At 40.8% G+C, this 57,671-nt stretch carries 46 protein-coding genes and 1 rRNA gene (1 of these 47 running past the window's edge); 31 read left to right on the top strand and 16 right to left on the bottom strand.

What is annotated here, in order from left to right:
- On the top strand, nucleotides 1–164 hold the final stretch of the coding sequence (locus PSR9079_RS09025) for a response regulator (RefSeq protein ID WP_145241192.1). The gene continues 298 nt to the left of window position 1, outside the view; the window shows 164 of its 462 coding nt (coding positions 299–462); its start codon lies beyond the left edge, outside the window; the stop codon is at nucleotides 162–164.
- Nucleotides 165–183: 19 nt separating this feature from the next.
- Entirely contained in the window at nucleotides 184–2,145 is a 1,962-nt protein-coding gene (locus tag PSR9079_RS09020; RefSeq protein WP_149981219.1) for a hybrid sensor histidine kinase/response regulator, read from the top strand.
- Here PSR9079_RS09020 and PSR9079_RS09015 read toward each other — a convergent pair.
- Genes PSR9079_RS09015 through PSR9079_RS09005 form a run of 3 tightly spaced genes read right to left on the bottom strand, consistent with a single transcriptional unit; the run spans nucleotide 2,132 to nucleotide 5,846 of the window.
- A complete protein-coding gene (locus PSR9079_RS09015) occupies nucleotides 2,132–3,136 on the bottom strand; it encodes a LacI family DNA-binding transcriptional regulator (protein WP_149981218.1) in 1,005 nt (334 codons plus the stop codon). The two genes, PSR9079_RS09020 and PSR9079_RS09015, sit on opposite strands and share 14 nt — an antisense overlap.
- Nucleotides 3,137–3,147: 11 nt before the next feature.
- The gene (locus PSR9079_RS09010; protein WP_149981217.1) at nucleotides 3,148–4,479 is read right to left on the bottom strand and encodes a glycoside-pentoside-hexuronide (GPH):cation symporter; all 1,332 of its coding nucleotides are present in this window, start codon (nucleotides 4,477–4,479) and stop codon (nucleotides 3,148–3,150) included.
- A 20-nt stretch (nucleotides 4,480–4,499) separates the two neighbouring features.
- Complete coding sequence (locus PSR9079_RS09005) at nucleotides 4,500–5,846, bottom strand: GH1 family beta-glucosidase (RefSeq protein WP_179959162.1); 1,347 nt, start codon at nucleotides 5,844–5,846, stop codon at nucleotides 4,500–4,502.
- Nucleotides 5,847–6,125: 279 nt separating this feature from the next.
- Between PSR9079_RS09005 and PSR9079_RS09000 the strand changes: the two genes are divergently transcribed.
- The 3 genes from PSR9079_RS09000 (at nucleotide 6,126) to PSR9079_RS08990 (ending at nucleotide 10,582) form a co-directional block, all read left to right on the top strand.
- Nucleotides 6,126–7,340 carry a sugar MFS transporter gene (locus PSR9079_RS09000; protein ID WP_259400359.1) on the top strand — a complete coding sequence of 405 codons (1,215 nt, stop codon included), beginning with the start codon at nucleotides 6,126–6,128 and terminating at the stop codon, nucleotides 7,338–7,340.
- Nucleotides 7,341–7,356: 16 nt separating this feature from the next.
- The gene (locus PSR9079_RS08995; RefSeq protein ID WP_149981214.1) at nucleotides 7,357–9,864 is read left to right on the top strand and encodes a glycoside hydrolase family 3 protein; all 2,508 of its coding nucleotides are present in this window, start codon (nucleotides 7,357–7,359) and stop codon (nucleotides 9,862–9,864) included.
- Between the two features lie 121 nt (nucleotides 9,865–9,985).
- The gene (locus PSR9079_RS08990; RefSeq protein ID WP_149981213.1) at nucleotides 9,986–10,582 is read left to right on the top strand and encodes a fumarylacetoacetate hydrolase family protein; all 597 of its coding nucleotides are present in this window, start codon (nucleotides 9,986–9,988) and stop codon (nucleotides 10,580–10,582) included.
- On the opposite strand, the gene PSR9079_RS08985 is transcribed toward PSR9079_RS08990, so the two are convergent.
- The 3 genes from PSR9079_RS08985 to PSR9079_RS08975 form a co-directional block, all read right to left on the bottom strand.
- Nucleotides 10,521–11,462 (bottom strand): ABC transporter substrate-binding protein, encoded by a 942-nt coding sequence (locus PSR9079_RS08985; protein WP_149981212.1) that lies wholly within the window; start codon nucleotides 11,460–11,462, stop codon nucleotides 10,521–10,523. The genes PSR9079_RS08990 and PSR9079_RS08985 overlap by 62 nt on opposite strands.
- Nucleotides 11,463–11,669: 207 nt before the next feature.
- Nucleotides 11,670–12,722: an aldo/keto reductase gene (locus PSR9079_RS08980; protein WP_149981211.1), complete on the bottom strand. Its 1,053-nt coding sequence runs from the start codon at nucleotides 12,720–12,722 to the stop codon at nucleotides 11,670–11,672.
- Between the two features lie 15 nt (nucleotides 12,723–12,737).
- Nucleotides 12,738–13,169: an acyl-CoA thioesterase gene (locus PSR9079_RS08975; RefSeq protein WP_145241172.1), complete on the bottom strand. Its 432-nt coding sequence runs from the start codon at nucleotides 13,167–13,169 to the stop codon at nucleotides 12,738–12,740.
- 146 nt (nucleotides 13,170–13,315) lie between these two features.
- Between PSR9079_RS08975 and PSR9079_RS08970 the strand changes: the two genes are divergently transcribed.
- From PSR9079_RS08970 to PSR9079_RS08960, 3 genes are all read left to right on the top strand, one after another.
- Nucleotides 13,316–13,519, top strand: coding sequence for a hypothetical protein (locus PSR9079_RS08970; protein WP_145241170.1), 204 nt, complete (start codon nucleotides 13,316–13,318; stop codon nucleotides 13,517–13,519).
- Nucleotides 13,520–13,585: 66 nt separating this feature from the next.
- Complete coding sequence (gene dinB / locus PSR9079_RS08965) at nucleotides 13,586–14,638, top strand: DNA polymerase IV (protein WP_149981210.1); 1,053 nt, start codon at nucleotides 13,586–13,588, stop codon at nucleotides 14,636–14,638.
- A gap of 175 nt (nucleotides 14,639–14,813) precedes the next feature.
- Nucleotides 14,814–16,337, top strand: a complete 1,524-nt coding sequence (locus PSR9079_RS08960; RefSeq protein WP_149981209.1) for a M17 family metallopeptidase — start codon at nucleotides 14,814–14,816, stop codon at nucleotides 16,335–16,337.
- Between the two features lie 70 nt (nucleotides 16,338–16,407).
- Here PSR9079_RS08960 and PSR9079_RS08955 read toward each other — a convergent pair whose 3' ends face one another.
- Nucleotides 16,408–18,045, bottom strand: a complete 1,638-nt coding sequence (locus PSR9079_RS08955) for a methyl-accepting chemotaxis protein (RefSeq protein ID WP_149981208.1) — start codon at nucleotides 18,043–18,045, stop codon at nucleotides 16,408–16,410.
- Nucleotides 18,046–18,222: 177 nt separating this feature from the next.
- Entirely contained in the window at nucleotides 18,223–20,448 is a 2,226-nt protein-coding gene (locus tag PSR9079_RS08950) for a S9 family peptidase (RefSeq protein WP_149981207.1), read from the bottom strand.
- A 116-nt stretch (nucleotides 20,449–20,564) separates the two neighbouring features.
- Between PSR9079_RS08950 and PSR9079_RS08945 the strand changes: the two genes are divergently transcribed.
- Nucleotides 20,565–20,960 (top strand): HIT domain-containing protein, encoded by a 396-nt coding sequence (locus tag PSR9079_RS08945; protein ID WP_149981206.1) that lies wholly within the window; start codon nucleotides 20,565–20,567, stop codon nucleotides 20,958–20,960.
- Nucleotides 20,961–21,095: 135 nt separating this feature from the next.
- Complete coding sequence (locus PSR9079_RS08940) at nucleotides 21,096–21,839, top strand: substrate-binding periplasmic protein (RefSeq protein WP_149981205.1); 744 nt, start codon at nucleotides 21,096–21,098, stop codon at nucleotides 21,837–21,839.
- 67 nt (nucleotides 21,840–21,906) lie between these two features.
- Here the strand turns inward: PSR9079_RS08940 and PSR9079_RS08935 are convergent, their stop codons facing one another.
- Nucleotides 21,907–23,607: a dipeptidyl-peptidase 3 family protein gene (locus tag PSR9079_RS08935; protein ID WP_149981204.1), complete on the bottom strand. Its 1,701-nt coding sequence runs from the start codon at nucleotides 23,605–23,607 to the stop codon at nucleotides 21,907–21,909.
- Nucleotides 23,608–23,890: 283 nt separating this feature from the next.
- Here PSR9079_RS08935 and PSR9079_RS08930 point away from each other — a divergent pair, with 283 nt between their 5' ends.
- Nucleotides 23,891–24,730 (top strand): HDOD domain-containing protein, encoded by an 840-nt coding sequence (locus tag PSR9079_RS08930; RefSeq protein WP_149981203.1) that lies wholly within the window; start codon nucleotides 23,891–23,893, stop codon nucleotides 24,728–24,730.
- A gap of 66 nt (nucleotides 24,731–24,796) precedes the next feature.
- Here PSR9079_RS08930 and rdgC read toward each other — a convergent pair whose 3' ends face one another.
- Entirely contained in the window at nucleotides 24,797–25,708 is a 912-nt protein-coding gene (rdgC, locus tag PSR9079_RS08925) for a recombination-associated protein RdgC (protein ID WP_145241151.1), read from the bottom strand.
- A gap of 121 nt (nucleotides 25,709–25,829) precedes the next feature.
- On the bottom strand, nucleotides 25,830–27,593 hold the full coding sequence (locus PSR9079_RS08920; protein ID WP_149981202.1) for a sensor histidine kinase: 1,764 nt from the start codon (nucleotides 27,591–27,593) through the stop codon (nucleotides 25,830–25,832).
- 281 nt (nucleotides 27,594–27,874) lie between these two features.
- Here PSR9079_RS08920 and PSR9079_RS08915 point away from each other — a divergent pair, with 281 nt between their 5' ends.
- The 14 genes from PSR9079_RS08915 to PSR9079_RS08850 all read left to right on the top strand — a co-directional run bounded on the left by PSR9079_RS08915 (nucleotide 27,875) and on the right by PSR9079_RS08850 (nucleotide 44,231).
- Nucleotides 27,875–28,240: a response regulator gene (locus tag PSR9079_RS08915; protein WP_179959161.1), complete on the top strand. Its 366-nt coding sequence runs from the start codon at nucleotides 27,875–27,877 to the stop codon at nucleotides 28,238–28,240.
- A gap of 230 nt (nucleotides 28,241–28,470) precedes the next feature.
- Complete coding sequence (gene thrA / locus PSR9079_RS08910) at nucleotides 28,471–30,888, top strand: bifunctional aspartate kinase/homoserine dehydrogenase I (protein WP_149981200.1); 2,418 nt, start codon at nucleotides 28,471–28,473, stop codon at nucleotides 30,886–30,888.
- A gap of 9 nt (nucleotides 30,889–30,897) precedes the next feature.
- Entirely contained in the window at nucleotides 30,898–31,824 is a 927-nt protein-coding gene (gene thrB / locus PSR9079_RS08905; protein ID WP_145241144.1) for a homoserine kinase, read from the top strand.
- Between the two features lie 18 nt (nucleotides 31,825–31,842).
- The gene (gene thrC / locus PSR9079_RS08900; RefSeq protein WP_149981199.1) at nucleotides 31,843–33,126 is read left to right on the top strand and encodes a threonine synthase; all 1,284 of its coding nucleotides are present in this window, start codon (nucleotides 31,843–31,845) and stop codon (nucleotides 33,124–33,126) included.
- Between the two features lie 735 nt (nucleotides 33,127–33,861).
- Entirely contained in the window at nucleotides 33,862–35,118 is a 1,257-nt protein-coding gene (gene glyA, locus PSR9079_RS08895; RefSeq protein ID WP_145241140.1) for a serine hydroxymethyltransferase, read from the top strand.
- A gap of 102 nt (nucleotides 35,119–35,220) precedes the next feature.
- Nucleotides 35,221–35,670 (top strand): transcriptional regulator NrdR, encoded by a 450-nt coding sequence (gene nrdR, locus PSR9079_RS08890; RefSeq protein ID WP_016708083.1) that lies wholly within the window; start codon nucleotides 35,221–35,223, stop codon nucleotides 35,668–35,670.
- 1 nt (nucleotide 35,671) lies between these two features.
- Nucleotides 35,672–36,814 carry a bifunctional diaminohydroxyphosphoribosylaminopyrimidine deaminase/5-amino-6-(5-phosphoribosylamino)uracil reductase RibD gene (gene ribD / locus PSR9079_RS08885; RefSeq protein ID WP_149981198.1) on the top strand — a complete coding sequence of 381 codons (1,143 nt, stop codon included), beginning with the start codon at nucleotides 35,672–35,674 and terminating at the stop codon, nucleotides 36,812–36,814.
- Between the two features lie 12 nt (nucleotides 36,815–36,826).
- A complete protein-coding gene (locus PSR9079_RS08880; protein ID WP_149981197.1) occupies nucleotides 36,827–37,480 on the top strand; it encodes a riboflavin synthase in 654 nt (217 codons plus the stop codon).
- A 29-nt stretch (nucleotides 37,481–37,509) separates the two neighbouring features.
- Nucleotides 37,510–38,622 (top strand): bifunctional 3,4-dihydroxy-2-butanone-4-phosphate synthase/GTP cyclohydrolase II, encoded by a 1,113-nt coding sequence (gene ribBA, locus PSR9079_RS08875; RefSeq protein WP_145241135.1) that lies wholly within the window; start codon nucleotides 37,510–37,512, stop codon nucleotides 38,620–38,622.
- A 101-nt stretch (nucleotides 38,623–38,723) separates the two neighbouring features.
- The gene (ribH, locus tag PSR9079_RS08870; protein WP_145241133.1) at nucleotides 38,724–39,188 is read left to right on the top strand and encodes a 6,7-dimethyl-8-ribityllumazine synthase; all 465 of its coding nucleotides are present in this window, start codon (nucleotides 38,724–38,726) and stop codon (nucleotides 39,186–39,188) included.
- 15 nt (nucleotides 39,189–39,203) lie between these two features.
- On the top strand, nucleotides 39,204–39,614 hold the full coding sequence (nusB, locus tag PSR9079_RS08865; protein WP_145241131.1) for a transcription antitermination factor NusB: 411 nt from the start codon (nucleotides 39,204–39,206) through the stop codon (nucleotides 39,612–39,614).
- 44 nt (nucleotides 39,615–39,658) lie between these two features.
- Nucleotides 39,659–40,633: a thiamine-phosphate kinase gene (gene thiL / locus PSR9079_RS08860; protein WP_149981196.1), complete on the top strand. Its 975-nt coding sequence runs from the start codon at nucleotides 39,659–39,661 to the stop codon at nucleotides 40,631–40,633.
- Nucleotides 40,630–41,115 carry a phosphatidylglycerophosphatase A family protein gene (locus PSR9079_RS08855; protein ID WP_145241127.1) on the top strand — a complete coding sequence of 162 codons (486 nt, stop codon included), beginning with the start codon at nucleotides 40,630–40,632 and terminating at the stop codon, nucleotides 41,113–41,115. The genes thiL and PSR9079_RS08855 overlap by 4 nt, the downstream gene beginning before the upstream one ends.
- 29 nt (nucleotides 41,116–41,144) lie before the next feature.
- Complete coding sequence (locus tag PSR9079_RS08850) at nucleotides 41,145–44,231, top strand: ligand-binding sensor domain-containing diguanylate cyclase (protein ID WP_149981195.1); 3,087 nt, start codon at nucleotides 41,145–41,147, stop codon at nucleotides 44,229–44,231.
- Between the two features lie 124 nt (nucleotides 44,232–44,355).
- Here the strand turns inward: PSR9079_RS08850 and PSR9079_RS08845 are convergent, their stop codons facing one another.
- From PSR9079_RS08845 to PSR9079_RS08830, 4 genes are all read right to left on the bottom strand, one after another.
- Nucleotides 44,356–46,518: a hypothetical protein gene (locus tag PSR9079_RS08845; protein ID WP_179959160.1), complete on the bottom strand. Its 2,163-nt coding sequence runs from the start codon at nucleotides 46,516–46,518 to the stop codon at nucleotides 44,356–44,358.
- A 396-nt stretch (nucleotides 46,519–46,914) separates the two neighbouring features.
- The gene (gene dxs, locus PSR9079_RS08840; RefSeq protein WP_145241123.1) at nucleotides 46,915–48,780 is read right to left on the bottom strand and encodes a 1-deoxy-D-xylulose-5-phosphate synthase; all 1,866 of its coding nucleotides are present in this window, start codon (nucleotides 48,778–48,780) and stop codon (nucleotides 46,915–46,917) included.
- 105 nt (nucleotides 48,781–48,885) lie between these two features.
- Nucleotides 48,886–49,773 carry a (2E,6E)-farnesyl diphosphate synthase gene (gene ispA / locus PSR9079_RS08835; protein ID WP_149981194.1) on the bottom strand — a complete coding sequence of 296 codons (888 nt, stop codon included), beginning with the start codon at nucleotides 49,771–49,773 and terminating at the stop codon, nucleotides 48,886–48,888.
- A gap of 3 nt (nucleotides 49,774–49,776) precedes the next feature.
- A complete protein-coding gene (locus PSR9079_RS08830; RefSeq protein ID WP_145241119.1) occupies nucleotides 49,777–50,019 on the bottom strand; it encodes an exodeoxyribonuclease VII small subunit in 243 nt (80 codons plus the stop codon).
- Between the two features lie 301 nt (nucleotides 50,020–50,320).
- Between PSR9079_RS08830 and pomA the strand changes: the two genes are divergently transcribed.
- The 4 genes from pomA to PSR9079_RS08810 all read left to right on the top strand — a co-directional run bounded on the left by pomA (nucleotide 50,321) and on the right by PSR9079_RS08810 (nucleotide 54,624).
- On the top strand, nucleotides 50,321–51,088 hold the full coding sequence (pomA, locus tag PSR9079_RS08825) for a flagellar motor protein PomA (RefSeq protein WP_145241117.1): 768 nt from the start codon (nucleotides 50,321–50,323) through the stop codon (nucleotides 51,086–51,088).
- 2 nt (nucleotides 51,089–51,090) lie between these two features.
- Nucleotides 51,091–52,011 carry a flagellar motor protein MotB gene (locus PSR9079_RS08820; RefSeq protein WP_145241115.1) on the top strand — a complete coding sequence of 307 codons (921 nt, stop codon included), beginning with the start codon at nucleotides 51,091–51,093 and terminating at the stop codon, nucleotides 52,009–52,011.
- Between the two features lie 147 nt (nucleotides 52,012–52,158).
- A complete protein-coding gene (locus PSR9079_RS08815) occupies nucleotides 52,159–52,641 on the top strand; it encodes a hypothetical protein (RefSeq protein ID WP_149981193.1) in 483 nt (160 codons plus the stop codon).
- A 72-nt stretch (nucleotides 52,642–52,713) separates the two neighbouring features.
- A complete protein-coding gene (locus tag PSR9079_RS08810; protein WP_145241111.1) occupies nucleotides 52,714–54,624 on the top strand; it encodes a DNA topoisomerase III in 1,911 nt (636 codons plus the stop codon).
- A gap of 16 nt (nucleotides 54,625–54,640) precedes the next feature.
- On the opposite strand, the gene PSR9079_RS08805 is transcribed toward PSR9079_RS08810, so the two are convergent.
- Entirely contained in the window at nucleotides 54,641–55,951 is a 1,311-nt protein-coding gene (locus tag PSR9079_RS08805; protein WP_149981192.1) for a M20 metallopeptidase family protein, read from the bottom strand.
- A 100-nt stretch (nucleotides 55,952–56,051) separates the two neighbouring features.
- Here PSR9079_RS08805 and PSR9079_RS08800 point away from each other — a divergent pair, with 100 nt between their 5' ends.
- Nucleotides 56,052–56,909, top strand: coding sequence for a tetratricopeptide repeat protein (locus PSR9079_RS08800; RefSeq protein ID WP_145241107.1), 858 nt, complete (start codon nucleotides 56,052–56,054; stop codon nucleotides 56,907–56,909).
- Nucleotides 56,910–57,554: 645 nt separating this feature from the next.
- Nucleotides 57,555–57,671 (top strand): 16S ribosomal RNA (locus PSR9079_RS08795); the annotation flags it as partial.

Below are 57,671 nucleotides of genomic sequence, written 5' to 3'. Positions count from 1 at the left end.
TAACCACGTCTAAGCAAGAGGAAGACATGGTTAAGGGTTACGATTTAGGCGCGGCTTCATACATTACTAAACCAGTTACGTTTGATGGCTTAGTTGAACTAATGAAAACGTTAGGTAAGTACTGGGTGGAGTTTGTAGAGTTACCTAGTACGTTTAATGACTAAATAAAAAACTGGAGACGCTATGTTAGATAAGGCAACCAGACTGTTACTTGTTGAAGACGATGAAGATGATTATATTTTAACCTGTGATTATCTAGAGCAGCTGAGTTCGCATACATTTGATATAGAGTGGATCAGTGATCCCAAGCAGGCAGTTAAGGTACTTAGTAAAAATCAGCACGATATTTGCCTGCTTGATTACCGCTTAGGGGCTTCAGACGGCTTAGCAGTTTTAAAGCAAGCTGTAGAAAATGGTTTTAATGGCCCTATCATTATGCTCACAGGGCAATCAAACGACGCCCTTGATTTAGCCGCTTTGGATGCCGGAGCTGTTGATTACCTCGTAAAAAGTGAAATGAGTTCAAGTCGCTTTGCCCGCTCTATTCGCTACGCATTAGCCCGACGCGATGTTGAAGATGAACGCCTTGAACGACTCAAAGCAGAAGCCGAAAATCGTTCTAAAGACCGCTTTTTAGCACATTTAAGCCATGAGCTACGCACTCCGTTATCGTCAATCTTGGGCTATACCGAGTTGCTTATGCAAAGTGAATTTAACAATCATGCCAATAATGAGTTAGGGGTTATTTATCGTAATGGTAAGCATCTACTTAGCTTGTTAAATGATGTTCTCGATTTATCAAAAATAGCTGCCGATAAACTGGAGCTCAGCTGCAGTGATGTCAACCTTGATAGTTTAATGGCTGATGTGTTTACCTTAATGCGAGTATCTGCGCTGGATAAAGGGCTGTCGCTGCGTTTTGAGTCATTACAACCTTTGCCCCTTGTAATTAGTATTGATGCGACACGGTTTCGGCAAATTTTAATTAATATCATCAATAATGCGATTAAGTTCACCGAGCAAGGCGATATCATTGTTCACGCATGGACAAAAGTTATTGATGGCCGTGAAATGCTGTTTTTTAGTATTAAAGATTCTGGAATGGGTATTGCCCCTGAGAAACAAGCACTTATATTCAAACCATTTGAACAAATAGCCGATGTAGAATCGCGCTCAGTTGGCGGCGCGGGGTTAGGTTTAGCTATTTGCTCTGAATTGTTGAGTCGTATGCAGGGCGGGATCACATTAGAGTCTGCTATCGGTCATGGATCTGAATTTACTATTTCAGTGTATCCGGGCAATATTCAATATGTAGAGCGCAGTGTATTGAAGCTCGATTTGACACCTAATATGCAGCAAAAAATGGCCCCCTGTAAAGTCAGTGGCCGAGTATTGGTGGTTGATGATTTACGAGATTTACGGGTGTTAGTTGGGCATATGATCTCTTCTGCTGGTGCAAAGGTTGATTATGCTGAACACGGTAAGCAAGCACTTGATAAAGTAACTAAAGCACAACAGCAAGGTGATCCGTACGACATTATATTTTTAGATATTCATATGCCGGTGATGGGGGGCAAAGAAACTACGATTGAACTTAGAAAAATGGGTTTTAAGGGTGCGGTAATCGCGCTTACTGCTGCCACGATGAAAGGTATACATAGCGAGTTATTGGCGCTGGGCTTTAACGATGTGATAGGCAAACCTGTTGATTCAAGCTTACTTTATCAGTGCTTAACTAATTACTCTATGGCGGCTAATAAGCCCGTTGATAAATTAGCGCAACCAGCGCGAGTAAAAAGTTGTGCGCGTTTTTTATTGGTTGAAGATGATGCAGATGCGGCGCAAATCACCCAGTTATTACTGGAAAGTTTAGGGGTTGAAACCGTTGTTGCAACTAGTTATGAGCATACTTTAGCAATTCTAAAAAATGACTCTCAATTTGATAAAGTGTTATTAGATATGCATTTGCCTGATGGCAGTGGCTTGGATTTAGCTCGTTATACAAAGCAGTATTATCCAGATCTAAAGCGAGTAATCGTCAGTGGTATACAGCCAGATCCGAAGCAAATTGAACTCCTTGAGATAGAGCAAGTATTACTTAAACCGATTAATTTAGCATTACTAACCCAACTTATTGAGGGTTAGTAATAATTGATTGACGCACCACTAATTCAGGTTCAAAAAGAGTTTGTAAAGCTGGGGTGGTTTTTTTATACACCTCACTTAAAATCCAGTTAGCAGCCATTTGGCCCATTTCGTTGATTGGGTAGTTGACGGTACTAAGTGGTGGATACACATGACGGGTAAAAAATACGTTATCGTAGCCCATAATAGAAAGTTGCTCAGGCAAGATTAATGATGACTCACGGGCACTGGCCATAGCGCCGGTTGCCATTTCATCATTGGCACAAATTAGCGCTGTAAATTTTGAATTACCGTTATATAAATGCTGAAAGCCTGCAGTGCCGCTGTCTTCCATAAAATCACCTTGATATAGTAATTGCTCATTAAAACTAATGTTGTGCTCTGCTAGAGCTTGTTTGTGCCCTGCAAGGCGATCTTGAGCATCTTGTTTCCACAGTGGGCCGCTGATATAAGCGATATTCGTATGGCCTTGCTCTAATACGTGTTTAGCCGCTAAATAACCGCCTTTTACGTTATTTAAAATAATGCAGCGCGATGCTAGTTCGCGAATGTATCGGTTGATGAGTACAAAAGGAGTTTTCCCTTTGCTCAACTCTATTAAGTAGTCATCACTAATTGCTTCAACATGTAAAATTAAGCCATCACAATTACGACTAATTAAAAACTCGATTGCTTGTTGTTCACGTTCTTCGTCACTGTGACCTGCTGCAATGATCACATGCTTGCTTTGTTTACGAAAAGCGGTCTCAATGCCGCTCATCATTGGGCCATAGAAAGGGCCTTGTAGTTCGGAAACTAATAAACCAACACTATTTGAACAGTTAGATGCGAGAGATTGTGCTATGGAATTAGGCCGGTAACCAAGCTGTGTCATCGCAACGGTTACCTTTTTTCGCGTTGCATCACTGACATTAGTATTATTATTCATTACCCTTGAAACGGTCGCTAATGAGACCCCAGCAAGTTTTGACACCTCATAAATGGTCGCCATGATATTCCTTGTTAAGTACTACTTCTTTGGGCTAAATCAGCGTTTATTTTCTCTAAGGTATTATTATCAAGAATATACCTTTTCATGATCAACGCGACAAGTACACTACCAATTGCAGGAAACAGTGTAAACGAGGTTAAAATACCGACTTTAGTTGCTTCATTAAGCTCAGTGTTAGCTTGATAGCCATAGTAAGCCAGTAACCAACCAGCAATAGCTCCGCCCAGTGCCAGGCCTAGTTTAATAAAGAACACCACGCTTGCATAGACCAAGCCAGTTAGCCGATGGCCATTTTGCCATTGTCCGTAGTCAATTGCATCTGCCATTTTTGCCCATAACAATGGAGTTGCCATTTGGGTGAAAAAACACCATAAAAAATAGACTGCAAACGCGAGCACTAATTGGTCGTCAGATAAGAAAAATGCAAAACAGCTTATGGCTGCAGAGATGTATTGGAGATATATATATGCTGCTTTTTTATCAACCCGTTTACTCAGTGGTTGTGCGCAGGCGCAGCCAAGGATATTACCGATCATTCCCAAGGTAACAAATTGCGTAACTAAGTCGGCTTCACCAAGAACATATTTTACGTAATAAATTGCTAAAGTCGTACGCAGCACCATACTCGTGAGCAGCATAATGGCAGCACCACAGAGTATTTTAAAAGGACCATTTTGCCACAACGTTGCCATTTGTGCTTTGAGGCTAAGGGTTTGTTGCTGTGGTGCAACCACGCGTTCTTTAGTAAAGCGAAAGCAGGTCAAAAATAATATCACACCGAAACAGCTCATCAGTATCATAGTAAGCTGATAGCCAAGAGCATTATCGCCTTTACCAAACCAGCTTACTAATGGCAATGTGCAAGCACTGACGAGTAAGCCACCGAGCATACCAAATACAAAACGATAAGATTGAATGGATACGCGTTCGCTCGGATCGCGACTTAGTACTCCACCCAAAGCTGAATAAGGAATATTAATTGCGGTATAAACCAGCATTAATACCGTATAGGTGACAAACGCGTAGATGACTTTTCCTGTCGCGTTTAAATCTGGTGTGGTAAAAGTAATTACACTAACCAGCCCAAACGGGATCGCGAGCCACAATAGGTAAGGCCGATAACTACCATATTTGGTTCGGGTTGCATCGGTGAGCGCCCCCATTAACGGATCGGTGATTGCATCAATAACTCGCACCACTAGGAACAGAGTACCAACGATGGCCGGAGAAATACCAAATATATCGGTATAGAAAAAAGTTAAAAATAGCATCACGGTTTGAAAAATGATGTTACTTGCAGTATCACCTAAGCCATAGGCTATTTTTTCTTTTCTAGTTAGCATAATTGGCACTCATGTTGTTATTATTTTTTGCGCTGTGTGAGCAATGCGCGATATTGTATTGCGCTCTCTTTTAGTATGCGTTGCTGGTTTTCATAATCAACATAAACGAGACCAAAGCGTTTTTCATAGCCGTATGCCCATTCAAAGTTATCCATTAAGCTCCATGCAAAATAGCCTTGTATATCAACTCCTTGCTCAACTGCGTCATGCACTGCATTGAGGTGGGTATGATAATAACTAACGCGCTCTGTATCGAGTACTTGGCCATCTCGTAGTGTATCAGCCATGGCCGCACCATTTTCAGTTACATAAACTTTAGGTAGTTGGTATAGCTCATTTAATGATATTAACAACTCAGTTAAACCTTGTGGATAGACTTCCCAGCCCATGTCAGTCACAGCTATGTTGTTGATTTGTGCTTCGGCAAACCAGTTATCATCAGTGTTTTTGTAGTGTATGCGGGTATAGTAATTAACGCCAATAAAGTCGATTTTTTGACTTATTATCGCCATATCATTAGCAGCTATATGGGGTTGCACTTCACTACTGAGGCTATTTAAAAGCGCCGGATACTGACCTTCTAAAACTGCTTTGATATACCACTGATTGTGATATTGATCGGCTAATAATGCTGCTTGTGTATCGTTTTCTGTCATTGGATAAGCTGGGCTGAAGTTAAGAACAATACCAGCTTCTATATTAGGGCAATTGGCGCGCAGTACTTGCATGGCAAGACCATGGGCTAACAATAAATGATGAGCCGCTTGACGACCTGCTTGTTGGCTTTTAATACCGGGTGCATGTACACCCACTTCATAGCCTAAATAGGCACTGCAAAAAGGTTCATTTAAAGTCGCATAAGAGTCAACTAAACCTGTCAACTGCTTGGTAACTAAATCAGTATAGTGAGCAAATGCATAGGCGGTGTCACGGTTTAACCAGCCACCGTTATCTTCCAAGTGTTGGGGTAGATCCCAGTGATATAAGGTGACATAGGTCTTGATGTTGCGTGCTTTTAAAGCCGTTAATAAATCACGATAAAAGCCAATGCCTTGCTGATTAATACTGCCATCTTGATGCAATACGCGCGGCCATGAAATTGATAATCGGTACGCATCAACGGCTAAGTCAGCAATCATTGCGATATCTTGTTGCCATAGTTCAACATGGTTACAGGCTGTATCGCCATTGCTATTGTCGGTGATAGCTCCTGGCTGGTCACAAAAAGTATCCCAAATAGATGTCAGGCGGGCGCTGCGAGCTCCCTCAATTTGAAATGAGGCTGTGGCTACACCAAAGGTAAACTGAGGTTTAAGTAGCGCAGAGCTAGGCGGCAGAGAAATAGTTTTAAACACGATTAGGTGCATCCTTTAACATTCAGTTTTGGCAATTACTTTTACATTAAGCACAGCATAGTCATTAAAAATGGAAGCGCTTGCAGAATGTTTGTAAATAAATTGCTAATTTTGATTTATATGATATAAATGTAAGCGCTTACATTTTATGTTGCAACTATTATTTGCTTTTTTTAAGTAATGAAAAAGTACTTTAATAAATGTAACGAACTGATAATTAAAATAATTAGAGAGTTTAATATGGCACACGTCACACACAATTTGGCAACGAATGAACATAGCCTACAACCAATGGGCAAACAAACGTTTGCTTTAACGTCGTTGACTACCTTATTTTTTATGTGGGGGTTTATTACGTGTCTGAACGATATTCTGATCCCTTATTTAAAAGGGATGTTTTCACTCAATTATACCCAGGCGATGCTAATCCAATTTTGTTTCTTTGGGGCTTATTTTGTGATGTCGATACCCGCTGGTAAGTTGGTGAGTAAAATAGGTTATCAATTTGGCATTGTGGTGGGCTTAGTGGTAGCAGCGGTTGGTTGTGCATTATTCTATCCCGCAGCCGTAGCGCATGTTTATGAGCTGTTTTTATTGGCGCTATTTGTACTGGCTTCGGGGATTACCATCTTACAAGTGTCAGCCAATCCATACGTAAGCGTACTTGGCGCAGCAAAAACAGCGTCGTCGCGTTTAACCATGACCCAAGCATTTAATTCGTTAGGTACTACGGTTGCGCCAATCTTTGGTGGCTGGCTTATTCTAACTGAAGTCAGCCAAGCAACCGCAGAGCAAGTTAAACTTCCTTATTTAATGCTTTCAGCAAGTTTACTGGTACTTGCTGTTATTTTTGCTTTTTTAAAATTACCTAAACTTGGCAAAGCTGCTGATGCTGAGAGTGAAAATCAATATGTTGAGAACTTTATTGATTTAGGTAGTGTTTGGCAGTATCGCCATTTAATTTTAGGAGCCATTGGCATTTTTGTTTATGTCGGTGCTGAAGTCGCAATCGGCAGCTTTTTAGTAGGCTTTTTAACCTTAGACCATATTGCGGGTTTTACTGAGCAGCAAGCCGCACATTATATTAGTTATTACTTCGCGGGCGCCATGATAGGACGCTTTATTGGTGCTGCCATCATGCAAAAACTCAATGCAGGTAAGGTATTGGCATGTCATGCATTACTTGCCGTGGTACTGGTGTTAATGGCGATGACAGGACAAGGGGCATTAGCAATGTGGGCTATTTTGTTGGTCGGACTATGTAACTCAATTATGTTCCCAACCATCTTCAGTTTAGCCCTTCAAGGCCTTGGCAAATATACCTCTCAGGGTTCAGGTATTTTATGCTTAGCCATTGTCGGTGGTGCAATCATTCCATTATTACAAGGCGTCTTAGCTGACAATTTTGGTGTGCAATTAGCACTATTACTGCCTATCGGCTGTTATTTATATATTACTTACTTTGCGCTATTTGGCTCAAAAGTAACAACCTCAACTCGTCATTGATAACTAGGTGGACAACATGACAATAACAAAACCACGTACTCTTTTGGTAATGATGATTGCAGCAATGGCGATGAATGGCTGTTCGCAATCAGAACAAACAGCAGCGACCAATGAGATTTGGCCGATGATCAAAAGCGGTGTTAAAGACGATGCCAATATGGAGCAAAAAATTGCTGACTTGCTCGGCTCAATGAGCTTAGAACAAAAAATAGCCCAGATGATTCAACCTGAAATTCGCGATATAACAGTGGAAGATATGCGTCAATATGGTTTTGGTTCTTACCTTAATGGCGGTGGGGCTTTTCCTAATAATAATAAACATGCCACGGCTGCTGATTGGATTGAACTAGCCGAAAAAATGTACCAAGCATCAGTAGATGATTCCCTTGATGGTAGCCGTATCCCAACTATGTGGGGAACCGATGCAGTTCATGGTCATAATAATGTTATTGGTGCAACGTTATTTCCACACAATATCGGTTTAGGTGCGGCTAACAATCCACAATTGATTGAAAAAATTGCTGCAGCCACTGCGCAAGAAGTGATGGTAACCGGTATTGATTGGGTGTTTGCACCTACTGTTGCAGTAGTACGAGATGACCGCTGGGGCCGCACTTATGAAGGGTATTCAGAAGATCCACAAATTGTTAGAGATTACTCAGCCGCAATAGTAAAAGGCTTACAAGGCGCAGTTGATCAAGACTTTTTATCAGATAAACGGGTGATCAGTACGGTTAAGCATTTTATTGGTGATGGTGGTACACAAGGCGGTGATGACCAAGGTAATAATATTACCAGCGAAGCAGAGTTATTTACCATTCATGCGCAAGGTTATGTGGGAGGCTTAGGTGCTGGAGCACAAACAGTTATGGCGTCGTTTAATAGCTGGCATGGCGAAAAAATCCATGGCAGTAAATATCTCTTAACTGATGTGCTAAAAGGCAAAATGGGTTTTGATGGCTTTGTTGTGGGTGATTGGAATGGTCATGGACAAATTCCTGGTTGTACCAATGGAAACTGTGCACAAGCCGCTAATGCCGGCCTTGATGTATACATGGTGCCTACTGATGCATGGAAGCCACTTTATGAAAACCTTATCGCACAAGTTAACAATGGCACAATTGCGCAATCACGAATTGATGATGCGGTAACGCGTATTCTGAGAGTAAAAATGCGTGCGGGTTTATTTGAAAAACCAAGTCCTGCAAATCGTCCACTTTCAGGAAAAACAGAGGTCATTGGTAGTGCTGAACATCGTAAAATCGCAAAACAAGCAGTTCGCGAATCTTTAGTACTCCTAAAAAACAAACAACAGTTACTGCCGCTTTCGCCAAAAGCAAATGTGTTAGTAGCCGGTCTAGGTGCTGATAATATCGGTATGCAATCTGGCGGTTGGAGCATTACTTGGCAAGGTACGGGGAATCAGAATAGCGATTTTCCAGGTGGCACGTCGATTTTGGATGGTATTGAACACACTGTTAAGCAAGCGGGCGGGCAAGTTCAGTATGACTTAAACGGTGAGTTCAATACTCGTCCAGATGTCGCTATTGTAGTATTTGGTGAGCAACCTTATGCAGAAGGCAATGGGGATTTAGATAATCTTGAATATCAGCGGGGTAATAAAACGGATTTAGCGCTACTGCGAAAATTCAAGCAAGCCGGTATTCCCGTTGTATCGTTATTTATTAGCGGCCGCCCAATGTGGGTAAACGCAGAGCTTAATGCCAGTGATGCGTTTGTTGCGACGTGGTTGCCAGGTAGCGAAGGGGATGCAATTAGCGATGTGTTATTTGCAAATGTAGATGGCTCAGTAAATCATGATTTTAAAGGCAAGCTGTCGTTTTCTTGGCCGAATAACCCAGTTGATAACGAAAATCGTGGTGATAAAGATTATTCGCCATTATTACCGTATGGTTTTGGCTTAACTTATTCAGATAAAAACACCTTACAAGATGATCTTGTTGAACAAATGGGAACGTCACAACAGCTTGATGATTTAGTCTTGTTTGAGCGCGCGGTTAAAGCGCCATGGAGTCTGCATTTACAAAGTGGTGAGCAGCAAAAAGTGATGGCAAGTAGTCGCGAATCAATCGGAGCTGTTAGCGTTAAAACCTTTGATAAAGACGTTCAAGAAGATGCGCGTGCAATTACCTTCAGCGGCGATGAACTAGCAGCAGTGCGTTTAAGTGCGGCATTCCCATCTGATTTACGTTCGTTTGTTGAAAAAGCAGGGCAGTTACAAATGCAAATTAAGGTTGAGCAAAGTGCCGATGCCCCGCTTTGGCTTGGTATGCAATGTGGTGATGATTGCCAAGGTAAATTGGATATTGCTAAGCAGCTAAATGCAACCAATGAATGGCAGACTTTAAGCATTGATTTACGGTGTTTTTCACAGCAAGGTGTTAATTTAGGGCAAGTATTCTCACCTTGGCAGTTAAGTACAGCTGCGCCATGGCAGGTATCGATTGCGAAACTCAACATCACTAGCGAGCATGTATCTACTGAGGTTATTTCATGCCAGTAATGCCTTTGTTAGGCTTAACACCACTGACATCGATCTAGATAAATAGCAATACGAAGTTAATTGCCAATAAACGTCATAAAAAGTAGTCTAGGCTGCTTTTTATTGAATAGGAAAGATAGAAATGAAACCAGTGAATCCATCAAAAGTCATTTGTATTGGTCGTAACTATGCTGCGCATATTGCTGAGCTTGGTAATCAAGAGGCAGACGAAATGGTGGTGTTTTTAAAGCCGCCAAGCGCGATAACAAATACCTTAATGTGTACTCATAAGGATGAGCAATTACATTTTGAGACTGAAATTTGTTTTCAAGTTAACAATGGCTGTTTAGCTGCTGTGGCGGTGGGACTGGATTTAACTAAGCGAGATTTACAGAGTAAATTAAAAGCCAGCGGTTTACCGTGGGAACGCGCGAAAGCCTTTGATGGCTCTGCATTGTTTAGTGAGTTTGTACAAATAGACGAACAAGCTATTGAGCATTTAAGCTTAACCTTACTGATAGATAATAAGGTGCGACAACAAGGCGGCGTTGAGTTAATGCTTTATAAACCTGCGGTTATTTCAGCCCAAGTTAGTGAGTTTATGACTTTAATTGATGGCGATATTATTATGACTGGCACACCTGCAGGGGTAGGAGCTGTGAACGCAGGAAGTAAATTTATTGCTCAGTTACACTTGGGCTCAGACTTATTGGTTCAGCAAGAGTGGTTGGCTGAGTAAGTTTTAATATCTGTTGTTGATATTGTTGATCAAAATCCGCAAAGGTATTTTCAAGCAATACACGCTGTGTTTGCTGGTACTTTGCAGACGGCAGTATGCTATTTGTTAGCACTCGATTTATTTTTTTTAAGGCATTATTAGCAAAATTATTAGGGGCATTGGTTGAGCAGCCAATCGCACCTAAAACCAGCTTATCGGCGTGATCGGCAATAGGTAAGGTTACTACATTATCAAATTCGCTGAAGCGGTTGTAGTAATCGGCTAAAAAAGGATAGTCGATAGTGTAATCAATATACCCATGATTGAGCCGATTGATCACCGAGCTGCTTTCGTTTTCACTGTTCCAACTTAATGATGTATGTTGGTCGCTTTTAGTATTTCGAGCGATGGTATTTAACTCTGGAGTAAATTTACGCGCAGCGGATTGACCAAAAATAAATTTATTATCTGTCAGTAGTTTAACTAAATTTATCGGTGAACTGTGTTGTTGGCTAATTACTTTCGCTGTTTTAGCTGAGGCAATGATAGCAAATGGTGGGTACACCGTTGTTGGCACCGAATAGATCACTCGCGGGGTGTTAACTTTACGGTGGATCATACAAGGGTAACATGCTTGTTGACCTTCATCGAGGTACTTGCCTATACGTTTTTGCGGCAACATTTCGCGGGTATGCTCTATATCGGGTAACTCAATGATGAGCTGTTCGACTAAGTAATCACATAAGCCTCCATCTGGAGTTTGCGCTGTTTTAGCCAGATGAAAAGGCGCCGCATCACTTTGGAGCCAAGTTATGTGAGTTACTTCATCGGTATTATTAGCAAGTACATAGGCGCTTGAAAAAAAAGAGAATAATGTAACGAAGTAATAGACAATACGCATAGCTATATTTACTTTATCCGCTAACAATTTAAATCGAGTATACAATAACTAATATTTTGCGCTACTAAAGGATGGTAAATTATTGCATTAAGTTAATTTTTTAATGCTTTTGTGGGGTTTTTTGATTCACTATTTGTGAGAAGTCGTTTTTCAAGTATTTTAATCTGGTGGAAAGCCCAAGCATTGATAATGATTGGGCTTCATTGATTAAAATGGCATTGGGTATTGCTTAAATACATTACCAATATCAGTTAAAGCTTGTTCGCTTAATTCGATGTTGAACGCGGCAATGTCATCTTTTAGTTGTACTAAGCTGGTTGCACCAATAATTGAAGAAGTAACACCATCAACTTGGTCACACCATGCAAGCGCTAATTGTGCTGGGGTTATTTGGTATTGCTGGGCAATTTCAACATAGTGGCTGATTGCTTGTTGCGATTGTGCTGTGTCACGGAATAAACCATTACGCTGCACCAGTGTCCAGCGGCTACCATCGGGACGTGCGCCATTTAAATATTTTCCACTTAACATACCGCCTGCTAAGGGTGACCAAGGTAAATAAGCAATATCTTCGTGAATACATTGCTCTATTAGATAAGGCCAATCTTTAGCGTGTAATAAACTAAATTCATTTTGAATAGAGACCATGCGCGGTAAATTGTGTTGTTCACTTAATCGTAAAAATTGGCTAATACCCCATGGCGTGTCGTCAGAGAGACCACAATGTTTAATTTTACCAGCTTTAACACAGTCGTTTAAACCTTCAAGAATATCGAGCATACCCGCTGTGTGTTGCTCTGTATTGGCGTCACTAAAACGGATCATACCTGGCCATTGTTTGCTAAAGTGCGGTGATTGACGATTCGGCCAATGTAGTTGGTATAAATCAATTACATCGGTTTGTAGGCGTTTTAATGACTCGTCAACTGCATGAACGACTGCTTGACGAGTAATATCGCCGCCATCGCGTATCCAAGCTAGGCCATTGCCAGCAATTTTAGTGGCGAGCACAATATCGTCTCGCTTACTTGGATTACGCGCTAACCAATTACCGATAATTTGCTCTGTTTTTCCGTACGTATCTGGAGTGGGAGGGATGGCATACATTTCTGCAGTATCAATGAAGTTTACGCCATGCTCTAAGGCATAAGCAATTTGCTCATCAGCATCTGCTTGATTATTTTGTACGCCCCACGTCATGCTGCCTAAGCATACACGAGACACATTGAGACCACTGCTACCAAGTGGGTTGTAACGCATAATGATTCCTTACTTTTATGATTCTCGGCTGTACTTATGTAATGCAGCCAATAATGGCTCACTTAATTGTGCTTTCTTACCCGTTTTAAAATTAAACATCACCACTTGCGATGACCCTAATGTAGTCAAGGCATTTTGCGCTTGGCTAAATACGCTGTAGTGCATCATAAAACGGTCTTTTTGAATATCACTGATGGTAACGCCTACCAACACTGTATCAGGAAATGTGACTGGGCGTTTATAACGCGCGTTATTTTCACTGATCACAGGACCAATACCTGTTGTTTGTAAATCTTCGAGTAAATTTATTTGATTAAAAAAATCAATTCGAGCAGTTTCAAAATAACGAAAATACACCACATTATTGACATGTTGTAAGGCATCCATTTCTCCCCAAGCAACATTAATTGCTGTATGGATAGGATGTTGTTCTATGAATGATTGCATATTCGACAGCTCTTTAAAGTAAAAACGTAGATTAGCAATTGGTGCTGTTTAGCTCAAGATAATTAGGAAAACAGTGAAAATGTGCTAGTTTTAGTAGTTCACGGTTACGTAAATGAATACTTTAATCTGATTTAAAGGAGCTAATTATGAATACAGTGACAGCAAAAATAATGAAACGCTTAGCGCTACTGGTGGTGATCTGTTTGGCATTCGTTTGTTATGCGATGGGCAATGCTTCTGGGATGGTGATACTAATCGTAGTTGGTTTTATTTTAGAAGGTGCTTTTTGGTTATTCGGTGCGAGGTTATTTAATCGTAAAAAATCTTCACAGCAAGAATCATCGAGCTGATGACTTGCTAATAAATCAAACTTAATGAATAATAACTGTTCATTTGTACAGTGCTTGGTTTGAGGAATGAAAAAGTTTATTCATATTGACATGGATTGCTTTTACGCAGCGGTCGAAATGCGCGATAACCCCGCGCTTGCTAATGTACCTTTGGCAATTGGTGGCAATAGTCGCCGTGGGGTGCTCTCTACTGCAAATTACATCGCCCGCGAATACGGTGTGCGCTCAGCGATGTCTAACTACCGTGCCAAACAATTATGCCCAGATTTAGTGATTGTACCAGGGCGTATGCAAGTTTATAAACAAGCCTCTTCGCAAATTCGTGCTGTATTTAAGCGCTATACCGACCTTATCGAGCCTCTTTCTTTAGATGAAGCTTACCTTGATGTGACTGAAAGTAATGCATGCCATGGTAGTGCGACCTTAATGGCAGAGCAGATCCGCGCCGATATTTTTGCAGCCACCGGTTTAACTGCTTCGGCTGGAATTGCGCCGATAAAATTTATTGCCAAAATTGCCAGTGATGAAAATAAACCGAATGGTCAATTTGTAGTATTGCCTGAGCAAGTGGATGACTTTTTAGCGCAATTGCCGTTGGGTAAAATACCCGGGGTCGGTAAGGTTACCCTTGAAAAACTCAATTTAAAAGGCTTATACACCGGTGCTGATGTGCGCGCTAAAGGGGTTAATTGGATGCAGCAACACGTCGGTAACTTTGGGGTCTCGCTGTATCAAAAATGTGCCGGTTTACATATTGGTAAAGTATCCACAGAACGTACCCGTAAATCGCTCAGTGTTGAGCATACCTATGAATATAATAAAACCAGCTTACAAGCGTGTTTAGAGCAATTGCCAATATTATTGGCTGAGCTTCAACGTCGATTAACAAAACAGCAATTAGAGCAACGTATAAATAAACTCAGTGTCAAAGTGAAGTTTGCTAATTTTGTGGTGACATCGGCCGATCAAACTTGCCACCGACTTGATGAAACTATCTTGGCTGAGCTGCTGAGCAAAGCATATCAACGTGGCTTGCAGCAGCCAGTGCGGTTACTCGGTGTAGGGGTCGGTGTTAAAAATGAACCGCAGCAACATCTACAGCTGAGTATATTAGACTAAGATACTGCGCGCTATTTGGTTCAATCAACGATAAGTGGGCAGTGAGTAACTGCTGTATTTTACACTGTAACTCCAAGTTGCCAGCGTTATGTTAGCTCGTCGTACATTGCTGGCAATAGCTATTTAAATCAATGATAATAAGCTCCTACGTATTTTGACAACAGGACCTTTTTTTATGGCATATCCTCACGCAGTTGCAGCCCCGCAATTAGATAACGCAAAACATGATGCGCTTATTATTATTGCCGATAATTTTTCTGAGTTAGACGATCCGAATCTAAGCCAAGCTATTAAAGCGCAAATGGCGGTTGATGCACGTATTGGTAAGCAAGTCACGCTGCTTGTTGTTGATTCTAAACGGGTGATTTTAGCGCCGACAGGTCCATTAAATCGTGATTATGACGATGTACGTCGTTATTTTGATGCAGCTAAATTGGCTATCAATGAAGCTAAAACATCAGGCAGTACAAAACCTGCTATTTACTTACCACAAGCAAGCCAAGATAGCCGTTATCAGTATGCCTTAGAAGTTGCTTATCTAGGTGCTTGCCAAGCGTTGTGGCAGCCGCTTGAGGCGCGCGAGTTTCATGGCGAAAGCATTGAACCGATCACTCAAATAGCCTTGTTTGGTGCTAATGAGCAAACAATTAAAGCGGTGAATGCCATTGCCGCAGGGCAGTATGCTGCTCGTGATTTATGTGGCACTGAGCCTGAGCGTATGGCGCCACCACGTTTTGCTGATTACTGTGTGGATTTATTTAAAGGCAGCAAGGTCAATGTTGCAGTGATTGCAGATATTGCCACGATTGATAAAGAGTACCCGATGATGAGTACTGTAGCTCGCGCTTCATATGCGGTTGAGCGTCATCACCCTCGGGTTGTAAAACTTGAATATGTACCAGAGGGCGAAGTAACACGTACCTTAATGTTTGTCGGTAAAGGCTTAGTATATGACACCGGTGGTGCCGATTTAAAAGTGGGCGGGCATATGGCCGGTATGAGCCGTGATAAAGGCGGCGCAGCCTCTGTTGCTGGTTTTATGAAATCAGTGGCAGACTTTCAACCACAAGGCGTTAAAGTTATTGCATACTTAGCGGTAGTTCGTAACTCAATTGGTTCTGATTGTTTTGTACCAGATGAAATTATTACTAGCCGTGAGGGCGTACGTGTTCGCATCGGTAATACGGATGCAGAAGGGCGCTTAGCTATGGGGGATTTACTCAGCGAGATGAAAGATTTAGCAAAAGGAGAAGTTAATCCTGAAATCTTTACGGTCGCAACCTTAACCGGGCATGCAGCTCGAGCAATGGGACCTTACAGTGCATATGTTGAAAATGGCCCTGCACGTGCGGCTAATATTTCTCGTAAGCTGGCTGACAGTGGTGACTTATGGGCTGATGGTGCAGAAGTTTCTCGCAGCCGTCGCGAAGACTATGATTTTATTAAACCGCGTACTTTAGCTGATGACGTATTATCAAGTAACAATGCAGCATCAGCAGTTACCGCACGTGGTCATCAGTTCCCTATGGCATTTTTAGCTATTGTTGGTGGCCTTGATAAGCATGGTTGTGAGTCAGCACAGCCTTTACCTTATGTGCATATGGATATTGCCGGTAGTGGTGTTGAAGGTGGTGATTGGCAGCACGGTAAACCAACCGCAGCAGGCCTAAGTAGTTTATTTGCTCGTTACTGCTTATAATAAGCAGCATTAAATACAACAGCCCCGTCATATAAAATGACGGGGCTTTTTTGTAATTTGTTTTTGTTAATTAATCTAATTTAAAGCGATTAACCACATCAGTTAGCTGTTGGCTACTGTGTTTAAGATTATCGCTTGCACCAGAAAGTTGTGATGTATTGGCCAGAGATTGTTCGGTTGATTGCGATAGTTCATTAATTCGCAAATTGACTTCATCAGCGGCGCTTGATTGTTGCTCCGTCGCACGGGCTATTTGACCATTCATATCGGTGATCACCGACACCAGACGTTCAATTTCAGTTAATGAGGTATTGGCAGATCCGGCTTGTTGTACTGTGCTGGTGGATAATTGTTGGCTAGCTGTTACCGCCTCTACAGCCGCCTTTGCGCCTTTTTGTAATTTGGCTATCATCGCCTGAATTTCGTCTGTGCTCTTGCCTGTGCGACTTGCAAGAGTGCGTACTTCATCAGCTACAACGGCAAACCCCCGGCCTTGTTCGCCAGCACGTGCCGCTTCGATTGCAGCATTGAGTGCCAGTAAATTGGTTTGCTCCGCAATACCGCGGATCACGTCTAGTACCGATCCTATATTATTACTTTCTTGAGCTAAATCAGCGGTAACTTGACTCACAGTCTCAATATTTTTGGACAGTGTTTCTATGGCTTGAATTGTTTTAGCAACGACTTCTTTACCTTCAGATGCATTCACCGCAGCTTGGTTAGCTGCTTGTTCAGCCGCTTCGGCATTACGGCTAACGTCATGAATTTGGTGGGTCATTTGCTCCATTGCTGCAGCGACTTGCGTTGAGCTATCGTTTTGCAGTTCAATAAAAGAATGATTGGTTTTACTCGCATCATCCACTGTTTGGGCATGCTGGTTAACATCATTGGCATTATTTGCCACTTGTTTAAGTGACTCACGCATTTTGGTAGTAAATAAATTAAAGTGGCGAGATAACCGTGATACCTCATCATTACCATTTTCATCTAAGGTTTGGGTTAAATCCCCTTCACCTTGAGAGATACTTTTCATCATATTTGCAGCAAGCCGAGTTGGTAATAAAATACTTCTGGCGATTAAGTAACTTAAACTAATTAATAGCAAAATAATCACTGCGGCATTGAGAATAACTAAATTCCGTAAGCTGGCAAAAGCCTCATCAATAGTATCAATATAAACACCTGAACCGACGATCCATTGCCACGGGGTAAAACCTTTCACATAGGCTATTTTATCAACTGGTTGATCTTTGCCTGGTTTAGGCCATTTGTAAGGGATAAAACCTTCACCACTTTGCTTAACTATTTTAACCATTTCAACAAATAACGGTACGCCATCGGGGTCTTTACTGTTGCTGAGTGATTTACCGTTTAACTCTGGTTTAAAAGGGTGCATAACCATGGCTGGCTGAAAATCATTGATCCAGAAGTAATTGTCATTGTCATAGCGAATACTAGCTATCGTAGTTAGTGCACCTTGTTGGGCTTGTTGCTCGGTGAGTTCGCCGCTTTGTTGTAATGAATGATAATGGGTAATAACACTATAAGCAGCTTCAACCAGATTTTTTGTTTTCGTATATTGGCCTGCTTTGAGTGAACTATATTGCTGAGTTAAACTGGTAATACTTAAAAAAAGTAAACCAACAACGACCAAACTTACCAAGATAGCTAAGCGCTGAAAAATAGTAAAACGGCGTAGGTACGACATAAAAAATCCTTTAGAAGTGCTCGCAGAAGGCGCGCATATATTAAGCGTAGTAAATATTACTTTAAAATCTAGTTAACTGTCCCTTGTTTTGGTCTAAAGTTTTTAAATAAATAGGATTATCATTAAGTCAAAAAAAAGGCTGATTTTTCAATCAGCCTTTATGCGGTCATTACTGATTTACTCTACATCAAAATGACGATTAAAGAAGTTAGTGATTGTTTGATGTAAATGAGTTTGCACTTGTTTACCCCGTAAGCTGTGCTTGGAACCTGGGTAAGTCATCATTTCAAATTGCTTTTCGTTATCTTGCAATTGTTTGAATAACTTAGTGGCATGGGTAAACAATACGTTATCGTCGGCCATACCATGGTAGATCATTAATGGCCCTTTTAAGCCATCTGCATATGGAAATACCGCACTGTCTACATAGCCTTTGGCATTTGTATAAGGATGTCCTAAATAACGCTCGGTATAGTGAGTATCATACAGTGCCCAATCAGTCACTGGCGCTCCAGATACGCCTGCTTGAAAATAATCACCAGCTTTAAACATGGTCATTAATGCCATATAGCCACCGTAACTGTGACCATAAATACCAATACGTTGTGGGTCAACATAATCAAGCGTACGTAAAAATTCGACGCCTTTGATTTGATCAGCCACTTCAACCACACCTAAATGTTTGTAAATGGCATCTTCAAATTTTTTACCACGATTATACGAACCACGGTTATCTAATTGGAACACTACATAACCTTGCTGTGCCATATATTGGAAATATAAGTTCTTGCTGCGCCAACTATTGGTTACGCGTTGTGCGTGTGGGCCGCCATAGACATTGACAAGAACAGGGTGTTTTTTACCATCATTTACCGTTGCAGGTTTAAATAAACGATAGTGCATCACTTGACCATCATCAGCAGTCAAAGTGCCATATTCAGGCTCTGCTAGATCAGCAAGATAAGGGGTCAGAGGATGGTTTTCATCAAGTTTGTTTTGCTCTAACCAAGTAACAAATTCACCGTTTACTTTACGCAGTGCCGCTGAGTTTGGTTTGTTGACCGATGAACTGTTATCAATAAAAGTTTTACTGTCTTTTGCCATTACCACATTGTGATAAGTACCTTGCTCCGTGATACGTTTAATATCGCCCTTTTTAAACAGTGGAACACTGTATAGCTGGCTTTCCAAAGGCGTGTCTTTGCGTCCGGCAAAGTAGACAATGCCTTTTTTCTCATCAATACCTTTTAAGCTATCAACCACCCAGTCACCATCGGTGATCTGACGCACTAACTTACCATTGGTACGATATAGATATAAATGCTTAAAGCCATTGCGCTCAGAGGCCCAAACAAAATGTTTTTTGTCTTTCAAAAACTGTAGATCAAAATGTAAGTTGATCCAGCTATCACTAGTTTCTGTTAAGGCGACTTTTTGCTCTGTTGTTTCGCTGTTATAAAAGCGCAATTCTAAGTTGTGCTGTGAGCGGTTTTGCCACTGATATGATAGGGTTTTGTCATCTTCTAACCATTTTGCACGGGCAATGTAAATGTCTTCGTCTTTACCTAGATCAATCCAATCAGTTTTTTGATTATCGAGCTTAACCACACCAAGTTGAATTTTTACATTATTAGTGCCGGTAAATGGGTAGCGTTGGTTAAACAGTTTCACTTCATCAGCGTAAATTTCATTGCGGATAGCTTCTTTAACTGGGCTTTCGTCAATGCGAGTAAAGGCTATTTTTGATTCATCACCAGACCACCAATAACCTGTCATTCGGCCCATTTCTTCTTGCGCGACAAACTCCGCCATGGCGTTTTTGATCACACCGCCGCCATCTTTACTCAGCTGAATTTCTTTACCTGATTTAAGATTTAGCGCATAAAGATTTTGTTCACGGACAAACGAGACAAAGTTTCCTTTTGGTGAAAAGCGTGCGTCGGTTTCAAATGCCTCAGTATCGGTCAGTTTACGGCTTTTTCCAGCTCCTAGCTCGTAATAATAGAGGTCACCATTAAGTGGAAATAACAAGGCTTTACCGTCTTTAGACCATTTGTATTCTAAAATACCTTTACCAAAAATACGTTGGCGCTCACGGCGTGCTTTTTCTTCGTCTGAGAGGTTTTCGGGGCCTGAAAAAAGTTTGGCAGAGTCGACTAAAATACGATTTTTGTTATCTTTTAAATTATATTCCCACAAATCATAACGGTTGTAATCGTCGCTTTTACCTTGCAGGTAGGTAACTCGGCTACCGTCTGGTGAAAACTTAAGCTGTACAGGTGCTTTACCCGCTAAACTTGGATCATCAAAAATACGTTCTAAAGTAAGAGGCTTAGCTTGCACTGTGATGGCTGTTGCCACCAAAGGTAGCAAGTATGAGAGGTGTTTAATTTTTTTTAACACGTGTTTACCTTCGCTCGAATAAAAACTGCAACGATGGTAAAGCCAAGCGTGGGCAACTGCAACTAAATGCTATAAAGTAGCGAAAATGTAATGCACTTAATTTGTAAGGAATAAAAATGACCGTTGAATTCTCTTTAGCCCCAGAACTTGCACGTGATTGTATTGAACTGGCCGATTGGCCATTATGCAAAGTGTTACTTATGAATGATAGTCAATACCCGTGGTTTATTTTAGTGCCTCGTAAAGCGAATTTAAAAGAGAGCATTGATCTAAGCGAGTCTGAACAGGTATTGCTAATGCAAGAGTCAGCGAAGTTAAGTCGGCTACTCAAAGAGGTACTTAACCCAGATAAACTTAATGTCGCAGCGCTTGGTAACATGGTTCCACAGTTACATATTCATCATATTGCTCGCTATAAAACCGATGTCGCATGGCCTGCGCCAGTATGGGGTAAATATCCCGCAGTGCCTTATAGTGAAGAGCAATTGGCACGTTTAAAAACACATTTTTAATCGTGGTTGAGTGTTTACATAATAGAGTTTGATCACAGTATTATGATTTTTCGTTGGGTAAAAATAGACTATGCTTAGGGTCACTAAATCGTGGCTGTTTATTACACTCAGTATATAGGGATTGCAAACTAACTGATGAAAGCTTTTGTATTGTTTACCTTGCTAAGTGTATTTTCGCATCACAGTGCTGCAAATACATTTTACTTTGTTGGTACCACCTTTCCGTCGGTACTTGAAAAAAATGAACAAGGTCAAATAGAAGGCTTAGGCGCCGACATCGCAGGTGAAATTTGCCTGCGTTTAGGTTGCCAAATTAAAATTGATATTTTGCCTTTTAAACGGGCGCTAAAAATGGTTGAGCTTGGTAAGGCTGATGCATTTATAGGTCCTTATAAGTCGGCTATTAGAGAGCAGTATATGGTTTATAGTGAGGCTGCTTTCTATCAAGACCCGCTGGTTTTTTATGTCAAAAATAGTAATGAATTTCAGTGGCATAATAATTTAGAGACATTAAAAGAGTTATCGATAGGGTTAACCCGAGGTTGGAACTATGGTGACGATTTTGAGCGATATAAAAGTCAGTTAGAAATTTCTGAAGTGGGCACTGTTGAAGCCAGTTTTTTGCAATTAATTCATGACCGTGTCGATATTATAGTGACTCATCCAAGAGCCGCACAGCCCGTTATTAAGCAGTTAAGTTTAGCCAATCAAGTGAAACAGTTACAGCCGCCATTAATTGTTAATAAAGGCTATTTTGGTTTTTCTAAAAAACGTAATTTAAATGAGTTTATTACCTTATTCGATAAAGAATTAAATAATATGATTGCTAATGGTGAAGTAAAAAAAATGAGTGAAAAATATGGTTTAGCATTCCCGTAATAGCAATATTGAATTAAAAAAGGCGTTTTAGGTGAGCCCCTAAAACGCCTTTTTAGTATTAATTATATTATTCTAAACCTAACTCTTTCTTACCTTGTTTAAAGGTGACATCTACAGGGATATTAGCTTGGCTTAGTTTTTCTAAATCTTTAGCAAGTTCCACTTTGATATCACCATGTGTGGCAATCAGTTGATCGACTTTCTCATAATCACCATCACCTTGTAAGGTTAAGATCAAACCAGATAGCTTGGCCATTGCTTGGCCCATTTTTTCCATATTTACGCTGTAAAGGCCTTGCTCATTTTTAGAGAATGCACCTTCTTCTGCGAAAAAGTTAAAGCGGATCATATTTGCTTTACCATGGGCACTTGATGCGCCAAAACGCACTGAGCGGAAAATACCGGCCATAAAAGTGATGTAATAATCTTCAAGTGTTCCCTCAGTGATCTCACCTTTTTTGAGTAACTGCTCAACCATGTACAAGCCTAAGATATCGGCTTTGCCTTCTTCTAAAGCACTGGCATGTTCTTGTAAAGACTGACGAACAGTGCCTTTATCTGTGATAGTATTTTTGATCCCTAAACCATGAGCGACTTCGTGGAACATGGTATTGGCAAAAAATGCATCGAAAGTAATGTGTTTACGTTGCTCAGGAACAATTAACTGCTCAGCGATTGGCACCAATATTTTATCAAACTTAGCGCGCATCGCATTTTTCAGTTGTAAACGGCGAGTGCCTTTTTCAAGTTGTACTTGTTCGTCATTTGGTAAGTTAATGGCAATGGTTTTACTGCCAGCATTAGAATGACCTGCGTAGTAAACAACATCATATGCATTTAAGTCCGCATCAGAGCCAGGCACTTCTTGTTTGTATTTGGCATCAACAGGGAGGCCTTTTTGTAGCTCTGGTAAAAATGCTGCAAATTTAGCAAGACGTTCTGACCAAGCTAAATCTTTCACTAAAACATACGATTCAAAGGCTGCGCGAGAGCCGAACAATTGATCTTCATAGGTTTCGATTGGACCAATAACGATATCGATGGGGTTGTTCTTCATGTCCATCCAAGCAAAGTCTGATGCTTGATAATCATCGTTTTGTAGTGCATCTGCACGTAAGTTCAGGTAACTAGCAAACTCTTTATCATCGGCAAGCTTGCTCGCCTCACGTAATAAGTTAGCTGCTTTTTCAAGCGCTTTAGCATATTCAACCGAATAGGCAACGCTATACAGCTTGCCTTGTTCATCTCGCTTAATGACTGAATACAGACCATTTTTATCTGCTACGTCAGCCTTGTTTAGCTCTTCTTTAGTGATATCGGCTGGATAAAATTGAGCTCCGGCTGTTTTATCTTCATAGCCTGACAAAAAGACTTGATCGCCATTTAATCTATCCCATGGTCCATAGTTAATATCGGCAAATTTTTGTACTTTAGGATCATTGATTTTGGCTAAAAATGCCGCTTTATCTTCACCAAATGCTTGGCGCCAGAATAGATCATCCATAATTTTAGACGCATCAATAAGTTTTGCTATTAACGCTTTTTGGTTGTCGCTTAAATGTGATAAATCAGTGGTTAAACTAAAATCGGTATAGATATCAAGGCGACTAGTGTCAGCGTTAATAAGTTGTGGGCCGCTATCTTGTACTTGCTTTGTAGGGGCTGCAGCAGCATTTGACGCTTTAGGTGCGCTGGCTTGATCTGAACATGCACTAAGAAAAACGGCACCGGTAAGAATAAGTGCTTGGCTAATTTTATTGAGAGTCATTATATTGCCTGTTAAAAAGTAAGTTTAATTATAGATACCCTTGAGAGGGTATTTCGCTTCCTTGTTATGCCAGCATTAAAGCAAATCTTATGCGCAAATAGCAAGTTTCCTGTGTTGTGATGGTCTAAGCGAAGGGATATAAACTGTAGTAGAAAAATAAACTAACATAATTTCTATAATTTCCTTAACTTTAGCGGTAACTTAGACAATACTGTATCTATAAGAAATAAACATTCCATGGTTTGGATGTATTAAAAAATCAATACAAAAGGATGGCACATTTATGTCAACAGAAAACGCACTACTGACCATTTTGGTTGATCGTATTAATAATGACACGTTAGTTTTACCAACCTTGCCTGAGGTTGCGGTTCGTGTACGTCAAGCTGCCGATAATCCAGATGTAAATTTAGCGCAAATGGCTGATGTGATCTCTCATGATCCGGCATTAGCAGCACGGATGATAAAAGTCGCAAATAGTGCTTTTATGGGGCGCACAGTTAAAGTTTCTAATATAAATCAAGCGGTAACGAGAATTGGTCTGCGTCAGATCAAAAATATCGCAACAGCAATGGCGATGGAGCAACTATTTGTTTCAAATAATGAGCTGATCAAAGGTTATATGGATAAGGCGTGGCAGAAAACTTTAAAAGTAGCATGTCACTCAATTACTGTGATGGAGTTTTTCCTAAAGAAAAACAAGCAGACCTCATTGAATCGTGACACCATTACACTCGCATCATTGGTTTATAACATTGGTGTATTGCCTATTTTGACGGAAGCGGAACGTCACCCAGAAGTATTTGCCAATCCAAGCTTTTTAGCGCATGCGATTCAAAAGCTTAGCGGTAAAGTAGGGGGAGCCATCATGCGCGCTTGGGAGTTTACTGATGAATTTGTTGAAGTAGCAGAAAGCTGGGCCAATCCTAACTATCGTCCAGAACATATTAGCTATGTTGATTTCATTCGTATCGGTGCGATTATGGAAGGTATTTTACAAGTTTCAGATAAGTCAGCGGCATTACAAACTTACATTGATAAAGGTGTGATCCCATCACTGGATATTTTCTCAAGTGATGAATACAACGATATGCTTGATGATGTGAAATCAGTATTTAATTAAGCTAAGTCGTCAGTTAAAAAAAGCGCCAATAGGGCGCTTTTTTAGTATTTAAAACTTAGTCAAAATTTAGGCTAAATCTTCAACGTCACCTAAACCAGCCGTAAGTTCTTCTAGCATTAGCTTAATTTCTTCAGAAGCGAGAATAAAGTCAGCATCAAGTTTGACTAACATATCTTCTTTAGGGATGTCGGCGTTTTCTTCTTTTAATGTTTCAGAGTAGCTTAAGCGCTTAATAGAGCCATCATTTTGCAGCATGAACTTCAGGCGCTCTTGCCAATCTAGTGCAAGTTTAGTTACGCGTTTACCGCTTTCAAGGTGCGATTTAACTTCATCACAAGCTAAATCATGGCCTTTAAGCTTAACTTGAGCACCGCTATCGTCTGCTTCTTCAAGCTCTGCGTCAGAGCCTATAGCAAAGCCTTCAGGTGTACTGAAGTTAGTTAACCAGTCCGTTAAAAACACATCTAAATCATAGTTTGCAAATGCAGGAACTACCGGCAATGTACCCAATGATTTGCGCAGTAGTGCCAGTAACTCTTCTGCTTTATTAAAACTACCACTGTTAACGACTACCCAGCCATTTTCTTGGTCAATAAAGGCAAACTGTAAACTCGACTTTTTAAAGGCTTGCGGTAATAAGCTATGGAGGATATTTTCTTTGAGCTCGTCTTTTTCTTTTTTCTTAACAGGGCGATTTTCTTCGGCTTCGATAAGTTCTATTTTTTCAGCAACCATGTCGTTGATAACGGATGCAGGAAGTACTTTTTCTTCACGTTTAGCACAAACCAAAATACTCTTTTGTGAGAAATGAGAAAGGGTATCACCATGTTTACCAAAGGCTTTGGTCCAGCCAAATGTACTTAAATCTTGACTACCGCAAGGGCGAAATAAATCTTGCTCTAAGGCTTTCTCAAAGTCTTCTTGGGTGTACGACACGTCTTGCTTAAAGCGGTAACAAATAAGGTTACTAAACCACATAGGGAGATTGATCCATTCGGTAAATTTGCCCAATCATAACAATAAAAAGCTGATGCGCAAATGACTGATTGGCCAAACGTTTAGCAATTAAGCAAAGTGTTAGGCAAACAGTCTCGGCGCATTAGTTATTAAATATAGACAAAGGTTTTGGCATGTCTTTAGGGAAACTAATATGATAATGCAAGCCGTTCCCCGGTGAGCTTGTCGCATCGATTTCGCCGCTCAAGGTTTGCTTAACCAAATTGAAAGTAATGTGTGTGCCCAGACCACTGCCGCCTTGATCGCGTTTAGTCGTAAAAAATGGGTCAAATAGTTTTTCAAGTTGCTGTTCGGTAACGCCATTACCATTATCTTTAAAGTCGATAATCACTTGGTCATCTTCATCTTTGATAGCAATGTCTATAATGCCATTGCTGACACCATCAAAGCCGTGGATCAATGAATTCATAATCAAGTTGGTAAATATTTGACTGATAGCACCAGCAGGTAGATTTAAGGTTAAGTCTACCGGGCAATCTAAATTAATATGATGACTGGTATTTTTTATCTTAGGGTGTAACGAGCGAATAATTTCACCAAGGTATTCTTTTAGGTTGATGGTGCGCACGGCTTCACTGGCTTGATCGACCGCAATTTGCTTAAAGCTGGCAACCAGCTCTGAAGCACGGTCTAAGTTAGTGGTTAATAAGCTAGTACTTTGTTTGGCATCATTGATAAACTCCTCAAGAGCTTTAGGCGAGAGTGTTTTATCTTTGTAAGCATTTTCAATTTGTATTAAGCGCTCTTGCAAAAAGGATGAGGCTGTAACTCCAATACCGACCGGGGTATTGATATCGTGGGTAATACCGGCGACTAAACCACCTAAAGCAGCCATTTTTTCTGAGCTGACTAAACGCTCTTGCGCCATATTGAGTTCATCAACATAGCGTTGCATTTCAGTTTGTTTGGTGAGCAGCTCTTGTTCAGTATGGCGACGCAAATCAACTTCTTCGGTGAGCGTTAGTTTTTGTTTTTCCAACTCGTATTTTTGTTGCTGTAAATCCATCATTGCTTGACTTAAATTTGATGTTTTACGTGCCACTTCTTGTTCAAGTTGTAGATTTTGCTGATCGAGCTTTTCGTTACTTATTATTAATGCTTTTTGGGTGTGTTCAAGCTCTTTGCGGTATTGCACAACTTTATCGATCAACTTATTGAATGATTGCTCCATTACTTTTAATTCGTTGTGCTCAGTTGTTTCAATTTCGATATGTTGACCTTCGAGGTCATCTAATTGAAGATCTTCAATTTGCTCTGTTAGTTGTGCTAGAGGTTCTGTGAGTAGTTTTCTAAATGCCATTAAGAATAAGATGATTAAAAATGTAGTTTTGATCATCGCATTGCCAATTAAAAAATAAATTGAGATCATAATGCGACTAAATACCACTTCTCGGCTCGAAAATAGCGTGACATCACCAACTTGGGTGGCGCGGCCAGAAAATTCAAAGATCAATGGAAAGGTATAACCGAATAAGCCAGATGGAGTATCTTCGATAATGGCTTCTTCTTGTACTAATTGTTGGCTGTATAGCTCGCGAATATCGAGTGAGCGACCTAATTGTGAGATTATTTCGCCGCTATCGTCACGCACAATAATACCTTCAATCATTGGAATTGCTAATAAGCCTTCTGCTGTGGTGATGGTTTGTTTAGTGTTTAGCTCCCAAATAGCACGGGTTAAACTACGACTAAATGTTTTTTGTAAGGTCGTCAGTTCGTCACGTATATAATCTTTCGTGTTTACATATTCTGCAATAACTTGCCCGCACGTGACTACAAAAGTTAATAAAAAGTAGACGGATAACACGCTGGTAAGTAGCTTTTTTGATAGGCTTTTTTGTAGCATCGGTGGCCTATAGCTCCTTTATTTTTTTCACAAAGCTTAATTAATACCCTAGCAACGAGTACACTCAGTACTAAAGTTAGCTAATAAATGTTTAAAAATAAATAAAATAATCTTATTTAACAGTACAAACATTGTTAATTTTCTTTTTTCAGCAAAAACTTAAGCTTATCGCTGTTAAATTTTTGTGTTATAAAATCACAACAGTATTATAACATTATTATTTACTGAGTGATTAGTTGTCTACTCAGTAATCTATTATACGTATTTTAGTTGTCTATATTATGAATTTTTCCGTACTGGTGTGTGATGATTCAACAGTAGCACGCAAACAAGTTATACGCTGTTTAAATGAGTGTATCGCAGCAGATATTATGCAAGCAAAAAATGGCCGTGAAGCGTTGGAGTTAATGCATATACATAATTTCGATTTACTGTGCCTTGACTTAACTATGCCCGAAGTCGATGGAGTACAAGTTCTTGAGAGTATTAAAGCACAAAAGATTGAATGCTTTGTGTTGGTTATCTCGGCAGATATTCAACTTGAAATGAAACAACGTGTCGCTAAGTTGGGAGCTATAGCCTTCGTTGATAAGCCGATAGATAAAACAAGATTAAATGAAATACTGCATAAATTTGGCATTCATTAGATTTCTTTATAATCAAAAAGCATAATTTATCTTTTTATTTGGGGTTGACAGAATAGGCCTGTTTAAGGCAGTCTAAGGGCTATGAAAACAAATAATCACGCATTGACCATTATTATTACAACCACCATTCTTACTGGATAGTGGCATAGGTCGGTGCAACAAATTTAAAGGCCTGTGTTCACAACGAACACAGGCCTTTTTTCGTTTTATGGGATGAGGAAACATAAAAAATGCGAGTATTAAAATTTGGTGGGTCGTCACTTGCTGACTTTGCCTGCCTACAACAGGTAGCACAGTTAGTTAAAGCACAATTAAAAGACGAAATGTTATTGGTGCTATCCGCTCCAGGTGGCATGACCGATTCATTGGTTGCACTGGCAAGCGCTGCTGAACAAGGACTTGATTATGATACACAGTGGCACGCATTAATTGAGCGTTGCCAAAGCTTAAAAGCAGCCGTTGAAGCTGAATATGGTAGTGTTCAAAACTGGCCTGATTTAAACGAACTGCAAAATAAGCTAGCGGGTGTCAAACTCATCCAATGTTGTCCAGATCAAGTGCGTGCTTATGTTATTAGTTTTGGTGAGCGCATCAGTGTATCACTGATGCAGTGTTTATTAAGCTCACATAACGCTCACTACCTCGAAGCAACCGATTGCATTGCATCAACTAATGGTCATATTGATGCGGAAGCTGATCTAGTGGCGAGTAAAATTCGTTTTCAAACGGCTTTAAAAGCTAATCCTGCGACTATTTATATTATGCCTGGCTTTACAGCTAGCAACGAACAAGGCCAGCTAACTACACTGGGACGTAATGGCTCAGATTATTCAGCCGCAATTGCCGCAGCGTGTTTAGAAGCGCAAGTATGTCAAATTTGGACTGACGTTGATGGTGTGTACAGTGCTGATCCGCGTTATATCAAAAAAGCCACTAAAGTTGATTTTTTATCATATAAAGAAGCGATGGAGCTTTCTTACTTTGGTGCCAAAGTTCTCCATCCTAAAACAATTCTACCGTGCGCTAAAGCTGGCGTGCCGTGTGAAATTAAAAATACCCATAATCCGGATGCACAAGGATCACTGATCAGTAATGATAATGTGTCATCGGAGCCGGTAAAAGCGTTATCTAGTTTACAAAATCTTGCGATGCTAACGGTTTCAGGCCCCGGCATGAAAGGTAAAGTAGGCATGGCATCAAAAGTTTTTAATGCCCTTGCTCACGATAATGTTTCGATTGTACTGATCACTCAATCGTCATGTGAATTTAGTATCAGCTTCTGTGTCCATGAATCAGATTTGCCATTGGCTCTTGAGGCATTGCAAACTGCGTTTGAGCTTGAATCACAGGCGGGACTAATTGAACCTGTACAAGTGCAGCGTAATTTAGCAATCGTTACTTTAGTGGGTGATAATATGCGCGCTCATAAAGGCTTAGCTGCTAAATTTTTCGCATCACTCGCCCAAGCACAAGTTAACATTGTCGCTATTGCCCAGGATTCAACTGAAAGTGCAATTTCAGCAGTGATTGACGGCGAGCTGTGTAATGATGCTGTAAAAGTGTGTCACGAAAACTTCTTCACTCATATCCCATCAATTGATGTATTTTTATTAGGCTGTGGTTTAGTTGGCCAAGAACTTATTAAGCAGTTAGAGCGTCAGCAAGCATGGCTTGAAAAACGTAATATCAAACTAAACTTGTATGGTGTTGCTAATTCACGTCAATTACATCTTGATAGCGAAGGAATTGCTTTTGACGATTGGCAGCAAAAGTTGGCAGCATCAGAACAACCGTTTGACCTCAAACTGGTTGAACAATTTGTTAGGCAAAATCATTTAATCAATCCAGTGCTGGTTGATTGTACGTCTTCAGATGCTTTAGCGGCTCAGTATGTAGACTTTTTGAATGCCGGTTTCCACGTTGTGGCTGCAAATAAAAAAGCCAATACAAGTTCATATGCTTATTACCAAGATTTAATTACAGCAACGCAAAAAAATAATCGTAAGTTTTTATACGAAACAAATGTCGGTGCAGGTCTTCCAGTAATCGATAACTTACAGTCACTGTTTGGTGCTGGTGATGAGTTACTTGAATTTAGCGGAATTTTATCCGGTTCATTGTCATATATGTTTGGCGCATTGCAAGATGGTTTATCACTGTCTGAGGCAACCATTAAAGCCAAAGAAAGTGGTTTTACTGAGCCAGATCCACGTGATGATTTATCGGGCACTGATGTCGCGCGTAAGTTATTAATTATTGCCCGCGAAGCAGGTATGAAATTAGAGTTGAGCGATATCGAAGTTGAATCAGTGCTTCCTTTGGGCTTTGCCCAAGGTGATAACGTTGACGAATTTATGGCTAAATTGCCAAGTTTAGATGCTGCGTTTAATGACCGTATTCAAAGTGCTGCAAGTGAAGGCAAAGTGTTGCGTTATGTCGGTACTATCAAACAAGGCCACTGCAAAGTAGGTATTGAAGCGGTAGATGAAAAGCATGCTCTGGCTGTTATTCGTGACGGCGAAAATGCCTTAGCAATTTTGAGTGCATACTATCAACCACGTCCATTTGTTATTCGTGGTTATGGTGCCGGCTCAGCAGTGACTGCGGCCGGGGTATTTGCTGACATTTTAAAAACGTTATCGCGCTAGGAGAGTATAATGATCGAAGTATATGCTCCAGCCTCAATCGGTAATTTTGCAGTTGGTTTTGATGCCTTAGGTGCTGCGCTTGCTCCTATTGATGGCACGTTATTAGGTGATGTTGTTGCGGTAAGTTCTAGCGAGCTTGACGAATTTATATGCTCTGGGGATTACGCAGATAAACTACCAAGCGATGCCAGTGAAAATTTAGCGTATCAGTGTTTAGTGCATTTTCGTGAACATGTAGCGCCAACCATGCCAAGCGTTAAACTGGAATTAAAAAAGAACTTACCAATTGGCTCGGGTCTTGGTTCAAGTGCTTGCTCTGTAGTAGCCACATTTGCGGCGCTGGATCAGTTTGCAGGTACTGCACTGAGCCAAGTGCAGTTAATTGAATTAATGGCTGATTTTGAAGCGATTGTCAGTGGCGGTCGTCATTACGACAATATCACTCCGTGTTACTTGGGTGGTTTGCAGCTTACTGGTGATTTAATTCCAAATAAATCAATTGCTTTACCGGTTGATGAGCGTTGGTATTACGTAGCGGCTTTTCCTGGTTTTTCACTTAATACCGCTAAAGCGCGTTCAGTGTTACCAAAACAGCTAAGTATGCATGCGAGCGTTGAATTTGCGCAGCGCTTATCAGCGTTTAGTACTTTATTGTTAACTAGCCGATTTGATGAAGCACTCTCCATCATGAGTGATGAAATAGCGGAGCCGCATCGTGCGCCACTGATCAATGGTTTTAGTGAAGCTAAAGCGGCGCTGCCAGAGTTTGGTGCTGAGATTGTCAGTATCTCAGGTGCTGGTCCTACATTATTTACCGTGTGCAAAACGCTCGAAGCTGCACAGCAATGCGCACAGTGGCTTGAACAAAACTATATTAATGAGCAAGGCTTCTGCCACATTTGTAAACTCGATAACGCCGGCACGCGTCAGCTATAAGAATTTAAGGAACTAATAATGCAATTACATAATTTAAAAGATGATTCTCAAAAAGTGTCGTTTGTTGAAGCGGTTAAAACAGGTTTAGGACGTAATCAAGGAGTATTTTTCCCTGAATCGCTCGCGCCTTTAGCTGATGTTGATAGTTTACTCGATATGGACTTTGTTACTCGTAGCAGTAAGATTTTATCGCATTTGATTGGTGATGAATTACCTGCTGATACGGTTGCACAAATGGTGCAAAATGCCTTTAACTTTCCTGTTAAATTAGTTGAAGTTGAAGACAATATTTATTGTTTAGAGTTGTTCCATGGGCCAACGCTTGCATTCAAAGACTTTGGCGGTCGCTTTATGGCTGAGTGCTTGGCACAATTTAGCCAAGGTGAAAAAACCACAATACTCACAGCAACCTCAGGGGACACTGGGGCAGCTGTTGCGCATGCGTTCTATAACAAGCCAAATATTGATGTGGTTATCCTGTATCCAAAAGGTAAAATCTCATTAGCACAGCAAAAATTGTTTACTACTTTGGGTAATAATATCCATTGCTACGCTGTAGATGGTAGCTTTGATGATTGCCAAGCGATGGTTAAAAATGCCTTTTTAGATGATGAAGTTAAATCTCGTTTAGGTTTAAATTCAGCTAATTCTATCAATATAAGTCGCCTTGTTGCACAAGTATGTTATTACTTTGAAGCAATAGCGCAATTACCAAAAGAGCAGCGCGCCAAAGCACATATCTCAATACCTAGTGGTAACTTTGGTAATGTATGTGCGGCGATGATCGGTGCGGTGATTGGTTTACCGGTCGCTAAACTTAGCGCTACAACCAATCAAAATGACACTGTACCGCGCTTTATCCTTGATAAAAACTGGGCGCCTAATGCCACAATCGAGTCATTGTCTAATGCCATGGATGTGAGTAAACCTAATAATTGGCCACGTGTACAAACCATGCTTGATAACAAATGGTTTAGTTATGATGATTTTTATTCAACTAGTGTTGATGAAAATGATACCCAAGCAGTGATGAAAAAAATTCATCAAACAGGCTATGTTGCAGAACCACATACAGCGATTGCTTATCAGGGCCTAAAAGCTAACTTAGCAACTGATTCAACTGGTATTTTTCTGGCAACAGCGCATCCGGCTAAGTTTAAAGAAAGTGTTGAAGAGATTTTAAATATTGAACTTGAAATGCCAAAACCACTAGCTGATGCATTAGCTAAACCATGCTTAGCCGAGGATATCGCAGATGATTACGATATCCTGCGTGAAATATTATTAGCTAAACTAGGTTAGTTTTTACCCGCTAAGTAAAACTAAAAATAAACGGCATATGTGAAAGCAATGTCGTTTTTTATTGCTTTAAATTGTACTTAATAGCAGTAATGGAAAATTAAACTATTGAACGTGAACGGCGGTTTAGCACTCGTAAACAAAAAATTAAAATGGCTATAAGGCAGATCATAATCCCTGCAAGTATAACTAATTCATTCGCTACCCAATGGATTAGGAGTAATCCGCACATAAATAAAATAAATGGTTTAAATTCATAATAATAAAAGTGTTTGTTAACTTTAATGCGATTTACTTTATGATCTTTACGCCGTGAATTTGAGCGTAATCGCCAAATATTGGCACCATTGAAGAATAAAAAAATACCAATGGCTGTTGGTAAAACAGTGCTGAAAAGTAAAATGCAAAGTCCGCCAACAATGACATAACAATAAGGAATTGATTCGTAGATAGGTTTAGCTAGCATAGTAAATTAGTTCATCATCCATGATTACATTGGTATCATAATAGTGTAAACAATCGCGAATGCAACAGATTAAGGTATAAATAATGTAAATGTTATTTGCTTTTATTCATTAAAATTTCTGATGCTTTAATAAAAAAATATCATTACAAAAACACTGTGAATTAAATTCAATCCCTGTTTAAATATGTTCATCTTTAGACCATAGGCAAATTGACGTTTTCAGCGTATAATTCAGCCTTCAAAATACCATACACGTTGCCCTAGGAGCCCCCATGTTAGAACGTAGCATGAATATTTCGGATTTCGATCCAGAGTTATTTGAAGCAATCACTAAAGAGACTGCTCGCCAAGAAGAACACATCGAGCTTATCGCATCTGAGAACTACTGTAGCCCACGCGTACTAGAAGCGCAGGGTTCACAGCTAACAAACAAATATGCTGAAGGTTATCCGGGCAAGCGTTACTACGGTGGTTGTGAGCATGTTGACGTGGTTGAACAACTAGCGATTGACCGTGCAAACGAATTGTTTGGTTCAGATTATGCTAACGTTCAGCCTCACGCAGGTTCACAAGCAAATGCTGCTGTGTTCTTAGCTTTATTAGATGCTGGCGATACAGTGTTAGGTATGAGCTTAGCTCATGGTGGTCACTTAACGCATGGTTCACATGTAAGCTTCTCTGGTAAGCTTTATAACGCAATCCAATACGGACTTGACGAAGCGACTGGCGAGATTGATTACGCACAAGTTGAAGCACTTGCACTTGAGCACAAACCAAAAATGATCATCGGTGGTTTCTCAGCATACTCAGGTATTGTTGATTGGGCTAAATTCCGTGAAATCGCTGACAAAGTAGGCGCTTACTTGTTTGTTGATATGGCTCACGTTGCAGGCCTTATTGCTGCTGGTGTTTACCCAAGCCCAGTACCACATGCACATGTTGTTACTACAACTACGCATAAGACATTAGCCGGCCCACGTGGTGGTTTGATTATTTCTGCTTGTGGCGACGAAGCTATTTATAAAAAGCTTAACAGTGCAGTATTCCCTGGTGGCCAAGGTGGTCCTTTATGTCACATTATCGCTGCCAAAGCAGTGGCATTTAAAGAAGCACTACAACCAGAGTTTAAAGTATACCAAACTCAAGTTGTGAAAAATGCTAAAGCTATGGTTGCAGTAATGCAAGAGCGCGGTTATAAGATCGTATCTGATAAAACAGAAAACCACTTGTTCTTACTTGATCTAATTGATAAAGACATCACTGGTAAAGACGCAGATGCGGCTTTAGGTAATGCTAATATCACCGTAAATAAAAACTCAGTACCAAATGACCCACGTTCACCGTTTGTAACGTCTGGTTTACGTATTGGTTCACCGGCAATCACACGCCGTGGTTTTAAAGAAGCTGAGTCTAAAGAGCTTGCTGGCTGGATCTGTGACGTACTAGACAACATCAACGATGAGTCAGTACAAGCACAAGTAAAAGAGAAAGTTAAAGCAATCTGTAAAAAATTACCTGTTTACGCTTAATTGAGTTACAAACAGTAATTTAGATCACAATAGCTTAGTTTTTTGCTATTATAAAGGCCGCCTAAAAGCGGCCTTTTTTGTTTTTAACGGAAGCTGATACCTATGCATTGTCCATTTTGCACCGCAAAAGATACCAAAGTGATTGACTCGCGTTTAGTGGGAGGTGGTCACCAAGTAAGGCGACGCCGTGAATGCAATGAATGTCATGAACGCTTTACTACCTTTGAAGGCGCAGAACTTGTAATGCCTCGGGTGATCAAACAAGACGGTAGCCGTGAACCTTTCAATGAAGATAAACTCCTTAATGGTCTACACCGTGCATTAGAAAAACGCCCCGTCAGTACCGAGCAAGTTGATGAAGTGGTCAATATTATTAAATCGCAATTACGTGCCACCGGCGAGCGTGAGATTTCCAGTCACCTGATTGGCGAATGCATTATGGAAGCGCTGAAAAAACTCGATAAAGTCGCTTACGTCAGATTTGCATCGGTATACCGTTCATTCGAAGATATTCGTGAATTTGGTGAAGAAATTGCCCGTTTGGGAGAGTGATATGAACCAATATCAGTTTAGCGAACAAGATTTCTCTTATATGACCCGAGCGATTGAGCTTGCCAAACAAGGACGCTTTACTACCACCCCAAACCCAAATGTTGGCTGTGTATTAGTAAAAAATGACGTTATTGTTGGTGAAGGTTTTCATCAAGTTGCCGGCCAAGGCCATGCTGAAGTGAATGCATTAGCAATGGCGGGTAGCCAAGCCTTTGGCGCAACTGCTTATGTCACGCTTGAACCTTGTAGCCATTTTGGTCGCACACCGCCGTGTGCCGAAGGTTTAAAAGCTGCTGGCGTGGTAAAAGTAATTGCTGCTATGGTTGATCCAAATCCGCAGGTGGCCGGTAAAGGTTTAGCTATTTTAGCGGACGCGGGCATTGAGGTTGCGTCAGGTTTGTTAGAACAACAAGCAAGGCTGTTAAACCGTGGCTTTTTAAAGCGCATGGAGCAAGGTATGCCATTTATTACCTGCAAAATGGCCGCAAGCCTTGATGGTAAAACGGCACTTAAAAACGGTCAAAGTAAGTGGATAACGGGCCCTAAGGCTCGCCAAGATGTGCAACTACAGCGCGCACAAAGCTGCGCTATTTTAACCGGCGCGGACACAGTATTAGTTGATAATGCAAAACTCAATGTTCGTGTTGATGAGCTGCCAGAGCCGTTACCAACGCAATTACCTGTACGCCAACCTGTACGTATTATTATTGATTCACAAAATCGTTTAACACCTGAGCAAGCATTATTTAGCATTGCCAGTGAAGTAATTATTCTTACCACTGAACTTGATAAATCACAGCAATGGCCTCATTACGTAAGCCATATTGTAGTACCAGAAAAAAATAGTAAAGTTGATTTAGTGGCTGCCATGAAACTTCTAGCGCAGCAACAGTTTAATCATATTTGGTTAGAGGCAGGGGCAACCTTAGCGGGCCAAATGACTGAATGTAATTTAATTGATGAATATATTGTTTATCTGGCGCCGAAGTTGTTAGGGAATGACGGCAAAAGCTTACTAAACTTTACAGAGCTGACAAGTATGCAGGACGTTGTTAATTTATCAATTAATGAGAGTGTGTGTATCGGTGACGATATTCGTATCACGGCGACACCACGCAAAGCCTCATCTAAACCAAATAACTAAAGAGTAACCACTATGTTTACTGGGATCATCGAAGCAACGGGCACTATTAGCGAGTTACAACAAAAGCAAGGCGATTTAGCTATTCGCATTCAAAGTAATAACCTTGATATGGCGGATGTCAATTTAGGTGACAGCATTGCAACCAACGGTGTGTGTTTAACCGTAGTAGCAAAGCACAGCGATGGCTTTAGCGCTGATTTATCTAATGAAACGATTGGTTTGACAGGCTTTGCACATTATAAACAAGGGCAAAAAGTAAACCTTGAAAAAGCCATGCAACCGGTGTCTCGCCTCGGTGGGCATTTAGTGTCTGGTCATGTTGATGGTATTGCGACAATCACCGCAATCACGCCTAATGCCCGCGCCGTTGAATATTGGCTGAGCACCGATGCACAATTGATGAAATACATTCCCTATAAAGGCTCGGTATGCATTGATGGTATTAGCCTAACAGTAAATGCAGTAGCAGATAATAAATTTAAACTGACAATTGTGCCGCACACTAGTGAGCAAACGACTATTGCTGATTTTAAAGTAGGCACGCAAGTGAACTTAGAAGTAGATCAAATCGCGCGTTATTTAGAGCGTTTGATCAAAGGCGCAGAGCAGCCAGCTAGTTCAGATATTTCGATGAGTTTACTCGCCCAAGCCGGTTTTATTAAATAAACGCACTCCACAACTTACACGAGCAGATTATGAATTTACACAGCGCACAAGAAATTATTGATGACATTAAAGCCGGTAAAATGGTTATTTTAATGGATGATGAAGACAGAGAAAATGAAGGCGATTTAATTATCGCAGCCGAGCACATTAGTGCTGAAGCGATCAATTTTATGGCCACTCATGGTCGCGGCTTAATTTGCCTAACAATGACTCAAGAGCGCTGTGAGCAACTTGATTTACCATTAATGGTAAAAAACAATGGTGCGGCATTTTCGACTAACTTTACGATGTCGATTGAAGCATCGAAAGGTGTGACTACGGGGATTTCTGCTGCAGATCGCGCTCGTACTGTGCAAGCTGCGATTGCCAAAGGTGCTGTACCAAGTGATATCGTTCAACCTGGGCATATCTTTCCTATTATGGCACAACCAGGTGGCGTATTAACGCGTGCCGGTCACACTGAAGCCGGTTGTGATTTAGCCCGCTTAGCCGGTTTAGAGCCTTCATCAGTAATTGTGGAAATTCTTAATGCTGATGGCACCATGGCGCGTCGTCCTGATTTAGAAGTATTTGCTGAGCAACATAATATCAAAATTGGCACTATTGCTGATTTAATTGAATACCGTAACATGAATGAAACCACCATTGAGCAAGTGGCAAAATGTAAGTTGCCAACCGTACATGGTGAGTTTGATTTAGTTACTTATAAAGATACCATTGACGGCCAGTTACATTATGCGCTGTTAAATGGTGAGGTTAAAACGAATGAACCAACCTTAGTACGGGTTCATTTAAAAAGTACCTTCAATGATATTTTGTTATCTGATCGCAGTGCCGATAGAAGCTGGGGCTTGTCAGATGCGATGGCTTATATTGCAAAGCATCAAGGTGTGTTAGTTATTCTAGGTAAGCAAGAATGCACCGAAGAACTAGAAGCGACAGTCAAAGCGTTTGCTGCAGAAGATGCTGGTGAGACGGTCGCGCATCGTAAATTCCAAGGTACTTCACGCACCGTAGGCGTAGGGTCACAAATTTTAGCTGACTTGGGCATTGAAAAAATGCGTTTGATGAGCTTGCCTAAAAAGTACCATGCGTTATCGGGCTTTCACTTAGAAGTGGTTGACTACGTAGAGCCACAATAAGCACAACGCTTAAACTAGGCTATTATTTTATTTATATGGTATGATACGCAGCAATTTTTGCGCAATCGCAACCGCTTGAACTTATTTTTTAGGGTTATCGAATGAAAATTATTGAAGGTAATAAATACGCTCCTGGCAAGAAATTCGCTATCGTTATTTCTCGTTTTAATGACTTTATTGGTAGCAGCCTATTAGCTGGTGCTGTTGATGAATTAAAACGTACTGGTGGTGTATCTGATGATGATATTACCGTAGTTTATGTACCAGGTGCGGTAGAATTACCTTTAGCGGCGAAACGCGTTGCAGCAAAAAAAGAGTATGATGCAATCATCGCTTTAGGCGTTGTGATCAGAGGTGGTACACCACATTTTGATCTTGTCGCTGGCGAATCAAATAAAGGCTTAGCGCAAGTGTCGCTTGAGTATGATATCCCGATTGCATTTGGCGTATTAACCACTGAAAGCATTGAGCAAGCGATTGAACGCGCTGGCACTAAAATGGGCAACAAAGGCGGCGAAGCTGCTTTAGGCGCACTTGAAATGGTTAATGTGTTAGATAAAATTTAAGTTTAAGGAATTTTTGTGAAACCAGCAGCAAGACGTAAAGCACGTATCTTAGCACTTCAAGCCGTTTATTCTTGGCAATTAAGTGGCAATGCCATTGCCGATATCGAACAACAAATGTTGATCGAAAACGATGTGACTAAAATTGATGTTGAATACTTTAAAGATCTTTCGCGTGGTGTTGCTATAAATCATAAGCAACTAGACGAAGCAGTATCGCCACATTTAACTCGTCCATTTAACGAGTTAGACCAAGTTGAACGCGCTATTTTACGTTTAAGCAGCTATGAGCTGAAATTCCGTGAAGATGTACCTTATAAAGTTGCTATCAACGAAGGTATTGAGCTTGCTAAGATATTTGGCGCTGAAGACAGCCATAAATTTGTTAATGGTGTACTTGATAAAGCGGTAAAGCATTTACGTAAGTAATGCGACCGTAAAAGGAGAGCCGGCATAGGCCGGCTTTTTTGTGTATGAAGGAATTTGAATTAATAAATCGCTACTTTAAAGGTCGTGGCATAACTCGTCGCGATGTTAATTTAGGGATTGGTGACGATTGTGCATTGGTTACTGTTCCTGAAAATTGTCAGTTAGCGATTACCACCGATACACTGGTAGCAGGCGTACACTTTTTTGATGACATCGATCCGCGTGCATTAGGCCATCGAGCCCTGGCCGTAAACTTAAGTGATTTAGCTGCTATGGGGGCTGAGCCTACGTGGGTTTCGGTTGCTTTAACGTTGCCAAATATTGATGTTGAGTGGCTGGAAGAATTCACCGAAGGCATGCATGAAATCGCAGAGTATTTTAATGTGCAAATCATTGGTGGCGATACCACGCAAGGGCCGTTAACAATTACTATTTGTGCTAAAGGTACAGTGCCTGCAGGTAAAGCACTGCGCCGAAGCGGTGCTAAAGTAGGTGACTGGGTTTATGTTACAGGGCCGCTAGGTGATGCCGGGCTTGCGATTGAAGCTCGTAAGCAAGAGATTAAGATTGCTCCAGAGCACTTAAGGTACGTTAATCAACGATTTGATTACCCAACTCCGCGTGTTGCTGCGGGGCAAGTATTACGCGGTTTAGCATCATCAGCGATTGATATCTCAGATGGTCTATTGGCAGATCTTGGGCATATTTTAGCTCTGTCGCAAGTTAGCGCTTGTATTGATGTGAATAAAATACCAACCTCGGATGCATTGCGTGCTACTTTAGAACGAGATCAACAACTGCCGTTTATCCTCAATTATGGCGATGACTATGAGTTGTTATTTACGGTACCTGATAGCAATAAAAGTATGCTGGAAATGAAATTGCGCCAGTATGGTGTAGATGCAGCCTGCATTGGACAAATAAAAAGTGGTGAAGGCGAGGTTGAGCTGATGCTCGATGGCGAAAAATTAGCATATGATGATGCTGGTTTTGAACACTTCACCAAGGAGTCGGTTTGAATAAACCTGCATTATTTAATTTAAAGCGCCCTCATCAATTTTTTGGTTTGGGCTTTGGTTTAGGGTTAGCGCCTAAAGCGCCGGGTACGTTTGGTACCTTTGCTGCGCTACCGTTTATTTTTACTACTATGTATTTCCCGCTGTGGTTACAAATTGTATTTGCGGTAGTTATTAGTATTTTTGGTATATGGGCATGTGGCAAAACCGCTGATGATCTGGGAGTACATGATCATCCCGCGATTGTATGGGATGAAGTTGCCGGATTTTACATTACCATGATCGGAGCTGCATTAAGTTGGCAGTCTTTGTTAGTGGGTTTTTTGTTATTTCGTTTTTTTGATATCGCTAAACCAGGTCCTATTCGCTTTCTTGATAAGCGGGTTCATGGTGGTGTAGGTATTATGGCGGATGATGTTTTAGCTGGTATATTTTCTTTAATTTGTGTTCAGGCATTGTTTAAAATGGGTTATTTGCCCTTTTAACCTTAGTTTTGCAACGAGGTATTGACGTTATGATGCGATTTTTATTGGTTATTATTGTGCTGTTCTGCAGTATGCCAAGTAAGGCGTCAATTACCGACTATGTTGTAAAACAATGGAATATGCAAAATGGCTTACCATCGCAGTCACTTAAAAGTGTCGTGCAAGATAAGCAAGGCTATATGTGGCTGGGAACTCAGTTTGGCCTCAGTCGCTTTGATGGCAATACATTCACTAATTACAACACCTTAAATAGTAATTTCTTACCCAGTAACGGCATTAATAAATTACTAGTCGATAGCGAAGGCTATTTATGGATTGGTACTAAAGATGGTATTGTGGTCATCGATCCCACCACTATGGCAGCGCAAGAGTTTAGTGTAAAAGGCCCTGTACGCGATGTTATCGAAGATGCGAAAGGCAGTATTTGGATAGCAGCGAATGGCCTGTACTTTGTATCTCGCAATCAGATCAATGTCAGCGCAGTGCATGACTTACTAGTCCCTGTAATGAGTGCCAGTTCAGTAAAGCAGATTGTTGGTACTGTCAGTCAGCTGGCATTATCGCCAGAAGGGATCTGGCTGGTGAATGAACGATACTTGCTACGGTTAACTAATTCCTCCTCTGATTTTGCAAAATTACGCTTAGAACTAACTGCTAAGGTATCTATACCTGAGCGTTTAGCACAAACGATTATTCACGATTTAGCATGGCTGGAAGGCAACTTATATTTAGCGTCAGAGCTCGGTGCTTACTTTTTAGATTTAGATGACGAGTTAAGGCCCTTTCCACTGCCCAATGCGAATAACTCAGCGGTTTATAAATTTATGAGTGACTCAAATGGAGCACTGTGGATTTCGACCTATGGGCGCTTACTGTTTCGAGACAACTCCGGCGATTGGCAATGGGTTGAACCGAGCCAACTTGACCAAAGTATTTGGTTTGCTGATTTATATCGCGATAATGATAATAATATTTGGCTTGCGAGTTTTAGTGAAGGATTATGGCTTGCGCACGAAGGCCGAATAGAACGTCACTCAGCTATATCACAAATGACCGAAGCGGTTATGGCCATTAGCCAAGCGCCCGATGGGAGATTGTGGGTCGCTAACCGCAGTGGTGTAGGCTACTTTGATTTAGATAAAAACTTTATCAATCAAATCCCAAGTAATCAATACGGACGTGCAGCCGTGCATGATTTACAGTTTGATGGCTCACGTTTATATATCGCCACTGGACGTGGTGTGTATATTTATGAAAACAACACCTTGTTCACTGTCCCTGGACGCGCTTTAAAAGATAACCCGGTGTTTGCGATTAGTCGCTCCAGCAAAGGAGGCTTTTGGCTTGGTACTGGCCGGGGTATGTATCGGCTTAGTTACGGTGGTTTAACCCCATTTGCTTATAACGCATTTTTAGGCAGTAAGTTTATTACTTATGTCGTTGATGAAGCTAATTTTGGTTTAATTGGCACTAGCAAAGGCGCTTACTACTTTACCGATCGTGGTATTGAAAAAATTGGCGATCAAACGAGTCTTGAAGGTGCTTATGTTACAAGCATCTTAAACATTGATGGAGTTGGTATATTAATCGGCTCATTAAATGATGGTTTATTTTATCGAAGCACACAAGGGCATTGGCGTCAGTTAGATGCTACCAATGGCTTACCTTACGGTTCTATTTTTAGTTTACGTTATGATGAAAAGCTCAAGCGCATATGGGTTAGTACCATGAAAGGTGTCTACCGAATGCCGGTTGAACAGTTTAGTACCGATATTGAAAGCTTAAAAGTAGAGCAGGTTATTTCGTCATACGATCGTCAACTTGACGGTAAGGCCAGCCAGTGTTGTACCGGCCTTGGCCATGACGCTGTGGCGGAGTTAGGTAATTCAATGTGGTATCCGAGCCTACAGGGGGTCGTGGAGATCCCTAAGGATATTGAGCTGTTTGGCGTTAAACCATTACAGCCAAAGGTTGAGAGTTTAAATACTGGGATACGTAAACTTGCAACAGCTGCATTAGGGCGTAATCCTGAATTAGAAATCGATGAACGTGATATCACCCTTAAATATACAGCGATAGACTATTATGCACCGACCAGTATTGAGTTTCGCTATCGTTTAACTGGTTTAGACAGCGATTGGCGTTATGCTAATACCCGTCGTGAAGCTATTTATACCAATTTACCGCCTGGTGCATTTTTGTTTCAACTTGAGGCTAAACGACAAGGTGAAGGCTGGCAGAAGGCGCAACGTACGGAATATTCATTTGTGGTACCAAGACGGTTTGATGAAACAATTTATTTTCGGTTGTTGATCACTGGTAGTTTTATTTTATTATTTTATTTAGTGTTTTGGGTATTTAGAAAGCAAGAGCGCCGTAAGCAAACCGCGCTTGAAAGTCTGATCACGGAGCGCACCGGGGAGCTGCGACAAGCTAATGATAAGCTAAATCAAGTTAACTCACAGCTAAAGCTTATGAGTCACTCAGATGAGCTTACTGGGCTGAGAAGTCGTCGCTTCTTATTTGATCAACTACCAAAAGATATAGAGCACTTTCAGCGTAACTCACAATCATTACAAGCGCAGGGAAAATCCTTGGTGTTGCTAATCATTAATTTTGATAATTTTAGCCGCATTAATGACGCTTATGGACCGATTGGTGGTGATAGTTGTTTGCAGCAAATGGCTGCATTGCTTAACTCTCGTACCCAAGGATCTGATTATGTTGCCCGTTGGAGTGGTGATGAATTCTTGTTACTGCTACGTGACTTTAAACGCACTGCAATCGATAGTTATGTTGCGCAGCTATGTAAAGTAATCGCTGATCACACATTTAAGTTGCCCAGTGGTGACAGTATAAACTTGACCGCATCGATTGGCTTTTCATTTTACCCATTACCATTATTAGGTGGTCAGGTTATTGGTTGGGAAACCTCTGTCAACTTAGCGGATATCGCGCTACATCAAGTTAAAAAGCGCGGTGGCGATGGTGTTGCAAACATCACCTTTGATGAACAATTAGATGCCTTTGAGTTTGAGCAAACCAACAATGTTGAGCAACAACTGAGTGTATTACAAGCTAATGGTTTAGCAGATATCAAAGTGTGGATGCGCTAATTGGCTAATTATGCGTTTGCTTATTCTAAGACTGCTGTTAGTTAAAGATAAGAAATGCCTTAACTCGAAAAGTTAAGGCATTGGGAGGCCAACTAAAGGCAGTTAATTTAACTGTCCTTGATGGTTAGCGATTTAGCCAGCTTGGTAAAATAGCAACAGACTCAGGAGCTGTGAATGAGTAGCTTACGCTGGCTGCAATATCACCGCTGGGGCTATTGAGAATATTATCAAACCGCATGACTAAGCCATTTGATTTTTCGGCTACGTATAAATGATTGCCGGTAAACATAATATCGACAGGATTACCGAGCATGGTTGCAGGTCCGGCGATATTGACACTGACATTGTTCAAACCTGATCCGGTTCCTGCATTATTTAATACAAACAATTTACCATCAGTGGCGTCAGCGGCACTGCCTACATCTGAGACAATTAATGAGTCACTTAGTGGATCGTAATCAATGCCATGTATATTGGTAGGGGCTGGGAATGCGACTCCTGCTGTTGCGGGTGTAATTAAGCGATCTTCCCCGGTTACAGTGCTCATACCCGCCATTAGCTTGCTTTTAACTTCATCAAAAACAGCAATAGTCCCATTGGTTAATGCCACAAATGCTCTATCAGTAGTGACATCATAGTCAACATCCCATGGACGTGCACCACCGCTTGCTGTGAGCGTCAAAAGGGGCGTTACATCACCCGTAGTACATGTTGAGAATATTAATATTCCCGGTGTTGTGGCATTGTTTTCAGCGACAAAAATCATCCCACTGTCTGATGCTACATCAATACCTTTTGGCGAGATTAGGCCGGTATTACTGCCGCTGATGATAGAATCTTGGCTTAGTGTAAATACCTCGCCATCACGGTGCATCGCGACTTTATTGGAAATAACAATTCCACCTACAGAGGTTGTGCTGTTATCAAAGCTCGCATAGCTGTTACCGGCTTTATCAAAGGCAACACTTTCGATTGTTTGACTTGCATTATAACTGCCAATTTCACTTGTTAACTGTGCATTTAGACGTGAAATTTGTCCTGTTGTAGGGCCTGCCGCGCTTGGATTACTGCTTACAGCAATACCCATCAATGGCATATTAGTCATATAACTGTCAGATACATCAGGCATATCATTATGCATCACTGTGGCGGTTATTGACTCTGGCTTAATCGTTGCGGTGACGCTATCTGGACTAATGTCACCACTGACGCCATTAAAGATATTGCTAAATACCAGAATTGCATCATTAGATTTTTCTGCAACGCGTAAGTCGCTACCAGTCAGGCTGATATCCACAGGGTTACCAAGCATAGTAGCAGGGCCAGCGATACTGCGAGCAACCGTGGTATTGCCAGTAGCAAGGGATGCGTTGTTGATCACAAATAATGCGCCGTCGGTTGCATCACTGGCACTGCCGACGTCAGAAAGTACTAATTTATTTGTATCGGCATCATAAACGATACCATGAATATTAACGGAAACTTTGTTACCGCTTGCATCACTGGGTGTGATTGTACGAGTTGCCATAGCGGTAAAGCCACCATCTACATAATTATCGTATACTGCAACATCACCATTAGTGAGTGCCACATATAAGCGATCGTTTATATCATCGTATGTTACATCCCACGGTTTTGCGTCTGTAACTGTACTAGCTAAAGGCGCTGCATTTCCTGCGGCGGTAGCACCAAAGACAGTGATCTGCATGGCATTAAAGTCAGCGGCAAAAATGAGTCCGCGCTTATTTGATATATGAATACCTTTGGGATTGACTAACGTAGTGTTGCTGCCGGTAATGGTACGATCACGATTACTGTCAAACATACCCCCATCGGCACGGCTTAATACTTGGCAAACGGTGCTAAGAGCGCCATTACCAGAATCGCTGGCTTGAATTAAATTACCTAAGCTATCAAATGCAACACCTTCATTTGCACCACTATTAAATGTTTTTAACTTTGCAGCATTTTGATTAATCAAATCAACGGTGCCTGCATTATCAGCACCATTATTAGCCAAAATAAAAGTTGCTGCTGCAAACCCTGGAGTACCATCTGATCCATTCGTGCCATCGCTACCATTTGTCCCATCAGCGCCATTACTACCATCGACGCCGTCCATGCCCATTTCACCTTGCGGGCCTACAGCGCCATCTTTTCCATCATCGCCACTACAGCCGGTTAAGCCAATCAAAATTGCTAGAGTAAGCGCAGACAAACAAAGTTTACTGGTCATTAATTGTGCGTGAATAGATTTGGTGCTTTCGCCTGATTTTAACGTTTTCATAACTTGTACCTTCTTAAATATTCCATCAAATGTGAACATACAAAGAGCTTGGCTTAAAACAGCTTATACCAATCGTGTTAAGTTGTTAGTCATTTATAGCGACGGATAAATAGAGTGATAACAAGGCATGAATTTTTATATGTAGTTGTTCTACATGAAAAATTCATAACGCCGTTAGCGCTTTATTTAGCACGCTAGAAAGGCTAAATATTTAAGTCGATTGGTATTATATAAAAGCGTGAACACTTTGCTCACGAGCTAACCTCAGTGAATAAACGTGGCAGGGAAATAATTGGATGCAAGAAAGTTGAAAAAAAGTGAGATTTTTTTAAATGTTTGAAAATAAATAACAAAGGAGCCTACGCTCCTTTGTTATTTTATTAACTTAAACTTTGGTTACTTAGTAATAAAGTTTTTTATGCTATCGAGTATACCTTGTGAGCCTAAGCCCATTTCATCATGCATTTGTTCTTGTGTTCCATGCTTGATGAACTCATCAGGAATACCTAAATTAAGGATGCTTACTGTTGCTTTGATAGCTGCTAAATATTCATTAACAGCAGAGCCTGCACCACCAACAATCGCGTTATCTTCAAGGGTTACAATGACGTCATGATCGGCTAATAAAGTGTCGATTAGTGCGCTATCAAGAGGTTTAACAAAACGCATATCAACGAGGCTGGCATTTAATTCATTGACTGCCAGTTGAGCGTTTTCAAGTAAAGTACCAAAGGATAAAACTGCGATTTTAGCACCTTGTTTAATCACACGACCTTTACCAATTTCAAGCTCAGTCATTTGCTCGCAGATTTCAGTTGTGCCAGCACTACCACGAGGATAACGAACTGCAACAGGGCTGTTACAACGATAACCAGTGTACAGCATTTGACGACATTCATTAGTATCACTCGGTGCCATGATAATCATATTAGGGATACAACGGATAAAGCTTAAATCGTATGCGCCTTGATGAGTTTCGCCATCAGCTCCAACAATACCAGCACGGTCAATTGCAAATAACACGGGTAAGTTTTGCAGAGCAACATCGTGAATAAGCTGATCGTAGGCACGTTGTAAAAAGCTTGAATAAATAGCGACAACTGGTTTTAAGCCTTCGCAGGCAAAACCTGCGGCTAAAGTAACCGCGTGTTGCTCGGCAATGGCAACATCAAAATATTGCTCAGGGTATTCTTTTGAAAAACGCACCATGCCTGAGCCTTCACGCATAGCCGGGGTGATTGCCATAAGCTTTTCATCTTGACTTGCCATGTCACACAACCAATCGCCAAATACTTTAGAAAAAGTCGCAGCGCCTGGTTTTGATTTTGGTAGGCTGGAAATCGCAGGGTCGAACTTAGGTACGCCGTGATAGCCTATTGGATCTGCTTCTGCTGGTTTATAGCCTTTACCTTTCTGGGTTTTGATATGCAGTAACTGCGGCCCTTTTAGGTTACGCATATTGCGCAGTGTATCAACCAACATGTTTACATCATGACCATCAATTGGGCCAATGTAATTTAAGCCTAACTCTTCAAAAAAGGTGCCAGGGATAACCATGCCTTTTAAGTGCTCTTCCATGCGGCTGGCTAATTCTTTTACTGGTGGCACGCCAGATAGCAGCTTTTTACTACCTTCACGAATGTTAGTGTAAAAACTGCCTGATAAGATACGAGCGAAATGATTAGTTAGTGCACCGACATTTTCAGAAATCGACATTTCGTTATCGTTTAATATGATCAGCATGTCAGATTTAACATCACCTAAGTGATTCATTGCTTCAAACGCCATACCCGCGGTAATCGCACCATCACCAATAACCGCTACTGTTTTTCGTCCTTTGCCTTCTTTTTGCGCCGCAATTGACATGCCTAAAGCAGCAGAGATCGAGGTGCTTGAATGCCCAACACTAAAAGTGTCGTAGTGGCTTTCTTCACGAAATGGAAACGGATGTAAACCGTCTTTTTGGCGGATCGTGTGCATTTGATCACGGCGCCCTGTGAGAATTTTATGTGGGTATGCTTGATGGCCTACATCCCATACTAAGCGATCTTCAGGGGTGTTATATACATAATGAAGCGCTACAGTAAGCTCAACTGTGCCTAAACCTGATGCTAAGTGACCACTACTTTGCGAGACTGAGTTTAGTAAGTAATCACGTAACTCATTACTAAAAGCAGGTAATTTGTCTTGCGCTAAATCACGCAACTGGGCTGGTTCGTCAACCAAACCTAATAATGGATACTTGCTACTATCAAGTGTCATGATTTTTAATACATCCTTCGCTAACCAGAGGTCATTATAGCGTAATATTACTCTGATTCTTTAGTTATTTTGTACATCATTACTTGCTCAAGCTAGAGCCTAGAATTAATAATCGCGTTCAACAATATATTTTGCCAAGTTTTCTAGCTCAGAAGTGTCAGCATCTATTGCTGCTAACGCATCGAGTGCGCATTTTAGTAATGATTGTGCTTTTTGTTTTGCACCTGTAAGCCCAAGTAGAGCAGGGTAGGTCGCTTTATTTGCTGCAACATCGGAGCCTTGTGGTTTACCTAAGACTTGGGTATCACCTTCGATATCAAGAATATCGTCTTGCACCTGAAAAGCCAGCCCAATTGCATCACCAAACTGTTTTAATTGTAATAATGTTTGTTGATTTGTATCAGCTGCGCATAATGCACCTAAAGTAATTGCACAATTTAACAAAGCACCTGTTTTTAATTTATGGATACGTTCGAGCTCAGCTAAATTGACTAATTTGTCAGTCGCTGCAATATCCAGTGCTTGACCACCGACCATACCTTCAATACCCGATGCTTTGGCAAGTGCTGCAATCATTTTTAACTGTTGCTGTGCAGGAACGTTAAATGAATGGTTAGCAATTAAATCAAACGCTAATGTTTGCAGCGCATCACCGGCTAAAATAGCATGAGCTTCGCCATAGACAATATGGCAAGTCGGTCTACCACGTCGCAGGTCGTCGTCATCCATCGCGGGTAAATCATCATGAACTAACGAATAACTATGAATACATTCAATAGCAGCAGCCAACACGTCTAAATCTTGTTTATTTGCGCCAAGCATTTTTCCCGTGGCATACACTAAAAATGGTCGTAATCGTTTACCGCCATTTAAAACGCTGTAGTGGGTGGCTTGTTTGATGCTGTGCTCGGTATCGAGCGGTTGCTCAAAATACCGATTGAGAGTGGCTTCAACATTTTGTTGAGCACATTTTATTTGCTCTGTTATTAACACCCGTTATTCCAAATCATTATCAAAGTTAGTAAGTGGTGACTGACTATCACTACCCATTAAAATAGCTACTTTTTGTTCAGCTTGTTGTAACTTACTTGAAGATGCGCCGGCTAAAGCAATACCGCGTTCAAACTGTTTTAATGATTGCTCAAGGGAAAGCTCTCCTTGCTCCATTTCTGTGACGATTAAGGATAATTCATCAAGCGCTTGCTCGAAGCTTAGGTTCTCTGGTTTTTTCGTCGCCATACTGATTTAACTTAGATGATAGAAATGTGAGGCCAATTTTAGGGGGAATGCTAAACTAGGTCAAAGGGTGATGCATTTTTTTTGAATAATTAATTGTTTTCTTGCCACTTTTAATTATTTATACCTTTACTTAAGCCTTGCAGGTTATCAATGGTAGCTTAAAATGCTAAACAGGGTTGAAAACTTTCATTTCATTTTTTTCATTAAATGGTTTAAGTAATTCAATAGATTGCCGATAAGCTGTTAATAATAAAAATTTGTTGCTGGTAGCAACAAAGCATCGATTCCTCTGGAGGGGTAAGTGGATTTAGCAACCATTATAGGTATTCTCGGAGCTATTGGTCTTATTGCTATGTCAATGGTACTAAGTAGTGGCGGCGAAGTGGCTATGTTTTATAACACGCCATCGGTGGTTATTGTTTTCGGTGGTTCGATTTTTATAGTGTTATCAAACTATACGATGAGTCAATTCCTCGGTATCGGTAAAGTCGCGGCTAAAGCCTTCATGTTCAAAATAGAGTCACCTGAAGAGCTTATCGAAAAAGCAGTTGAACTTGCAGACTCGGCCCGTAAAGGCGGATTTTTAGCACTTGAGGAAGCAGAAATACCCAATGCGTTTATGCGTAAAGGGGTTGATATGCTTGTTGACGGTCATGACGCTGATGTTGTTCGTGCCACCTTGCAAAAAGATATTTCTCTTACTTCTACTCGTCATGAATCGGGGGCCGGTTTGTTTAAAGCGCTTGCCGATATTGCGCCTGCGATGGGTATGATCGGTACTTTGATTGGTCTAGTTGCGATGTTGTCGAATATGGATGACCCTAAAGCGATTGGTCCTGCGATGGCGGTAGCGCTTTTAACAACATTATATGGTGCGTTTTTAGCAAACGTGGTGGCAATTCCTATCCAAGTAAAATTGGAATTGCGTAAAGACGAAGAAGCAATGAATCAGCGGCTAATTTTAGATGCGGTATTAGGTATACAAGATGGCCAAAACCCAAAAGTCATCGAAGGTATTTTGAAAAACTACCTCGCTGAATCAAAACGAAAAGTGGATACTGAGGAGTAAGCATGTCAGATCAAGAGTGCAAGTGTCCACCACCCGGGTTACCAGCATGGATGGGTACCTTCGCGGATTTGATGTCACTATTGATGTGCTTCTTTGTACTTTTACTCGCGTTTTCAGAAATGGATGTACTTAAATTTAAACAAATCGCAGGCTCAATGAAGTTTGCCTTTGGTGTACAAAATAAAATAGAAGTAAAAGATATTCCCAAAGGAACATCCGTTATCGCGATGGAGTTCACCCCAGGTAAACCTGAACCTACTCCAATCGAAACCATTCAACAGCAAACTGTCGAAATGACCCAGCAAATGCTTGAGTTTCAGGCTGGTGATGAAAGCTCAGCTGGCGGTCGTCAAGAGCAACGCGGTAATAAGCGTGGCGGTGAGTCACAAAGTACAGCGCAACAACAAGCATCAGAACAATCTATTTCTGCAGCTGATCAAGAGCAGGTTAATGAGTTAGTTAAAAAGATAGCCCAGCAATTGGAACAACAAATCATGGATGGTGCTGTTGAGTTGGAATCATTAGGTCAGCAAATTATTATTCGTATTCGTGAAAATGGTTCATTTCCATCTGGGAGTGCATTTTTACAACCTAAGTTTAAACCAATCATTCGTGATATAGCTGCGTTACTAAAAGATGTGCCAGGCGAAATTACGGTGTCTGGTCATACTGATGATTTTCAAGTTTCGAATGAGCTGTATACCAATAACTGGGACTTATCATCGAAGCGTGCAGTTGCGGTTGCAACTGAAATGCAAAAAGCGCAAGGCTTTGATAAAACCAGAATGGTTGTTGTCGGTCATGCCGAAACTCGACCACTTGTTCCAAATGATTCTGATGCGGATAGACGACGTAATCGCCGCGTGGAAATTTCAATAATGCAAGGCAAGGCTAAGGAATCAGATCCGATAGATGTTCGTTAAGATGCTTGGCAAAGTACCTAATTTAGCTTAAAGTAGTTTTTTAACAAGTGTAACGGAGTGTCTGATGAAAAACGTTGATAAATATAGCTATATGCCGGGCAATGGTTCTGGTGGCGATGATGAAGAGAAGAATGTTAAGTAACGTCAATGCCTAATTGGGTGAACAATTTAATTTTTATACTTGAATATAGCTGGGTGTTATTTTTACTCCCAGCTATTTTTGTATTTTACATACGTAAGGATTGGTTGGCATTACGCTTTGTCTTGATTACAGCTGTTTTCTTCTTGTATGGCGCTGTGATTTATTCAAGCCTTAGAGAGTTAGATGACCCTTATATTTGGCGTTATGTAGTTTGGGCTTTTAATGATATTGCTTGGATGGCTTTGATTGCTTACTGGGCTATTAAAGATAAAGTGTATCTTTGGCAAAGTGTGATCGGTCAGTTGGTTGTAATTAGTGCGCCTATCTTACAATTATTTAGATTAGTGGATCGCCACCTTTGGGATTTATCGTATAGCACTATGCTATATAAAACGTTATTACCTTTAATCAATATTGGCACTGTCGTTGTGTGCTACCTTCCTCTGTTGTATTTATTTATGCGAAAAAATCGCAGTTTAAAGAGCTAATCATTAACTATTTGTAGATTAAATTACGTGTGCTAAACTACTGTGTAAATAACCAGTTGTTGATAGTGCCCTATGAAACTTTATATAGCCGAGAAGCCATCTTTAGGTCGTGCCATTGCTGATGCGCTACCAAAGCCTCATAAAAAACATGATGGCTATATTGAAGTGGCTAATGGCGATTGTGTTTCTTGGTGTATAGGTCACTTGCTCGAGCAGGCAGAGCCTGATGATTATAATGAGCAATATAAAAAATGGCGCTTTGATGACTTACCGATTATCCCACAGCAATGGCAGTTAAAAGCAAAATCTAAAACTCGTAAGCAACTTACGGTACTTAAAAAGTTAATCAAACAAGCTGATCAACTTGTTCATGCTGGTGATCCAGACCGAGAAGGGCAATTACTTGTTGATGAGGTGATTGAGCAAGTTAAACTTAGCCAAGCCAAAAAACAGCAAATTCAACGTTTATTGATCAGTGATTTGAATGTTAGCGCGGTTAAAAAGTCGCTGCAAAACGTTCGCTCTAACCGTGAATTTATTCCACTTAGTGTATCTGCTTTGGCGCGTTCGCGAGCTGATTGGCTGTTTGGTATGAATTTAACGCGCGCCTATACGCTTGCAGGTCAAAAAGCAGGGTTTGGTAATGTATTATCAGTAGGGCGTGTACAAACACCGATATTAGGATTGGTTGTCCAGCGTGATAACGAGATTGCTAATTTTGTGCCAAAACCTTTTTATGAAGTATTAGCTCATTTAAGTACCGAAAATAAAGAGCCGTTTACAGCAAAGTGGCAACCAAGCAAAGCGTGTGAACCTTATCAAGATGAAGAGGGGCGAGTGCTCCATCGAGGCCTTGCTGAGAATGTTGCGTCGCGAATTTCTAATCAATCAGGTGAAGTTACTGCGCTTGAACAAAAGCAGAAAAAGCAACAAGCACCTTTGCCGTATAATTTGTCAGCGTTACAAATTGATGCTGCGAAAGCTTTTTCAATGCCTGCACAAAAGGTATTGGATATTTGTCAAAATTTATATGAGCGTCACAAGCTAATTACCTATCCACGTTCAGACAATCGTTACTTGCCCAAAGATCATCACCAAGAAGCAGCCAGTATAATAAAGGCAATTGCCATCAATGGCGGGCAAAATGACACTCATTGCCAAGGCGCAGATGTGAGTAAACGCAGTAAGTGTTTTAACGATGCTAAGGTGGCTGCGCATCACGCCATTATTCCTACCGCTAAGCAGCAAAAGTCAGCAAGTTTGAGCGTTGAAGAAGGTAAAGTGTATGGTCTTATTAGCCGTCATTATCTGATCCAGTTTTATCCAGACTACATTTACAATGAAACAAAGGCTGAAATAACAATTAATGGTGGTATCTTTAAAGCCAACGCAAAACAAGATGTAAGTTTAGGCTTTAAAGCGTTAATGGGAAAAACCGCATTAAAAGATGAGCAGATATTGCCGCCATTAATTAAAGGGCAACAGTTGCAGTGTGAACGCGGTGAAGTAATTGATAAAATGACCAGCCCGCCAGCTCATTTCAATGATGCAACGCTGCTTAGTGCAATGACAGGTATTAGTCGGTACGTTAAAGATCCAGAAATCAAAAAAATACTCAAAGAAACAGATGGCTTAGGAACCGAAGCAACCAGAGCGGGTATTTTAGAGTTATTATTTAGAAGACAATTTTTAAGACGTCAAGGTAAACTCATTTTAGCAACCGATACAGGTAAAGCATTGATCAGTGCGTTACCGCATGGTTTAGCCAGCCCAGACCTAACCGCAAAATGGGAAGCATCGTTGGGCGACATAGCAGAACAACAAATGAGTTATCAACAATTTTTAAATCCTTTATTAGTGGATTTAGCGGCTTTTGTGGAACTTGCCAAAAATTGTGATAGCAACGTATTTGCACAATTACCAAAAACGCCGCAAAAGCGGCGTTTTACAAGAAAAACTAAACCAAAAACAAAATCGGCTTAGTCATCCATTGCTAAGATTATTGATTAAACAAAGCCACCGCAGCGTTACTCATTGCAGTGATACCTGTGGGGATTGCAACTTTATAGTCAGGTGCAAATTTACTTGAATGTAGTGAAGGTAAAGTTGCCCCTGATGTTTGTGCCGCTTGATATTGAGCTTGCTCTACACCACCTAACCAAAATAAGGTGATAGGGATGTTTTTATCTGTGCGGCCATATAAACCAAAATCTTCCCCTGCCATAACCGCTTCGGTTTCAAGCACATTACTTTGTCCAATCGCCGAGCTAATCGCACTACGTACAATATTAGTTTGTGCAGGGTCGTTATATGTAGATGGGATTGACTCATCTTCATGTACATAAACCACTGGTATTAAGCTTTCATCCAATCCTGCACTTAATGCAATGCCTTTAGTTATACGTTTTATCGCTGCAATTTGTTGCTCGCGAATTTTAGGATTATAACTTCTAAGTGTCAGCTGTAGCTTTACTTCATTCGAAATTACATTATGTTTAGCTCCACCGTGAATTGAACCCACTGTAATTACTGAGGGTTCAAGAGGTGATAATTCGCGACTGGTAATTGTTTGCAGTGCCAACACGATCCGTGATGCGATAACAACAGGGTCAATAGTCATATGCGGGTAAGCACCATGACCACCTTTACCTTTAACCGTAATATCTACTGAATCCACACTGGCCATGGTGTACTCATTTTTCATACTGACTTGTCCTGCAGGAACACTCGCACTAACATGCAAAGCGATAACGTGATCAGGAGTCGGATATTTACTAAATAAACCTTCTTTGAGCATCGCTTTTGCACCGCCTCCCACCTCTTCTGCAGGTTGTGCCACCATCATTAAGGTTCCTTGCCATGCATCTTTATGTAGCATTAATTGTTGCGCAGTACCAATAAATGAACTCATATGAATATCATGACCACATCCGTGCATCACACCAACGTTTGCTCCTTCATCATTTATAACAGTGACTGTTGAAGCATATGATTTACCAGTTTGTTCTATGATTGGTAAGCCGTCTGTATCAGTACGGATCATTATTGTCGGGCCATCACCATTTTTATATAAGGCTACTACACCAAAGCCACCCACATTGTCGGTTACCTCATAGCCAAGCGCACGTAATTTGGTGGCAAGCTTTTCTCCCGTTTCTTGCTCATGGTATGAAAGTTCTGGGGACTGGTGTAAATCTAAGTAAAACTTTTCAATGGCAGGCATCGTTTTATCTAACTTCAGCTCCAAGGTTGTTGAGCTTGCTAATGGACTAAGCAGTATAAGTGCAGCGTATAGACTATGAAATTTCATAAAAGACCTTTTTGATTTATGGCTTGTGATTCTGGGCTTGTAATTATTATGTTTGCCTCCATATAAAACCCTAAATAGTCTGATATGGCAATCAATAGCAATGAATAATATGGTAAATGTTAATCCGCAAAATCTTCAACAAGTGCTGGGTGAAACATCACAACAAAAACTAGTCCTGTTAAGTTTCTTTTCAGCACAAAGTCCAGAGTGTCAATCTCAAGCAGCTATTTTACAGACAATAGCCAAAGATTATGGTGACTATATATTAGTTGCCACATTAGATTGTGATTTAGAGCAAGCACTCGCAGCACAACTAGCACAGCAAGTTGGACTACAAACATTACCAACCTTAGTGCTATTAAAAGATTCAGCACCTGTTGATGTATTAGCCGGTGCACAAGCTGAAACTCAAATCAGAGAAGCGTTAAGTAAACATTTACCGCAGCCTCATGAAATGTTGTTAGAACAAGCCAAGCAAGCACTGATCGCTCAGGATTTAAATCAAGCGTTTAATTTTGCCAAGCAGGCTTACGAATTAGACAATACAAATGCGCGTATAAAATTAGTATTGGCAGATATATGCATTCAAATTCATAAACTGGATGACGCGCAAGCTTTGTTAGCTTCAGTAAATGAAAATGAGCAAGATGCATACTTTACAAATATTCAAGCAAAGTGCGCACAAGCACTTCAAGCACAAGAATCGCCAGAGCTAAAAGCATTACAAGCGAAAGTTGAAAAGTATCCTAACGATCTTGAATTAAAAGTTGAACTAAGTGCAGCATACGACCAAGCAGGCAAAAAAGAGCAAGCGTTAGAGTTACTATTTACAGTGTTGAAAAAAGATTTGAATTTTGCCGATGCCAAGGTAAGTTATTTAGCTATTATTGCCTCTTTACCGGATGGTGATAGTTTAGCGGCTAAATATAGAAGAAAGCTTTACAGTATCCTCTATTAACACGTTTTTATTTTGTTTTATGGAAAGCGCCGAAGTTAATGGCGCTTTTTTTATGCCAAAAACTTGCGAAATATCGATAATAGATAATACTGAAGATCCTTTCAGGGAAAAGTCGTTGTTATTTTGCACAGTTGACTAGGGGTTTTAGTGTGTTTAGCGCGTAAATTGAACGAACAGCACTTTATTTCAAGTTTTCTTTAAAAAACGCTTGCGTAAAATTCGCCGCGCCCTATAATGCGACCCCACTGAGACGGTAGCAGGCAACGCTTAAGCTGCAAGAGTTAATCAGTTAGTCGAGTAAAACTTGAGTTTAGATTTTAAGAAATTTTAAAATTAAGTGTTGACAAAAAAATAGGAAAGCGTAGTATGCGCAGCCCTAGCGAGATAAAGTTTAACTTTAACCGCAATGTTCTTTAACAATATAAAGCAATCATCTGTGTGGGCACTCGTACAGATTGAGTTCTAACAGCTGAGCTTAACTTTCTTTTAGATAGCTAAGCAAGGCAAAAAATTTAGAGTCTCAATTGAAACTGAGTGACCAACAGAAGTAACTTATTTATAAGTTACTTCGGCACAGTCAATTCAATATCGAAAGATATTAAATAAATTCAGAATTCATTGAGCTGTCGAAAGACAAAAAACTTTTAATTGAAGAGTTTGATCATGGCTCAGATTGAACGCTGGCGGCAGGCCTAACACATGCAAGTCGAGCGGTAACAGAGAGTAGCTTGCTACTTTGCTGACGAGCGGCGGACGGGTGAG

Origin of the sequence: Pseudoalteromonas rhizosphaerae (assembly GCF_902498845.1) — a bacterium.
GTDB classification, from domain to species: domain Bacteria; phylum Pseudomonadota; class Gammaproteobacteria; order Enterobacterales; family Alteromonadaceae; genus Pseudoalteromonas; species Pseudoalteromonas rhizosphaerae.
This window is presented reverse-complemented; position numbering and strand designations above follow the sequence as displayed.

Excerpts from the sequence above, each read along its gene's own strand:
- PSR9079_RS08845 (WP_179959160.1), bottom strand. The coding sequence starts at position 46,518 with ATGAAAACGTTAAAATCAGGCGAAAGCACCAAATCTATTCACGCACAA.
- thiL (WP_149981196.1), top strand. The coding sequence starts at position 39,659 with ATGAAGGAATTTGAATTAATAAATCGCTACTTTAAAGGTCGTGGCATA.
- PSR9079_RS08805 (WP_149981192.1), bottom strand. The coding sequence starts at position 55,951 with ATGAAATTTCATAGTCTATACGCTGCACTTATACTGCTTAGTCCATTA.
- PSR9079_RS08955 (WP_149981208.1), bottom strand. The coding sequence starts at position 18,045 with ATGTCGTACCTACGCCGTTTTACTATTTTTCAGCGCTTAGCTATCTTG.
- PSR9079_RS09000 (WP_259400359.1), top strand. The coding sequence starts at position 6,126 with ATGGGCAAACAAACGTTTGCTTTAACGTCGTTGACTACCTTATTTTTT.
- PSR9079_RS09005 (WP_179959162.1), bottom strand. The coding sequence starts at position 5,846 with ATGCACCTAATCGTGTTTAAAACTATTTCTCTGCCGCCTAGCTCTGCG.
- PSR9079_RS09015 (WP_149981218.1), bottom strand. The coding sequence starts at position 3,136 with ATGGCGACCATTTATGAGGTGTCAAAACTTGCTGGGGTCTCATTAGCG.
- ribH (WP_145241133.1), top strand. The coding sequence starts at position 38,724 with ATGAAAATTATTGAAGGTAATAAATACGCTCCTGGCAAGAAATTCGCT.
- thrB (WP_145241144.1), top strand. The coding sequence starts at position 30,898 with ATGATCGAAGTATATGCTCCAGCCTCAATCGGTAATTTTGCAGTTGGT.
- PSR9079_RS08880 (WP_149981197.1), top strand. The coding sequence starts at position 36,827 with ATGTTTACTGGGATCATCGAAGCAACGGGCACTATTAGCGAGTTACAA.
- rdgC (WP_145241151.1), bottom strand. The coding sequence starts at position 25,708 with ATGTGGTTTAGTAACCTTATTTGTTACCGCTTTAAGCAAGACGTGTCG.
- PSR9079_RS09010 (WP_149981217.1), bottom strand. The coding sequence starts at position 4,479 with ATGCTAACTAGAAAAGAAAAAATAGCCTATGGCTTAGGTGATACTGCA.
- PSR9079_RS08920 (WP_149981202.1), bottom strand. The coding sequence starts at position 27,593 with ATGCTACAAAAAAGCCTATCAAAAAAGCTACTTACCAGCGTGTTATCC.
- nrdR (WP_016708083.1), top strand. The coding sequence starts at position 35,221 with ATGCATTGTCCATTTTGCACCGCAAAAGATACCAAAGTGATTGACTCG.
- PSR9079_RS08815 (WP_149981193.1), top strand. The coding sequence starts at position 52,159 with ATGCCTAATTGGGTGAACAATTTAATTTTTATACTTGAATATAGCTGG.
- glyA (WP_145241140.1), top strand. The coding sequence starts at position 33,862 with ATGTTAGAACGTAGCATGAATATTTCGGATTTCGATCCAGAGTTATTT.
- PSR9079_RS08990 (WP_149981213.1), top strand. The coding sequence starts at position 9,986 with ATGAAACCAGTGAATCCATCAAAAGTCATTTGTATTGGTCGTAACTAT.
- PSR9079_RS08810 (WP_145241111.1), top strand. The coding sequence starts at position 52,714 with ATGAAACTTTATATAGCCGAGAAGCCATCTTTAGGTCGTGCCATTGCT.
- PSR9079_RS08820 (WP_145241115.1), top strand. The coding sequence starts at position 51,091 with ATGTCAGATCAAGAGTGCAAGTGTCCACCACCCGGGTTACCAGCATGG.
- PSR9079_RS08930 (WP_149981203.1), top strand. The coding sequence starts at position 23,891 with ATGTCAACAGAAAACGCACTACTGACCATTTTGGTTGATCGTATTAAT.
- PSR9079_RS08980 (WP_149981211.1), bottom strand. The coding sequence starts at position 12,722 with ATGCGTTACAACCCACTTGGTAGCAGTGGTCTCAATGTGTCTCGTGTA.
- PSR9079_RS08800 (WP_145241107.1), top strand. The coding sequence starts at position 56,052 with ATGAATAATATGGTAAATGTTAATCCGCAAAATCTTCAACAAGTGCTG.
- ribD (WP_149981198.1), top strand. The coding sequence starts at position 35,672 with ATGAACCAATATCAGTTTAGCGAACAAGATTTCTCTTATATGACCCGA.
- PSR9079_RS08850 (WP_149981195.1), top strand. The coding sequence starts at position 41,145 with ATGATGCGATTTTTATTGGTTATTATTGTGCTGTTCTGCAGTATGCCA.
- PSR9079_RS08945 (WP_149981206.1), top strand. The coding sequence starts at position 20,565 with ATGACCGTTGAATTCTCTTTAGCCCCAGAACTTGCACGTGATTGTATT.
- dinB (WP_149981210.1), top strand. The coding sequence starts at position 13,586 with ATGAAAAAGTTTATTCATATTGACATGGATTGCTTTTACGCAGCGGTC.
- thrA (WP_149981200.1), top strand. The coding sequence starts at position 28,471 with ATGCGAGTATTAAAATTTGGTGGGTCGTCACTTGCTGACTTTGCCTGC.
- ribBA (WP_145241135.1), top strand. The coding sequence starts at position 37,510 with ATGAATTTACACAGCGCACAAGAAATTATTGATGACATTAAAGCCGGT.
- PSR9079_RS08830 (WP_145241119.1), bottom strand. The coding sequence starts at position 50,019 with ATGGCGACGAAAAAACCAGAGAACCTAAGCTTCGAGCAAGCGCTTGAT.
- PSR9079_RS08985 (WP_149981212.1), bottom strand. The coding sequence starts at position 11,462 with ATGCGTATTGTCTATTACTTCGTTACATTATTCTCTTTTTTTTCAAGC.
- PSR9079_RS08915 (WP_179959161.1), top strand. The coding sequence starts at position 27,875 with ATGAATTTTTCCGTACTGGTGTGTGATGATTCAACAGTAGCACGCAAA.
- dxs (WP_145241123.1), bottom strand. The coding sequence starts at position 48,780 with ATGACACTTGATAGTAGCAAGTATCCATTATTAGGTTTGGTTGACGAA.
- PSR9079_RS08940 (WP_149981205.1), top strand. The coding sequence starts at position 21,096 with ATGAAAGCTTTTGTATTGTTTACCTTGCTAAGTGTATTTTCGCATCAC.
- PSR9079_RS08970 (WP_145241170.1), top strand. The coding sequence starts at position 13,316 with ATGAATACAGTGACAGCAAAAATAATGAAACGCTTAGCGCTACTGGTG.
- PSR9079_RS09020 (WP_149981219.1), top strand. The coding sequence starts at position 184 with ATGTTAGATAAGGCAACCAGACTGTTACTTGTTGAAGACGATGAAGAT.
- PSR9079_RS08995 (WP_149981214.1), top strand. The coding sequence starts at position 7,357 with ATGACAATAACAAAACCACGTACTCTTTTGGTAATGATGATTGCAGCA.
- PSR9079_RS08935 (WP_149981204.1), bottom strand. The coding sequence starts at position 23,607 with ATGACTCTCAATAAAATTAGCCAAGCACTTATTCTTACCGGTGCCGTT.
- PSR9079_RS08975 (WP_145241172.1), bottom strand. The coding sequence starts at position 13,169 with ATGCAATCATTCATAGAACAACATCCTATCCATACAGCAATTAATGTT.
- thrC (WP_149981199.1), top strand. The coding sequence starts at position 31,843 with ATGCAATTACATAATTTAAAAGATGATTCTCAAAAAGTGTCGTTTGTT.
- PSR9079_RS08960 (WP_149981209.1), top strand. The coding sequence starts at position 14,814 with ATGGCATATCCTCACGCAGTTGCAGCCCCGCAATTAGATAACGCAAAA.